At 62.6% G+C, this 57,365-nt stretch carries 51 protein-coding genes (1 of these 51 running past the window's edge); 20 read left to right on the plus strand and 31 right to left on the minus strand.

Features of this window, described 5'->3' with window-relative positions:
- Window positions 1-334 precede the first annotated feature (334 nt).
- Window positions 335-1,147, plus strand: coding sequence for a helix-turn-helix domain-containing protein (locus AC0L3I_RS30310; protein WP_473529344.1), 813 nt, complete (start codon window positions 335-337; stop codon window positions 1,145-1,147).
- Here the strand turns inward: AC0L3I_RS30310 and AC0L3I_RS30315 are convergent, their stop codons facing one another.
- On the minus strand, window positions 1,148-2,050 hold the full coding sequence (locus AC0L3I_RS30315) for a DMT family transporter (RefSeq protein WP_473529392.1): 903 nt from the start codon (window positions 2,048-2,050) through the stop codon (window positions 1,148-1,150). It abuts the gene before it with no gap.
- A gap of 44 nt (window positions 2,051-2,094) precedes the next feature.
- Window positions 2,095-4,401 carry a xanthine dehydrogenase family protein molybdopterin-binding subunit gene (locus AC0L3I_RS30320; protein WP_473529345.1) on the minus strand — a complete coding sequence of 769 codons (2,307 nt, stop codon included), beginning with the start codon at window positions 4,399-4,401 and terminating at the stop codon, window positions 2,095-2,097.
- 156 nt (window positions 4,402-4,557) lie between these two features.
- Here AC0L3I_RS30320 and pepN point away from each other — a divergent pair, with 156 nt between their 5' ends.
- Together pepN and AC0L3I_RS30330 are read left to right on the plus strand one after the other, a co-directional pair.
- Window positions 4,558-7,203, plus strand: coding sequence for an aminopeptidase N (pepN, locus tag AC0L3I_RS30325; RefSeq protein ID WP_473529346.1), 2,646 nt, complete (start codon window positions 4,558-4,560; stop codon window positions 7,201-7,203).
- A gap of 313 nt (window positions 7,204-7,516) precedes the next feature.
- Window positions 7,517-9,844 (plus strand): PAS domain-containing sensor histidine kinase, encoded by a 2,328-nt coding sequence (locus AC0L3I_RS30330; protein ID WP_473529347.1) that lies wholly within the window; start codon window positions 7,517-7,519, stop codon window positions 9,842-9,844.
- A gap of 91 nt (window positions 9,845-9,935) precedes the next feature.
- On the opposite strand, the gene AC0L3I_RS30335 is transcribed toward AC0L3I_RS30330, so the two are convergent.
- The 16 genes from AC0L3I_RS30335 to AC0L3I_RS30410 all read right to left on the minus strand — a co-directional run bounded on the left by AC0L3I_RS30335 (window position 9,936) and on the right by AC0L3I_RS30410 (window position 26,697).
- The gene (locus tag AC0L3I_RS30335; protein ID WP_473529348.1) at window positions 9,936-12,896 is read right to left on the minus strand and encodes a bifunctional [glutamine synthetase] adenylyltransferase/[glutamine synthetase]-adenylyl-L-tyrosine phosphorylase; all 2,961 of its coding nucleotides are present in this window, start codon (window positions 12,894-12,896) and stop codon (window positions 9,936-9,938) included.
- Window positions 12,896-14,365, minus strand: coding sequence for a sensor histidine kinase (locus AC0L3I_RS30340; RefSeq protein WP_473489722.1), 1,470 nt, complete (start codon window positions 14,363-14,365; stop codon window positions 12,896-12,898). The genes AC0L3I_RS30335 and AC0L3I_RS30340 overlap by 1 nt, the downstream gene beginning before the upstream one ends.
- Before the next feature lies 1 nt (window position 14,366).
- Window positions 14,367-15,041, minus strand: a complete 675-nt coding sequence (locus AC0L3I_RS30345) for a response regulator transcription factor (RefSeq protein WP_123149880.1) — start codon at window positions 15,039-15,041, stop codon at window positions 14,367-14,369.
- 372 nt (window positions 15,042-15,413) lie between these two features.
- Window positions 15,414-16,943: a Do family serine endopeptidase gene (locus AC0L3I_RS30350; RefSeq protein ID WP_473489721.1), complete on the minus strand. Its 1,530-nt coding sequence runs from the start codon at window positions 16,941-16,943 to the stop codon at window positions 15,414-15,416.
- 130 nt (window positions 16,944-17,073) lie between these two features.
- The gene (locus AC0L3I_RS30355) at window positions 17,074-17,541 is read right to left on the minus strand and encodes a cytochrome c-type biogenesis protein (RefSeq protein ID WP_473489720.1); all 468 of its coding nucleotides are present in this window, start codon (window positions 17,539-17,541) and stop codon (window positions 17,074-17,076) included.
- Complete coding sequence (locus AC0L3I_RS30360) at window positions 17,538-19,529, minus strand: heme lyase CcmF/NrfE family subunit (RefSeq protein ID WP_473489719.1); 1,992 nt, start codon at window positions 19,527-19,529, stop codon at window positions 17,538-17,540. The genes AC0L3I_RS30355 and AC0L3I_RS30360 overlap by 4 nt, the downstream gene beginning before the upstream one ends.
- Before the next feature lie 5 nt (window positions 19,530-19,534).
- Window positions 19,535-19,978, minus strand: a complete 444-nt coding sequence (gene ccmE, locus AC0L3I_RS30365) for a cytochrome c maturation protein CcmE (protein ID WP_473489718.1) — start codon at window positions 19,976-19,978, stop codon at window positions 19,535-19,537.
- Between the two features lie 3 nt (window positions 19,979-19,981).
- Window positions 19,982-21,130 (minus strand): c-type cytochrome biogenesis protein CcmI, encoded by a 1,149-nt coding sequence (gene ccmI, locus AC0L3I_RS30370; RefSeq protein WP_473529349.1) that lies wholly within the window; start codon window positions 21,128-21,130, stop codon window positions 19,982-19,984.
- A 219-nt stretch (window positions 21,131-21,349) separates the two neighbouring features.
- Complete coding sequence (locus tag AC0L3I_RS30375) at window positions 21,350-21,790, minus strand: hypothetical protein (protein WP_258118304.1); 441 nt, start codon at window positions 21,788-21,790, stop codon at window positions 21,350-21,352.
- Window positions 21,791-21,966: 176 nt separating this feature from the next.
- Window positions 21,967-23,418, minus strand: coding sequence for an ATP-binding protein (locus AC0L3I_RS30380; RefSeq protein WP_473529350.1), 1,452 nt, complete (start codon window positions 23,416-23,418; stop codon window positions 21,967-21,969).
- Window positions 23,402-24,067: a response regulator transcription factor gene (locus tag AC0L3I_RS30385; protein WP_023800820.1), complete on the minus strand. Its 666-nt coding sequence runs from the start codon at window positions 24,065-24,067 to the stop codon at window positions 23,402-23,404. The genes AC0L3I_RS30380 and AC0L3I_RS30385 overlap by 17 nt, the downstream gene beginning before the upstream one ends.
- Before the next feature lie 136 nt (window positions 24,068-24,203).
- Window positions 24,204-24,503: a hypothetical protein gene (locus tag AC0L3I_RS30390; RefSeq protein ID WP_473529351.1), complete on the minus strand. Its 300-nt coding sequence runs from the start codon at window positions 24,501-24,503 to the stop codon at window positions 24,204-24,206.
- Between the two features lie 175 nt (window positions 24,504-24,678).
- Window positions 24,679-25,089, minus strand: a complete 411-nt coding sequence (locus AC0L3I_RS30395) for a DUF3168 domain-containing protein (RefSeq protein WP_473529352.1) — start codon at window positions 25,087-25,089, stop codon at window positions 24,679-24,681.
- A 135-nt stretch (window positions 25,090-25,224) separates the two neighbouring features.
- On the minus strand, window positions 25,225-25,491 hold the full coding sequence (locus tag AC0L3I_RS30400; protein WP_473529353.1) for a DUF1488 family protein: 267 nt from the start codon (window positions 25,489-25,491) through the stop codon (window positions 25,225-25,227).
- A 13-nt stretch (window positions 25,492-25,504) separates the two neighbouring features.
- On the minus strand, window positions 25,505-25,753 hold the full coding sequence (locus AC0L3I_RS30405) for a hypothetical protein (RefSeq protein ID WP_473529354.1): 249 nt from the start codon (window positions 25,751-25,753) through the stop codon (window positions 25,505-25,507).
- Window positions 25,754-25,986: 233 nt separating this feature from the next.
- On the minus strand, window positions 25,987-26,697 hold the full coding sequence (locus AC0L3I_RS30410) for a TetR/AcrR family transcriptional regulator (RefSeq protein ID WP_473529355.1): 711 nt from the start codon (window positions 26,695-26,697) through the stop codon (window positions 25,987-25,989).
- 19 nt (window positions 26,698-26,716) lie between these two features.
- Between AC0L3I_RS30410 and AC0L3I_RS30415 the strand changes: the two genes are divergently transcribed.
- Window positions 26,717-27,295 (plus strand): cupin domain-containing protein, encoded by a 579-nt coding sequence (locus tag AC0L3I_RS30415; protein WP_473529356.1) that lies wholly within the window; start codon window positions 26,717-26,719, stop codon window positions 27,293-27,295.
- Between the two features lie 143 nt (window positions 27,296-27,438).
- On the opposite strand, the gene AC0L3I_RS30420 is transcribed toward AC0L3I_RS30415, so the two are convergent.
- Entirely contained in the window at window positions 27,439-28,995 is a 1,557-nt protein-coding gene (locus AC0L3I_RS30420) for a trimethylamine methyltransferase family protein (RefSeq protein ID WP_473529357.1), read from the minus strand.
- A gap of 184 nt (window positions 28,996-29,179) precedes the next feature.
- On the opposite strand from AC0L3I_RS30420, the gene AC0L3I_RS30425 reads away from it, so the two are divergent.
- The 5 genes from AC0L3I_RS30425 (at window position 29,180) to AC0L3I_RS30445 (ending at window position 34,989) form a co-directional block, all read left to right on the plus strand.
- Entirely contained in the window at window positions 29,180-29,818 is a 639-nt protein-coding gene (locus tag AC0L3I_RS30425; RefSeq protein WP_473529358.1) for a TetR/AcrR family transcriptional regulator, read from the plus strand.
- Between the two features lie 198 nt (window positions 29,819-30,016).
- Entirely contained in the window at window positions 30,017-32,176 is a 2,160-nt protein-coding gene (locus AC0L3I_RS30430) for a transglycosylase domain-containing protein (RefSeq protein WP_473529359.1), read from the plus strand.
- Between the two features lie 118 nt (window positions 32,177-32,294).
- The gene (locus AC0L3I_RS30435) at window positions 32,295-32,879 is read left to right on the plus strand and encodes a DUF1214 domain-containing protein (protein ID WP_473529360.1); all 585 of its coding nucleotides are present in this window, start codon (window positions 32,295-32,297) and stop codon (window positions 32,877-32,879) included.
- Complete coding sequence (locus AC0L3I_RS30440; RefSeq protein ID WP_473529361.1) at window positions 32,872-33,420, plus strand: DUF1254 domain-containing protein; 549 nt, start codon at window positions 32,872-32,874, stop codon at window positions 33,418-33,420. Before AC0L3I_RS30435 ends, AC0L3I_RS30440 begins: the two co-directional genes overlap by 8 nt.
- Window positions 33,421-33,969: 549 nt before the next feature.
- Window positions 33,970-34,989: a hypothetical protein gene (locus AC0L3I_RS30445; RefSeq protein ID WP_473529362.1), complete on the plus strand. Its 1,020-nt coding sequence runs from the start codon at window positions 33,970-33,972 to the stop codon at window positions 34,987-34,989.
- Between the two features lie 149 nt (window positions 34,990-35,138).
- Here the strand turns inward: AC0L3I_RS30445 and AC0L3I_RS30450 are convergent, their stop codons facing one another.
- From AC0L3I_RS30450 to AC0L3I_RS30460, 3 genes are all read right to left on the minus strand, one after another.
- Entirely contained in the window at window positions 35,139-35,486 is a 348-nt protein-coding gene (locus tag AC0L3I_RS30450) for a DUF1491 family protein (protein ID WP_123149214.1), read from the minus strand.
- Between the two features lie 79 nt (window positions 35,487-35,565).
- Window positions 35,566-36,333 (minus strand): peptidoglycan-binding domain-containing protein, encoded by a 768-nt coding sequence (locus AC0L3I_RS30455; RefSeq protein ID WP_473529363.1) that lies wholly within the window; start codon window positions 36,331-36,333, stop codon window positions 35,566-35,568.
- Entirely contained in the window at window positions 36,308-38,044 is a 1,737-nt protein-coding gene (locus AC0L3I_RS30460) for a PAS domain-containing sensor histidine kinase (RefSeq protein WP_473529364.1), read from the minus strand. Before AC0L3I_RS30460 ends, AC0L3I_RS30455 begins: the two co-directional genes overlap by 26 nt.
- Before the next feature lie 535 nt (window positions 38,045-38,579).
- Between AC0L3I_RS30460 and AC0L3I_RS30465 the strand changes: the two genes are divergently transcribed.
- Window positions 38,580-38,948 (plus strand): DUF5330 domain-containing protein, encoded by a 369-nt coding sequence (locus AC0L3I_RS30465; protein WP_473529365.1) that lies wholly within the window; start codon window positions 38,580-38,582, stop codon window positions 38,946-38,948.
- A 113-nt stretch (window positions 38,949-39,061) separates the two neighbouring features.
- Window positions 39,062-39,490: a SufE family protein gene (locus tag AC0L3I_RS30470; protein WP_473529393.1), complete on the plus strand. Its 429-nt coding sequence runs from the start codon at window positions 39,062-39,064 to the stop codon at window positions 39,488-39,490.
- 139 nt (window positions 39,491-39,629) lie between these two features.
- Here AC0L3I_RS30470 and AC0L3I_RS30475 read toward each other — a convergent pair whose 3' ends face one another.
- Window positions 39,630-40,055 carry a Ros/MucR family transcriptional regulator gene (locus AC0L3I_RS30475; protein WP_023800837.1) on the minus strand — a complete coding sequence of 142 codons (426 nt, stop codon included), beginning with the start codon at window positions 40,053-40,055 and terminating at the stop codon, window positions 39,630-39,632.
- 593 nt (window positions 40,056-40,648) lie between these two features.
- Window positions 40,649-40,945, minus strand: a complete 297-nt coding sequence (locus AC0L3I_RS30480) for an SH3 domain-containing protein (protein ID WP_473529366.1) — start codon at window positions 40,943-40,945, stop codon at window positions 40,649-40,651.
- 118 nt (window positions 40,946-41,063) lie between these two features.
- On the opposite strand from AC0L3I_RS30480, the gene AC0L3I_RS30485 reads away from it, so the two are divergent.
- Both AC0L3I_RS30485 and AC0L3I_RS30490 read left to right on the plus strand, forming a co-directional pair.
- A complete protein-coding gene (locus AC0L3I_RS30485) occupies window positions 41,064-43,196 on the plus strand; it encodes a S9 family peptidase (protein WP_473529367.1) in 2,133 nt (710 codons plus the stop codon).
- Window positions 43,197-43,376: 180 nt separating this feature from the next.
- Entirely contained in the window at window positions 43,377-43,760 is a 384-nt protein-coding gene (locus tag AC0L3I_RS30490; protein ID WP_473529368.1) for an SET domain-containing protein, read from the plus strand.
- A gap of 28 nt (window positions 43,761-43,788) precedes the next feature.
- Here AC0L3I_RS30490 and AC0L3I_RS30495 read toward each other — a convergent pair whose 3' ends face one another.
- From AC0L3I_RS30495 to AC0L3I_RS30510, 4 genes are all read right to left on the minus strand, one after another.
- A complete protein-coding gene (locus tag AC0L3I_RS30495) occupies window positions 43,789-44,739 on the minus strand; it encodes a cytochrome c (protein ID WP_473529369.1) in 951 nt (316 codons plus the stop codon).
- A gap of 9 nt (window positions 44,740-44,748) precedes the next feature.
- Window positions 44,749-45,189, minus strand: coding sequence for a c-type cytochrome (locus tag AC0L3I_RS30500; RefSeq protein ID WP_473529370.1), 441 nt, complete (start codon window positions 45,187-45,189; stop codon window positions 44,749-44,751).
- Between the two features lie 205 nt (window positions 45,190-45,394).
- Complete coding sequence (locus AC0L3I_RS30505; RefSeq protein WP_029354634.1) at window positions 45,395-45,991, minus strand: superoxide dismutase; 597 nt, start codon at window positions 45,989-45,991, stop codon at window positions 45,395-45,397.
- Window positions 45,992-46,096: 105 nt separating this feature from the next.
- Entirely contained in the window at window positions 46,097-46,975 is an 879-nt protein-coding gene (locus AC0L3I_RS30510) for a branched-chain amino acid aminotransferase (RefSeq protein ID WP_473529371.1), read from the minus strand.
- Window positions 46,976-47,129: 154 nt separating this feature from the next.
- On the opposite strand from AC0L3I_RS30510, the gene AC0L3I_RS30515 reads away from it, so the two are divergent.
- Window positions 47,130-47,792 (plus strand): haloacid dehalogenase type II, encoded by a 663-nt coding sequence (locus AC0L3I_RS30515; protein ID WP_473529394.1) that lies wholly within the window; start codon window positions 47,130-47,132, stop codon window positions 47,790-47,792.
- Window positions 47,793-48,058: 266 nt separating this feature from the next.
- Complete coding sequence (locus AC0L3I_RS30520) at window positions 48,059-48,883, plus strand: L,D-transpeptidase (RefSeq protein WP_473529372.1); 825 nt, start codon at window positions 48,059-48,061, stop codon at window positions 48,881-48,883.
- 120 nt (window positions 48,884-49,003) lie between these two features.
- Here AC0L3I_RS30520 and AC0L3I_RS30525 read toward each other — a convergent pair whose 3' ends face one another.
- Window positions 49,004-50,551, minus strand: a complete 1,548-nt coding sequence (locus AC0L3I_RS30525; RefSeq protein WP_473529373.1) for a helicase HerA-like C-terminal domain-containing protein — start codon at window positions 50,549-50,551, stop codon at window positions 49,004-49,006.
- 258 nt (window positions 50,552-50,809) lie between these two features.
- On the opposite strand from AC0L3I_RS30525, the gene AC0L3I_RS30530 reads away from it, so the two are divergent.
- The 4 genes from AC0L3I_RS30530 to AC0L3I_RS30545 all read left to right on the plus strand — a co-directional run bounded on the left by AC0L3I_RS30530 (window position 50,810) and on the right by AC0L3I_RS30545 (window position 55,050).
- Window positions 50,810-52,252: a methylmalonyl-CoA mutase subunit beta gene (locus AC0L3I_RS30530; RefSeq protein ID WP_473529374.1), complete on the plus strand. Its 1,443-nt coding sequence runs from the start codon at window positions 50,810-50,812 to the stop codon at window positions 52,250-52,252.
- Window positions 52,249-54,372: a methylmalonyl-CoA mutase gene (scpA, locus tag AC0L3I_RS30535; RefSeq protein WP_473529375.1), complete on the plus strand. Its 2,124-nt coding sequence runs from the start codon at window positions 52,249-52,251 to the stop codon at window positions 54,370-54,372. The genes AC0L3I_RS30530 and scpA overlap by 4 nt, the downstream gene beginning before the upstream one ends.
- Before the next feature lie 70 nt (window positions 54,373-54,442).
- Window positions 54,443-54,664, plus strand: a complete 222-nt coding sequence (locus tag AC0L3I_RS30540; protein ID WP_473529376.1) for an AbrB/MazE/SpoVT family DNA-binding domain-containing protein — start codon at window positions 54,443-54,445, stop codon at window positions 54,662-54,664.
- Entirely contained in the window at window positions 54,661-55,050 is a 390-nt protein-coding gene (locus AC0L3I_RS30545) for a type II toxin-antitoxin system death-on-curing family toxin (protein WP_473529377.1), read from the plus strand. The genes AC0L3I_RS30540 and AC0L3I_RS30545 overlap by 4 nt, the downstream gene beginning before the upstream one ends.
- On the opposite strand, the gene greA is transcribed toward AC0L3I_RS30545, so the two are convergent.
- A complete protein-coding gene (gene greA / locus AC0L3I_RS30550; RefSeq protein ID WP_258118353.1) occupies window positions 55,047-55,520 on the minus strand; it encodes a transcription elongation factor GreA in 474 nt (157 codons plus the stop codon). The genes AC0L3I_RS30545 and greA overlap by 4 nt on opposite strands.
- Before the next feature lie 118 nt (window positions 55,521-55,638).
- On the opposite strand from greA, the gene AC0L3I_RS30555 reads away from it, so the two are divergent.
- On the plus strand, window positions 55,639-57,015 hold the full coding sequence (locus AC0L3I_RS30555) for a TIGR03808 family TAT-translocated repetitive protein (protein ID WP_473529378.1): 1,377 nt from the start codon (window positions 55,639-55,641) through the stop codon (window positions 57,013-57,015).
- On the opposite strand, the gene AC0L3I_RS30560 is transcribed toward AC0L3I_RS30555, so the two are convergent.
- A protein-coding gene (locus AC0L3I_RS30560; protein ID WP_473529379.1) for an asparaginase crosses the window boundary here: on the minus strand, window positions 57,003-57,365 show its 3' portion. Its footprint extends 660 nt past the window's final position; only the last 363 of its 1,023 coding nucleotides appear in the window; its start codon lies beyond the right edge, outside the window; the stop codon is at window positions 57,003-57,005. The genes AC0L3I_RS30555 and AC0L3I_RS30560 overlap by 13 nt on opposite strands.

Below are 57,365 nucleotides of genomic sequence, written 5' to 3' on the forward strand. Positions count from 1 at the left end.
GAACCCCCTCGCGCACAATGCGCAAAACTGTTCGCGATGTCCTCGCACACCTGTTCGCGATCTCCCCAGTCCAAACACCCTTGTGGGAGAAGGTGGATTGGCGCGCGGAGCCAAGACGGTTGAGGGGTGTTGGAAGAAATGAGGCGCTGATGATTCTGTCGCCGTGCGCCAGCTTCTCGACTTGGATGAGGGTGTTTCGCCAAGCTGGAACACCCCTCATCCGACCGAGCTTCGCTCGGCCACCTTCTCCCACAAACAAGGGGAGAAGGGAAGAGCGGCATCTATAACCTCACAGGTAATGGAAATGCGATCGCTGCCGGCATAGTGTGCCGCCATGACAGCAACCCAGAGTTCCGCCGGCAGCCTCATTCGCGAATGGCGCACGCGCCGGCGCATGAGCCAACTCGATCTCGCCATGGAAGCCGAAATCTCGCAACGGCATCTGAGCTTCGTGGAAAGCGGCCGCGCGGCACCCTCGCGCGATATGGTGCTGCATCTGGCCGAGCAGCTGTCGATCCCACTGAGGCAACGCAATCAGCTCCTGCTGGCCGCAGGCTTTGCCCCCAGCTTCAGCGAGCGTTCGCTCACCGATGCTTCACTGGCGCCGGCGATGGCTGCCGTCGAGGTCGTGCTCAAGGGGCACGAACCCTTCCCGGCGCTCGCTGTCGACCGGCACTGGAACCTGGTATCGGCGAATGCGGCCATCGGCCCGTTCCTTGCCGACGTCGCCGAGCCCTCCTTGCTGAAGCCCCCGGTCAACGTGCTGCGACTCAGCCTACACCCAGGTGGCGTCGCGCCGCGCATCATCAACCTGGCCGAATGGCGCGCGCATCTTCTTGACCGGTTGAAACACCAGAACGACGCTTCAGGCGACCCGGTTCTGGTCGAATTGGAACGCGAGCTTCGGACCTATCCGTCCGGCCTGAACGGCACGCGGCCGGTACCGGTCGAGCCGAACGCGATCGTGCACCCGCTGCGGCTTGCCCATGGCGATGCTGTGCTGTCGTTCATCAGCACCATCACCGTGTTCGGCACGCCGCTCGACGTGACGCTGTCGGAACTGGCGATCGAATCCTTTTTCCCCGCCGATGAGCAGACAAGGACCGTGCTGGTGCGATTGGCGAAGGAGCGGGCCGAGCCGTCCTGATCATCCTTGCGGCGGCGTCGCCTGGCGGGTGCGGGCACGTTCGAGGCCAAGCTGGCGCTCGCGCCAGATGATGAAGATGCCCGCGGCAACGACGATCGTGCCGCCGACAAGCATGTGAACCGTCGGGACGTCGCCGAAGGCGAGATAGCCGACGGCTATGCCAAGCAGCATCGACGTGTATTCGAAGGGCGCCACGACCGAGGCCTCGGCATGGCGATAGGCTGCCGTCATCAGAATCTGAGCGAGCCCGCCGCAAAAGCCCGCAGCTATGAGAAGACCCGCCTGCGCCGGTGTCAGCGCCTGCCAGCCGAACGGCAGCGAAAGCAACGCCAGGACGCTCGCCGTCACCGAAAACCACAGCACGATGGTTGCCGTCGGTTCGCTCTGGACGAGATTGCGCACCAGCAGCATGGCGACGGCCGAGATCGCTGCCGCGACCAAAGCGGCGATGACGCCGAGCACCTCCTGATCGCCGAGTGCTGCGCCCGAACCAAGCAGCGTCAGTTCCGGCCACGAGATGACCAGCACGCCGACCAGTCCCACCGCAACCGCGCTCCAGCGATAGACGCGAATCGCTTCGCCGAGGAAGATCGAACTGAACACCACCACCAGCAGCGGCTGTGCGTAGTTCAGCGTGATCGCCTCGGGAAGCGGCAGCCGTGTCAGCGCAAAGAAGCCGAGTCCCATGGCGCAGACGCCGACAACGCCGCGCGCAATGTGGTTGAGCGGGCGCTTGGTCGAAAACGCCATGCCAAGCTTTCCCTGGAAGGCCAGGAAGACGACGATCGGAAAGATGGCGAAGAAGGAGCGGAAGAACACGATCTGGCCAGCCGGCACCGTGCCCGCCGCCTTGATGCAGGACGACATGCCGACAAAAACCGCCACCGACACGATCTTGAGCATGATCCCGGTCAGCGTGTTGTGCCCGTCGGGATGATCTGTCGGGCTCACTTAGCAATTGCTTCCTGGATCGCCGCCCAGATGCGCGCTGGCGTTGCCGGCATGTCGATATGCCTGATGCCGTAGGCGCGATAGAGCGCATCCGTCACCGCATTGAGCGCGGCAGGAGTCGCTCCGATCGTGCCGGCCTCGCCGGCGCCCTTGATGCCGAGCGCATTGGTGGTCGATGGCACATTGCGGGTCTCGAAATGGAAGAACGGTAAATCGTCGGCGCGCGGCATGGCATAGTCCATGAAGCTCGCCGTCAACAGCTGCCCGTCCTCGTCATAGACCGTGTTCTCGGTCAGCGCCTGGCCGATGCCCTGGACGACGCCGCCATGCACTTGGCCGGCCAGCAGGATCGGATTCACGGTGACGCCGAAATCGTCGACGATCGTATAGCGAACAATCTCCGTCGTGCCGGTGTCGGGATCGATCTCGACCTCGCAGATGTGGGTGCCGTTCGGATAGGTGCATTCGTCCTGCACGAACTCGCCAAAGCCTTTGAGATCGTCCGGGTTCTTGGCGGCCTTGGCGATGCTCGAAAAATCGATGGTGCGGTCGGTGCCGACGATGCGGGCAACGCCGTTGGACAATTCGATGTCGCCGGCCGAGGCTTCCAGCTCATCCGCGGCGATACGCTTGATCTTGTTGGCCAGATCCTCGCCCGCGCGAGAAGCTGATACGCCACCAAGGGGAATGGAGCGCGAGCCGCCGGTGCCGCCGCCGGCCTTCAACTCGTCGGTGTCGCCCTGGCGGACATGGATCTTGTCGATGTCGAGATGTAGCTTTTCCGAGAGGAACTGCGCATAGGCGGTCGCATGCCCCTGCCCGTTGGTCTGGGTGCCGATCTTCAGCGTCACGGTGCCGTCGCCGTTCAACTCGACAAAGGCCGGCTCAGAGCCCGGAAAGGCACAGGCCTCGATATAGGTCGCCATACCGATGCCGCGGATCTTTCCTTCAGCCTTCGACTGCGCCAGCCGCTCCGGGAACGCCTGCCATTCCGCCTCCTCGATGGCGCGGTTCATATGGCCTTCGAATTCGCCGGTGTCGTAGAGACGGCCGGTCTGCGTGCGGTAAGGGAACTGCTCAGGCTTGACGAAATTGCGCCGGCGAATCTCCTCGACGGGAAGGCCCAGATCGTGAGCGCAGGCGTCGACGAGCTTTTCCAGCAGGAATGCCGCTTCCGGGCGGCCGGCGCCGCGATAGGCGTCGACCGGGCAGGTGTTGGTGTAGAGGCCGGTCACCGAAACATCGAGCGCCTGGATGTCGTAGACGCCGGTCGACATGGTGACGCCGATATAGGGGATAAATGGGCCGTATTGCGAGACATAGGCGCCGATATTGGCGAGCAGATCGACCTTCATGCCGAGGAAGCGGCCGTCCTTGTCCATCGCCATCTCGGCGGTCACGACATTGTCGCGGCCTTGCGCATCGGTAAGGAAGTGCTCGGTGCGGTCGCCGGCCCATTTCACCGGGCGGCCAAGGCGCCTGGCGGCCTCAAGGACCAGCGGATGTTCGCGATAGACGAAGCTTTTCGGCCCGAAGCCGCCGCCGACATCCGGCGTGATGACGCGCAGCTGGTTCTTTTTGATCTTGAACACGTCGGCCAGGATGTACTGCATCGAATGCACACCCTGCGAGCCCGTGGTCAGCACGAAGCGGTTGTCTTTCGTGTTCCATTCGCCGATCGCCGAGCGCGGCTCAATGTAGTTGCAGACCAGCCGGTTGTTGATGAATTCGATGCGGGTGACATGCGCCGCCCTGGCGAATGCCACCGCGGTCTTCGCCTTGTCGCCGATGTGGTAGCTGAAGGCACGGTTGGAGCCGAGTTCCGGCCACACCAGCTGCGTGCCTTCGTCAAGCGCGGTGGCGGTGCCGGACGCGGCAACCTCGCCCTCGTAATCGACCTCGATCAGTTCGGCGGCGTCCTGCGCCAGTGTGCGGCTGTCGGCGACGACGAAGGCGACCGCGTCGCCGACATAATTGACCCGGTCGCGGCAAAGGACCGGAATATCGCGGGTCGGTGCCTTGGTGCCGTCCGGCTGCCTCTGCATGACGCCGGATTTCAGCTTGCCGAGATGAGCAATATCCGCACCGGTCAGCACCAGATGGACGCCAGGTGCCGCCTTGGCCGCCTCGGTCGAACCGATGGTGAAGCTTGCCTTGGCCACCGGTGAGCGCAGAACGTAGCCGTGCAGAAGGCCGGCCGGCTGGATGTCGTCCGTGTAGCGACCGAGACCCTTGATGAAGGCCTGGTCCTCGTAACGCAGCACAGAGGCGCCCATGCCGAATTTCGGTGTGACGACGGTCAACGTATACCTCGCGATGATGATTGGAAAACGAGTGCCTGAAATAGGCGCTGCGCCAGTTTTGTCGAGTGACGGTTTCGTGTAAAGAGCGCGGGCTTCAAATTTCTTGGACCAGCGGACTCACCTGCCGCTGCGGGAATCGACAGGACACCCCACGGAATGCGCACGGACACCGGCCAGGTCTTCAGGCTCGAAGACTATCGCCCCACCGACTATCTCATACCGGAAACCAGCCTGACTTTCCGCCTGTCGCCAGAAGCCACGCGCGTCGTCGCCGTGCTGACGGTTGAACGCCGCGACGGCATCGCGGCGTCAGTGCCGCTGGTGCTGGACGGCGATGGCCTGACGCTCAGCCGCATCGCAATCGACGGCCGGACACTCGCGCCGGCAGATTTTTTTGCCACGCCCGATCAGCTGACGATCACCACGCCGCCCGCAGCACCCCGTTTCCAGCTCCTGATCGAAACCGAGCTGGCGCCGGCACACAACGAAGCCCTGATGGGCCTCTATCGCTCCAGCAACGTCTATTGCACGCAATGCGAGGCCGAGGGCTTTCGGCGCATCACCTATTTTCTCGACCGCCCCGATATCCTGTCCGTCTATACGGTGCGCATCGAGGCGCCGCAGCACGAGGCGCCACTGCTCCTTTCCAACGGCAACCCGGCGGGCAGCGGCGAACTTGCCGACGGCTGGCACTATGCGGTCTGGCACGACCCCTTCCCCAAGCCGTCCTATCTGTTCGCCCTGGTGGCGGGCGCTCTCGGCAAGGTCGCGGACAGCTTCGTCACGTTGTCCGGCCGCAAGGTCGAGCTCGGCATCTATGTCGAGCCGGGCAAAGAGCGGCTCGCCGGCTACGCCATGGACGCCCTGAAACGGTCGATGAAATGGGACGAGGAGGCGTTCGGCCGCGAATACGACCTCGACGTCTTCAACATCGTCGCCGTGTCCGACTTCAACATGGGCGCGATGGAGAACAAGGGCCTCAACATCTTCAACGACAAATATGTGCTGGCTGATCAGGAGACTGCAACGGACGCCGATTTCGCCAATATCGAGGCGATCATCGCGCATGAGTATTTCCACAATTGGACTGGCAACAGAATCACTTGCCGCGACTGGTTCCAGCTTTGCCTGAAGGAAGGGCTGACGGTTTTCCGCGATCACGAATTCTCCGCCGACCAACGCTCGCGAGCGGTGAAACGCATTGCCGAAGTGCGCACGCTGCGGGCGCATCAGTTTCCCGAAGACCAGGGACCGCTGGCGCATCCGGTGCGACCGCGCCGCTACCGCGAGATCAACAATTTCTACACGGCCACGGTCTACGAAAAGGGCTCGGAAGTGGTGCGCATGATCCGCACCATTCTCGGCAGCGAGACGTTCCGGGCCGGCATGGATCTCTATTTCGAGCGCCACGACGGCGACGCTGCGACGATCGAGGACTTCATCAAGGTGTTCGAGGATATGTCCGGCCGCGACCTCTCGCAATTTTCGCTCTGGTACCATCAGGCGGGCACGCCCAATCTGACGATCAGTTCGACGTACAATCCGGCAGCCCAGGAATTCATGCTCGAGATCGAGCAGTCGGTACCGCCAACGCCGTCCGAAAGCCGCAAGCGGCTGATGCATATTCCGCTGGCCTTTAGCCTGGTCGGCGCCGACGGCAAAGCGATAGCCTATAGCGGCGTCGAGGGCGCCAGCGTCGAGGACGGCGTCATCCATATCCGCAAGCGCCGGCACATGGTGCGCTTCTCGGGCGTTGGCGAGCGCCCGGCGATGTCGCTCAATCGCGGCTTCTCGGCGCCGGTGACGCTTTCCGTCGAGCAGAAGGCCGACGATCAGTTCTTCCTTGCCGGCCATGACAACGATACGTTCTCGCGCTGGCAGGCGTTCAACACGCTTTTGACCGAGGCGCTGATATCAGCCTTCCGCCAGGTCCTTGACGGCAAGCAGCCCGGTTTCGCATCACGGCTGACCGGGCTTGCCGGCAAAATAGCCGGCGACGAGACACTCGAACCGGCCTATCGGGCGCTGGCTCTGGCGCTTCCGGGCGAAGCCGATATCGCCCGCGACATCGGCAAGAACATCGATCCCGATGCCATTTTCCGGGCCCGCGAGCCGCTGACGGCCGCGATCGCCGAGGCCAACCGCGAGATATTCTCCGACCTCTACGATCGATTGGCCGACAAGGACGGTTTCAGTCCGGATGCGGCGAGCGCCGGGCGCCGGGCGCTGCGCAACACCTTGCTCGACTATCTCTCGCTGCTGCCGGGAGGTGCGGCGCTTGCGGCCCGGCACTTCCAGTCCGCGACCAACATGACGGACCGTGCCGCCGCACTGACCGTGCTTGCGCTCCGCCACCGCGGTTCGCCCGAGACGGTCAAGGCGCTGGCCGACTTCGAAGCGAAATATGCCACCGATCCGCTGGTGATGGACAAATGGTTCCAGATCCAGGCCAGCGTGCCGGGCCCGCAAACCATTCATGCGGTGCGCGCCCTCACCGGCCACCCGGCCTTCTCGATGGCCAATCCGAACCGGGTGCGCTCGCTCGTTGGCACGTTTTCCAGCGCCAACCAGACCGGCTTCCATCGCGCCGACGGCGAAGGCTACCGGTTTTTCGTCGAAACGGTCCTGCAGGTCGAAAAGCGCAACCCGCAGCTGGCCGCCAGGCTGGCGACGGCACTCAGATCATGGCGCTCGCTCGAACCTGCCCGGCGGGCCAAAGCAAGGGAAGCGCTGCTTTCGATTGCCAAAACCGAGAACCTGTCGACCGATTTGCGGGACATCGTCGAGCGCACGCTGGCGTAAGGTATGTCGATATTCAGGTGATGCCGGCCTGCGAACGGCGGTTTTCTGCGCTTCCGGTGCTCACGTACCCAAAAGTACGCTCCGCTCCTGTTCTCGGAATCCACCATTCTCGGCGCGACCTGACCTGAATCTCAACACACCTTTGAAGGTTGCCGCCCGGCATCGGGCGGAAAAGCCATTATTTTAGTCGATTTTTAATCTTTTTTCGCCGCGCCTATGGACAAGCCGAATCACCTTTGATTCTTTAGCTGAAGATTCGGAAGTGCGGCGTCGCCGGATCGTCAAGCAGATTTAAAATCGGGGAGAGCCATTTATGGCGAAGGCGGACGCGTGGGGCGCGCCCGGAGGGACGGGTTTTGAGCAGCGTGAGACGAGAAGCGATGGTCTCGCCGGCAACGCGCGGCTCATCGCCGAACCCGCCTACCGACGGCTTCTGGCAGCCGAGCCATTGTTGCGTCGATCGATACCGGCCCTCATCATCATTTTCCTGGTCGTCATCGCGGCGCTGCGGTTCCTGTCGCTGATGAACGAACGTGACGACGTGGAACGCGACGCCAAGGCGATCCTTTCGCTCGCGGCGGGCCAGCTCGCCAGTTCGATGAGCACCGATGCGAAGATGGCCTCAACGCCTGGCGCGACGCAGGACCTGTTGGAGGGCATCAGCCGTCAGGGCGCCATGGGCCGAAGCCACGTGCTTGCGGTCACCGATAGCGCGTTCAAGATCGTCGCCGTGACACCGCAATCGACGGACTGGGAAGGGCGGTCGCTCGACGTCATCGCCCAGGGCGGTCAGCCGCTGTTCATGTTCGGCGACCGCGCCGGGGTGATGGAGGTAAGCATCGGCGGCAAAGACTGGTATGCCGCGGTGAGCCTGACAAATGCCAGGAACGGTGCTGCCGCAGCGCTCGTACCGCAGGAAGCGGTCTTCGACACGTGGCGCAAGACCGTTTCGCTCAACGTCACGCTGTTCGTGCTGACAGCCGGCGTGCTGATCGTCATCCTCTACGCCTATTTCGGCCAGGCGGCGCGCGCCCAGGCCGCCGACCGCATTTATCTCGAAGCGCACCAGCGCATCGATATGGCGCTGGTGCGCGGCCGCTGCGGCCTGTGGGACTGGGACATGGTGCGCGGCAAGATGTACTGGTCGCGCTCGATGTACGACATGCTGGGCTATGAGCCCTGCGACACAATGCTGTCGTTCGGCGAGGTCGACGAGATCATCCATCCCGAGGACGGCGACCTGTTCCAGCTCGCCAACAGGATCGTCGCACGCGAGATCGATCACATCGACCAGGTGTTCCGGATGCGCCATGCCGATGGACAATGGGTGTGGATGCGCGCAAGGGCGCAGGTGATCGACCCGGAAGCGCCGGAGATCCAGCTGATCGGCATCGCCGTTGATGTCACCGAGCAGCGGCACCTGGCGCTACGCTCCGAGGCCGCGGATCTTCGCCTGCGAACGGCCATCGAAAACATCAACGAATCCTTCGTGCTCTGGGATTCCGCCCAGCGCCTGATCATGTGCAATTCCAAATACCAGCAGGACAACGGCCTGTCGGACCGCGACGTGATGCCGGGCGCCTCGCGCGCCGTTCTGGAAGATCGCATGCTTGCCTTCGCCTCAGAGCGCCGGCTTGCCAACACCAACGGGCAGCAAGGCGGCGTAACCTTCGAGCGGCAGCTTGCCGATGGCCGCTGGCTGCAGGTGAACGAATTGCGGACCAGGGACGGCGGCACCGTCTCGGTCGGCTCCGACATCACCCAGATCAAGCTGCACCAGGAGAAGCTGGTCGACAGCGAGCGCCGGCTGATGGCGACGATCCACGATCTCAGCCTTGCGCGCCGGGCTGAGGAAGAGCGGTCGCGCGAACTGGTCGAGCTCAATCACAAATACATGAAGGAAACCGAGCGCGCCGAGGCCGCGAACCGGGCCAAATCCGAGTTCTTGGCCAACATGTCGCATGAATTGCGCACGCCGCTCAACGCGATCATCGGCTTCTCGGAGCTGATGGAACAGGCGCTGTTCGGGCCGTTGGGTTCGCCGCGCTACGAGGAATACGCTACCGACATCAACGGCAGCGGCAAATATCTTCTGGGCGTCATCAACGACATCCTCGACATGTCGAAGATCGAGGCCGGCCAGTTCTCGATGGATCAGGAGGAAATCGACCTCTGCCCGCTGATGCGGGAAACGGTGCGCGTCATCTCGCTGCAGGCAGCGGAAAAGTCGATCACCGTCGAAACACGCATCCCCGATTCGCTGACGCTGTTCGCCGACCGCCGGGCGATCAAGCAGATCATCATCAACCTGCTGTCGAACGCGGTGAAATTCACCGGCCAGGGCGGCCGCATCGCGGTAAGGGCCCGCAACACGTCCAGCGCTCTGGTCCTGACGATCGAAGACAATGGCTGCGGCATCCCGAAGGAAGCGCTGAGCAAGCTCGGGCGGCCGTTCGAACAGGTGCAGAACCAGTTTTCCAAGAGCCATGCCGGTTCCGGCCTTGGCCTTGCCATCTCACGCTCGTTGGCCGAACTTCAGGGCGGCGCCTTGAAAATCCGCTCCACCGAAGGCGCCGGCACGATCGTGTCGGTGCGCATTCCGATCAAGAAGCCGACGCAGCCGGTCAGGGCCGCCGCCTGACCTCTGTTGTCGTGAAGCGGTTGCAACTCTCGGAAACGCCGTGGGGCAGCGCCCCCGATGCAATTCAAAGCAGCCGTTTGGTGTTGCGACGTCATGACCGTTTCGCACGAAGCAAAAGGTCGAAATCCTTTCTGACCTTTTGCGACGTCTCCTTGAGGTGCGCTTCCAGCACAGCGAAATCCGGCAGGTCGGTGACCGCCAGAAGCAGATCCAAAAGCCCCGGCGGAACATCGTCGCGTTCGAACACCCCGGTGAGGCAGAGCCGCGTCATCTGGGTCAGCGCCAGATAAAGCGCATAGGCATCGCAAAGCTCCTGCCTGACCTGGGCCTCGGCGAAATCCGGCGCCAGCCTCGACAGGGCTTCCGCTGTCCCGGTGACCCGGCGGCCGGCTTCGAGCTTTCCCGTGATCACCGCCACCTGCGCGATGAATTCGAGGTCGATGAGACCGCCCGGGATCAGCTTGATGTCCCAGAGATCGCGCGACGGCTTCTCCTTCTCGATCATCGCGCGCATCTCGGCCGCCTCGGCCATCACCTTGGCGCTGTCGCGCGGCAGGGCAAGCACCGCCGCCACCTCGGCCTCGACCTCGGTGCACAGCGCCTGATCGCCACCGATCGCGCGGGCCCTGGACAGCGCCATATGCTCCCACGTCCAGGCGTCCTTGCGCTGATACTTCTTGAAGGCATCGACATGGGTGGCCACCGGCCCCTTGTTGCCGGACGGCCGCAAGCGAAGGTCGAGCTCGTAGAGAACGCCCTCGGCGGTCGGCGCGGACACGGCTGATATCAGCCGCTGCGTCATCCTGGAGTAAAAGTGGGATGGGGGGAGCGGCTTGTCGCCGTCGGATTCTTCGGCATCCGCATCGTGATCATAAAGCAGGATGAGGTCGACGTCTGAGCCGGCCGTCAGTTCGCGGCTGCCGAGCTTGCCCATGCCGAGCAGCGCAACGGTGCCGCCGGCGATGCGACCGTGACGCAGCGCGAACTCGGCGATGACCGCCCGCAGCGCCGCGTCGATGGTGAGATCGGCCAGATCGGAAAAGGCACGGCCGGCGCGGGCCGGGTCAATCGAGCCGGCAAGCAGCCTGACACCGATCAGGAATTTCTGCTCGGACGCAAAGATGCGCAAGCGGTCGAGCACGTCCTCATAGGCCCTGTCGCCCTCGAGGAAGGCGGCGAGACGGCCGGACAGATAGGCGCGATCCGGCAGCTCGGTCAAAAGGGCCGGATCCAACAGGCCATCGAACACGTGCGGCCGGCGCGTGATGATAGCGGCCAGCCGTGGGGCCGCGCCCATGATCGTCGCCAGCAGCTTCAGCAGAGCCGGATTGGACTGGAGCAGCGAGAAGAGCTGGATGCCGGCGGGCAGGCCGGCAAGGAATTCGTCGAAGCGTATCAACGCCTCGTCCGCCCGGCGCGTCTGACCGAAGGATTGCAGCAGCGCCGGCGTCAGTTCGGTCAACCGCTCGCGCGCCTCGGCCGACTGGGTGACGCGATAGCGGCCGAAGTGCCAGCCGCGGATGACGCGGCAGATGTCGCTCGCCCGCTGGAACCCCAATCTCTGCAGGGTCTGCAACGTATCGGGGTCATCGACATCGCCGGTAAAGACCAGATTGCCGATGCCCGCCGAAAGCTCGGGCGCAGTTTCGAAGAGTGCTGCGTAGTGGCGTTCGACCTGGTGGAGTGCGGCGCGGAACGCCTCGGCAAAGGCCGCCGCATCGGCAAAGCCCAGAATGCGGGCAATGCGTTCGAGCTCTTCGTCATCCTCCGGCAGTACATGGATCTGCTCATCGGCGACCATCTGGAGAGCATGCTCGACGCGGCGCAGGAACCAGTATTGCCGGGCGAGCGCGTCGCGCGCATCGGCCGTGATCCAGCCGCGTGCCGCAAGCTGGCCAAGCATCGGCACGGTCACGCGGCCGCGCAGCTCGGGGAAGCGGCCGCCGGCGATGAGCTGCTGGGTCTGGACGAAAAATTCGATCTCGCGAATGCCGCCGCGGCCGAGCTTGACGTTGTGGCCCTTCACCGCGATCTCACCAAGACCCTTGTGGGCGTGGATCTGGCGCTTGATCGAATGGACGTCGGCGATCGCCGCATAGTCCATGTATTTGCGCCAGATGTAGGGCTGGAGATCCTTCAGGAACGCAGCACCGGCGGCGAGATCGCCGGCCACCGGACGCGCCTTGATCATGGCGGCGCGCTCCCAGTTCTGGCCGCGCGCCTCGTAGTAGCGCAGTGCCGCCTCGACCGGGATCGCCAGCGGCGTAGAACCGGGATCGGGACGAAGCCTGAGGTCGGTGCGGAAAACATAGCCGTGTTCGGTGCGATCCTGGAGAATGCGGACCAGCCGGCGCGTCAGGCGCGAAAACAGCTCCGTCGCATCGAGCGGGTCGACGACGGCAGACGCCTGCGGGTCGAAGAAAACGACGAGGTCGATGTCGGAGGAGAAGTTCAGCTCATGGGCGCCCAGCTTGCCCATGCCGAGCAGGATCCAGCCCGACCGGCGCGCCGGATCCTCGAGGTCCGGCAGTTTGAGCTTGCCTTGTCCGTGCGCGTCGCGAAGCAGGAAGTCGACGGCAGCGCGGGTGCAGGCGTCGGCAAGATCGCTCAGCCGCTGTACTGTGACTGCTGTTTCAGCCTCGCCTGCAAGGTCGGCCAGCGCGATCAGGACATGCGCTTCCGCTTTCCATTGCCGCAGCTCCATCATCAGGCTGTTTTCGGAGATGGCTTCCGCCCGCGCAGCCTTGTCGATGGAGGCGCCGATCGACGCCAGCCGGGCCACGACGGTCTCATCGAAAAGCGCATCCACGATCTGCGGGCGGCGGCGTACTGTGTCGCGGAGAAATGGCGACAGGTCGAACACTGCGGCGAGGAAATCCTGGACGGCGCCCTTGCCGGTGAGAAATTTCGCGAGCCGGGCAAGCCCGTCTTCCTGCGCAGCGGAAGCGATTTCCGACAATTCCCGCCTGGCGCGGTTCCGATCCAGGGGGACGAGCTTTGTCGCCGGATTCAGAAGCCAGTTGGTCTGTTCCGCAGCCGCCCTCACCGCCATCAGCGATCCTCCCGTTCGGGAAAACTCATGACGACGGACAATCCGGGATCGGCGGGCAGAAGATCAAGCCGTCCGTTGTGGAATGTCATGATTGCGTTGGCAAGGCTGAGGCCCAGACCGGAGCCCGGCTGCGAGCGGCTCTTCTCCAGGCGCACGAAACGCTCGGTCGCCCTGGCGCGATCGGCATCGTCGGGAATGCCCTGGCCGTTGTCTGTGACGGAAAGCCTGATTTCGCTACCGACGCGATCGAGCGTCACGCGGACGATCGGCTTGGATGTCGAATCGGTCGAATATTTGATCGCGTTGTCGACGATGTTCGATAGCGCCTGGCCGATCAGCTCGCGATTGCCTTCAACGGCGAAGGCATCCTGCACCGAGGTCTCGAGTGTCACTCCCACCTCCTCCGCCACCGGCTCGTAGAGCTCGACGACATCGCGCACGGACGCAGCCAGATCGACCCGGCTGGTGCTTTCTGAGGAATAGCCCGCCTCCAGCCTGGAGATCATCAGGATGGCGTTGAAGGTCTTTATCAGCTGGTCGGACTCGGCGATCGTCGCTTCCAGCGCCTGGCGGTAGTCGGTAGCGCTGTGCTTGCCGGAAAGCGTCGCTTCGGCACGGTTGCGCAGCCTGGTCAGCGGTGTCTTCAGATCATGGGCGATGTTGTCGGAGACCTGCTTCAGCCCTTCATTCAGCGTGGCGATCCTGGCCAGCATGGAATTGAGATTTTCGGAAAGCCGATCGAACTCGTCGCCGGCGCCGGTGACCGGTAGCCGGCCGGAAAGGTCGCCGCCCATGATGCGGCGACTGGCCTCCGACACCGAGTCGATGCGCTTCAGCGCCGCGCGGCCGACGAAGAACCAGATCAGGAACCCGCCGAGCGCCATCATGCCGAGCGCCAGCATCAAAGCGCGGCGGATGACGGCGCGGAACCGCTCCGGCTCGCCAAGGTCGCGGCCGACGAGCATGATCATCTGGTTCGGCAGGCGCAGCACCAAGGCAATGGCGTTGTGGCCCTTCTCGCCTTCGACCTGGACTTCGCTCTGGCTGGGTTCGTTCGGGTCGGCGACCGGGTTGCGCTGCCGCTCGAGCTCGCCCTCGCCGAAGCGTCGGTAGGAAAACGGCGCCGTCGTCCAGCCCTCGGCCTCGAGAACGCCGGGCTCCAGGCTCTGCACGTTTCCGGTTAGGATCTGGCCGTTGGTGTCGGCGATCAAATAGAGATTGGCGCCGGGCTGGCGGGAGCGCTGCTCGACCACGCGGACCAGCAGCGGCAAGCCGCCGCGCTGGTAGGCCCGGGCGAGGCCGAGCACTTCGTCGTTGATAGTCTCCTGCGTCTGGCCGGTCAGCATGCGTGCCGACAGCGAGGTCATGTAGAAGACGAGCAGCACCGCACAGATGGCGAACAGCAGGAGATAGAGCGCCGAAAGCCGCGCTGCCGTCGTCTTCATGATGGCCGGCATGGAGAGAGCCATGCTACCCGCTCTTGAGCATATAGCCGGCGCCACGAACCGTGTGCAGGATCGGCTTGTCGAAGCCCTTCTCGATCTTGCCGCGCAGCCGCGAGACGTGAACGTCGATGACGTTGGTCTGCGGATCGAAATGGTAGTCCCAGACATTTTCCAGCAGCATGGTGCGCGTCACCACCTGGCCTGCATGGCGCATCAGATATTCAAGCAGGCGGAACTCGCGCGGCTGCAGCGTGATCTCGCGCGCCGCGCGCCGCACCGAATGAGAGAGCCTGTCGAGTTCGAGATCGCCGACCCGGTAGACGGTTTCGGCTTCCTTGGCGCTGGCGCGGCGGTTCAGCACCTCGACCCGGGCCAGAAGCTCGGAAAAGGCATAGGGCTTGGTCAGATAGTCGTCGCCGCCGGCGCGCAAGCCGGTGACCCGGTCGTCGACTTCGCCGAGCGCCGACAGGATCAGCACCGGCGTTGTATTGCCTCTGGATCTCAGACCGGCGATGACCGACAGGCCGTCGCGGCGCGGCAACATGCGGTCGACGACCATCACGTCATAGTCGCCGGAGTCAGCGAGCGCGAAGCCGGTTTCGCCGTCGCCGGCGACATGGGCGGTGTGGCCGGCCTCGGTAAAGGCTTTCTGGAGGTAATCGGCCGCCTCGCGATCGTCTTCTATGACGAGAATCTTCATGGGACCGTTATACGCGATTTCGCTGGAAGATTGAGTGGCCGGCATATGCATCGTGGCCTTCACCAGGGCGTATCGCGAACAAATTTGATTCAAGGATACGCAGTAAGTCTTTGTTTTGAAATGTCGTTGCCCCAGAGCCATCGGCACCCTCGGATCAAGCCCGAGGCTCATCCCAAAACCGCTTCACACTTCTGGGCGAGATGCTCTGTTGTTCGAGCATATCGTCATGCACTGTTCGAGCGGCAGCGGGCGATGGGAGCCCGCTGCCGCTGGGGCGGAACACGATGACTGACTAACGCATTCAAGCCCCGTGCTTTCCCCATGCGACGGCTCGGGGTGTTTGAAACCGCCGCACCGGAAAAGTCTGGAACGTCAGCCCTTGGCGACAGGCAGCGCGACGAAGCGGTTGCTGTCGTCGCGGGTGATCTGCATCAGCACCGCCTTGCGGCCCGATTTCACCGCATCGGCCATGGCCTCGGCGACGTCGTCGGTGCCATTGACCTCCGTCGAATTGACCGAGGTGATGACGTCGCCGGGCTGGATGCCGCGATCGGCGGCATCGCTATCGGGATCGACATCGGTCACCACAAGCCCTTTGCCCTCATCGGACCTGGTGACGGTGAGGCCGAGATCGGCCAGCGTATCGGCCTTTGGCGGAGCGGAAGGCTGCTGGTCGGCCGAAGCCTGCTTGTCGCTCAAAGGCAGCGTGCCGAGGTCAACCTTGACGGTCTCACTCTTGCCGTCACGCCACAGCGTGACGTCGACCGGCTTGCCGGGCTGGTAGGCGCCGATCAGACGAGCGAGTTCCTTCGGCGAAGCGACGTCCTTGCCGTCCACCTGAGTGATGACGTCACCAGCTGATATGCCGGCCTTCTTGCCGGGACCATCGTCTTGGGCGCTGGAAACGAGCGCGCCCTTATCGGACTTCAGCCCGAGCGATTCGGCGATTTCGGAGGTGACCGGCTGGATCTCGACGCCAAGCCAGCCGCGCTGGACGGTGCCGTCCTTCATCAGATCCTGCACGACCTGTTTGGCGGTCGAGGCGGGAATGTCGAAGGCAATGCCGACGCTGCCGCCGGACGGCGAGAAGATCGCGGTGTTGATGCCGACGACCTGGCCGTTGAGGTTGAAGGTCGGGCCGCCCGAATTGCCGCGGTTCACCGAGGCATCGATCTGGATGAAGTCATCATAGGGACCGGCGCCGATATCGCGGCCACGGGCCGAGACGATACCGGCGGTGACCGTGCCGCCGAGGCCGAACGGATTGCCGACGGCCACGACCCAGTCGCCGACGCGAACCTTTGAATCATCGGCGAAGTCGACATAGGTGAACTTGCCGTCGCCTTCGACCTTGAGCACCGCGAGGTCGGTGCGCGGATCCGTGCCGACCAGCTTGGCGTCGAGTTCCTTGCCGTCATGCATCACCACAGTGAAGGACGAGCCGTCTCCGACGACATGGTTGTTGGTGACGAGGTAGCCATCCTCGGAGATGAAGAAACCGGACCCTTGGGCGACCGGCCGCGGCTGGCGGTCACGGCGTCCGAAACGCCGCATTCCATCCCGGCCATCCTGATCGCCAAAACCACGGAACTCCCTGAAGAAGCGGCGCAATTGCGGATCATCGGGAAGATTGCCGAAAGCGTCCGGCAGGTCGGAGCCGTCGTCGGCGGTCGATTCTATCTTGGCTTTGACACGGACACTGACGACCGCCGGCGAAACGCGCTCGACCACATCGGCGAAGCTGGGGACCTGCGGCGCCTCGACACGCACGGCCTCGGCCAGGACCGGGGCTGTCCCGGTGGCAACCGCGCCGAAGCCGATTGCGCCGGCAATGGCCACTGAAGCGGCGGCAGCCATCAGGCGTTTGCGGGTGCGGGGATATGAATTGGGGGCAATATTCATGGGTCTCGTATCCTCTTTCAAGGGATGCGCTTCGGTCGGCATCCTCGGGCAAGAGAAATAGGGGCGCGCACATTACGGCGCCATTTCCGGTGCATGAAACTTTTGTAATGTTTGCGGGCGGCGGCCGCCATCAGTCCCGGTGCAAAATAGTGTCCAGCTCTGCCTGTTCCTCGGCGGTCAAAGTATTGGTTGCCGTCGAACGGCGCGACCGGGCAGTCAGCACGATGAAAATCCCACCGACAAGCAGCAGAAACACCGGCGTACCCCACAACAGCGCATTGCGCAGGCTGAAGCGCGGCTTCAACAGCACGAACTCGCCGTAGCGGGAAACGATATAGTCGATCACCTGCCGGTCGGTGTCGCCGGCGACGAGGCGCTGGCGAACCAGCACGCGCAGGTCGCGGGCAAGATCGGCATCGGATTCGTCGATCGACTGGTTCTGGCAAACCATGCAGCGCAGCTGCTCCGAAAGCGTCCGGGCCCGCGCCTCGAGCGCCGGGTCGGCCAGAACCTCGTCGGGCTTCACCGCAAGTGCGGCGCCGGCAAACAACAACGTCAGCAGCAGAATCAGCGAGGCCAGCGAAAATCTTGCGCTCATGGCAGGCTCGCGGAAGGCACGGCGCCTGCCGACTTGCGGCGGCGCGACGGTGCCCCGACGCGCAGCCGCCGGTCCATGAGCGACATCGCAGCACCTGCCATCATGACAAGGGCGCCGCCCCAGATCAGCGTCACCAGAGGCTTCCACCACAGCCGCACCACGACGGAGCCGTCGGTCGCCACGTCGCCAAGCGAGAGGTAGAGCTGGCTGAACCCGATCGTCTTGATACCGGACTCGGTCGTCGTCATCTGCCGGACGGGATAGGAGCGCTTGGACGAGGTGATTGCAGCGGCAGTGCGTCCATCGGCGCCGAACAGGGCGAAGCGGCCGCGATCCTCGCTATAGTTGGGCCCGTGGGCCGGATAGAGCCCTTCGAAACGCAGCGTGTGGCCGGACAGTTGCACGGTCTCGCCTGCACGCATCGACAAGATCTTCTCGGTGCCGAAGCAAAGCGTGCCGACGATGCCCAGCGTCGTCAGCCCGAGGCCGAGATGGGCGAGCGCGGTGCCGAAGACCGAACGCGGCAGGCCGGCGAAGCGCCTGAGCATGGTGCTGGGCGCCACAGCGCCAAAGCCGGACTTGACGGCAATATCGGTGAGCGCGCCGCAGATCAGCCAGACGGCCAGGCCGACGCCAAGTGCTGCGAACACCGACGCGCCATCGATGAACAAGGCCGTCACCAGCACGGCCAGAAGCGCTGCGGCGAAGGCCGCCATCAGCCGCTGGGCGACAGCGAAAATGTCGCCGCGCTTCCAGGCCAGCAGCGGCCCGAACGGGACCACGACGAGAAGCGGCACCATCAGCGGGCCGAACGTCATGTTAAAGAACGGCGCGCCGACCGAAATTTTGTCGGCTGAAACGGCCTCGACGGCCAGCGGATACAGCGTGCCGATCAGCACGGTGGCGGTGGCCGTGGTCAGGAACAGATTGTTGAGGACCAGCGCCCCCTCGCGCGAGATCGGATGAAACAGGCCGCCGGCCGTCAACCTCGAGGCGCGAAAGGCGAACAACGCCAGTGATCCGCCGATGAACAGTGTCAAGATACAGAGAATGAACACGCCGCGCGTCGGATCTGTGGCGAAGGCGTGGACGGAAGTGAGCACGCCGGAGCGCACCAGGAAGGTGCCGAGCAGCGACAGCGAGAAGGTCAGGATCGCCAGCAACAGCGTCCAGATCTTCAAGGCCGAGCGCTTTTCCATGACGATCGCCGAATGGAGCAGCGCGGTGCCGGCCAGCCAAGGCATGAAGGAGGCGTTCTCGACCGGATCCCAGAACCAGAAACCGCCCCAGCCAAGCTCGTAATAGGCCCAGTAGGAACCCATGGCGATGCCGCCGGTCAGGAACATCCAGGCGACCAGCGTCCATGGCCGCACCCAGCGCGCCCAGGACGCGTCGATGCGGCCTTCGATGAGGGCGGCGACCGAGAAGGAAAAGCAGATCGAGAAGCCGACATAGCCGAGATAGAGCAGCGGCGGATGGATGGCGAGGCCGAGATCCTGCAGGATCGGGTTGAGATCGCGGCCCTCGATCGGCGCCGGATTGAGCCTGGCGAACGGGTTGGACGTCGCCAGGATGAACAGGAAAAAGGTGGCGCCGATCGCGCCTTGCACGGCCAGCACATTGGCTCGAAGGGTCGCGGGAAGATTGCTGCCGAAAGCAGCGACGAGCGCGCCGAAGAAGGTCAGGATCAACACCCAGAGCAGCATCGAGCCCTCGTGATTGCCCCAAGTGCCGGTGATCTTGTAGATCAGCGGCTGCAGCGAATGCGAGTTGTCCCAGACGTTGGCCACCGAAAAGTCGGACGTTGCATAGGCTATCGCCAGCGCCGCGAAGGAGAGAGCGGTCAAGGCAAAGCCGGTCACTGCGACCGGACCGCCGACGGCCATCAACTTCTGGTTGTTGATACGCGCGCCGAACAGCGGCACCAGCGCCTGCACCAAAGACAGCGCGAACGCCAGGACCAGCGCGAAATGTCCGGTTTCAACCAAGGCCGTTACTCACTCTTGCTCTCCTGCCACACGCCCTTGGACTTGAGGCTCTCGGCCACCTCCTTGGGCATGTAGTTCTCGTCGTGCTTGGCCAGCACGCTGTCGGCGACGAAGACGCCGTCCGGGCGAAACGTGCCTTCAGTGATGACGCCCTGCTCCTCGCGGAAAAGGTCGGGAAGAATGCCGGTGTAGGTGACCTTGACCTGCTTCTGGTTGTCGGTCACCGAAAAGGCGACGGTGGCCCCCTCACCGCGCTCGATCGTACCTTTTTCGACGAGGCCGCCGAGTCTGATACGCTGCCCGGGCTGCAGGCTGGCGTTGGTCAGATCGGCGGGCATGTAGAAGTAGGAGGCCTTCTGGCCGAGCGCGTAGAAGGTCAGACCGGTGGCGGCACCGAGAAATGCCAACCCTCCGGCGATCACCGACAGTCTTTTCTGCTTGCGCGTCATGTTTTACTCCGTCGCCGTCAGGCCAAGCGAGACGGCAAAGGCGGTGAATTTCTTCGCTTCCTCACTATCGGAGCCAAAAACGGCGATACCGCGATTGAGCGCATCGCGTGCCTGATCGGCCTTGCCCAGCACGACATAGGAACGAATAAGCTGCATCCATCCTTCCGCATCGCGCGGGTTTTGCCGCAGTCTTTCATCAAGTCCCGCGACCATGGTGTCGATCATCGCTTCCCTGTCCTGCGGCGACATCGACGAGGATGCATCGACATCCCCGGCGCCGACATCCCCGGTGTTCGGGCCTTTTGCAGGCACTCCCGAAGCGACGCTCTGTCTGGCGGATTCGGCCAGTGCTTGCTCGACGGCGGCGCGCCAGGCTGAGTCCTGCGGCAAGGCCGCGAGCATTTTCTGCCAGCCAGCTGTCGCCTCCTCAATGCGGCCTTCCTGCGCCATGCCCATCGCCAGATAAAAGCTGGCCTTCGGATTTGCCGGATCGAGCTTCAGCGCCGCCTCGAAGGCGGCCTGAGCGTCGGCCGAAACAATGCCGCCCGCTGCGCTGGCGATCGCCTCGCCGAGGCCGGCCTGGCGGGCAGCGCTGTCGCCGTCGAGGCGAATGGCGTTGCGGTACGCCGTCACCGCGTCGGAAAACCGCTGCATGCGCAGATAGACCGGCGCCAGAACGTCCCAACCCCTGCCGTCGGACGGATTGGCGGCAAGGTGGGCCTCGGCGCGTGCCACCAGTTCGTCCACCGAACTGTCGGCGGGATTCCTGGCCAGTCGCTCGCTGAGCGGCTGCGACGGCAGCTCGGGCGAGCCGAGCTGGCTGTACAAGCCCCAACTGACCAGCGGAACCGCCAGGACCGCGGCCGTCGCAACCAATCTGGTCGCCATCGACGGCTGCCGCGCCGCTGCCTTGTCGGCGGCATTGTCCAGGCGAAGGATGCGGCGGGCGATCTCCGCACGCGCCTCTTCGGCCTCCGCCGGCTGGATCAGGCCACGCGCCACGTCCCGGTCAAGCTCGGACAACTGGTCGCGATAGACTTCAAGGTCATGATCGCTGCTAGCCGAGCCACCCTTCGGGCCGCCGGCCAGCGGCAGCAGAACCGCCAGGCTTGCACCCAGCGTGAGAATGGCAGCTATGACCCAGAACAGCATGCTTCTTCCAATAACGGCAGAGCCCTGCCCTGCCAACACAGGCGTCCTGCGACGCTTTGACGGCAGATGCGTCGCTTGTCCTTGATTAATGTCAACCGGACCTAAAGCGCGTCGCGTTCGACCGGCCTCATGCGACGCGCTTCAGGCTGTTGTTTTCATGCATGTCGTTATCGCAAACCGCTACACACTTTTACGCGACATGCATTATCCGGCCGGTCGTTACGTCAGTGGCGTCCAGCTGCCATCGGCGTTGCGGCAAGCGGTTCCGCGCGCGGTGGCGCCGGCAGCGCCGGTAAAGACCGTATGAGTGTATTGCCGGCAGTCCTGCGAGCCGACACGATAGGGCTGGGCGGGCACGACTTCGCCGTAATGCGCCGACCGATCGCTCTTCCATGTCACCTTCTGGCCGCTCGCCGTGTACTCGAGCGCCCTGTATTCCGCTTCCAGCGCCTTTCGCTTTTCCGGATCGCTCAAGCCGGTACCGATGGATCCGCTGACGAGGCCGCCCCCCATGGCGGAAATGATCGTCGTCGCGATCTTGCCGTCACTTGGCGGCGTGGCGGCCGGTTGCGGCGCCACCGTGGGGCCAGAGCTCTTGCCCAGCGTCGTGCAGCCGGAAACGGCCAGCAGTGCGGAAACGAGCGCGACGCGAATCTTCATGCCAACAACCGGTTTTCTTGAGTTAGAGCTGGGCCGCGCCATCGGGGAAGTCGGCGTGGCCATAGTGTCGATGTTTGTCGGAAATTTGGCCGCGGCCGACGGCTCCGGGACCAGTCGACATGCCGCAATATCACGCACCGTCGATCAATGTCGACTGGCCCAGCAAAAGCATAAGTCTAGTGAAGGCTCCGCAATCGAACCACCGCCTTCAACCCGCCCATGCTCGACCGTTCCAGAGCCAGAACGCCTCCATACTCGTTGACCAGGTCAGCGACAATGGCAAGTCCAAGCCCGGTCCCCGGCTTTGTCTCGTCGAGCCGCCGTCCGCGCTTCAGCGCCTCGCGCGCCTTGTCGTCGGGAATGCCCGGGCCGTCATCTTCGATGCTGATCTCGAACAGATTGACAGCACCCTCCTTGCCGACGCCACTCTTCTTGCCAGAGATTGGCGCCGCCGACACGGCGACCGCGCTCTTTGCCCATTTCATGGCGTTGTCGAGCAGATTGCCAAGCAATTCTTCCAAATCCTCGCGTTCGCCGGCAAAGACGATATCGACTGCCGGCAGCGAAAGCGAGAGAGCGGTCTGCGGGTTGAGTTTTTGCAGAACGCGCACCATGCGCTGGACCAGCGGCGCCACCGGCGTGCGGTAGACGACGCTGTCGCGTTGCGCCGCAACGCGGGCGCGCTGCAGATAATGGTCAACCTGCTTCTGCATAGAGGCGGCCTGCTCGGCTATGAGCTGGCCCTTGGCGCCGCCGAGCGCCCGCCCCTCATTGATCAGCACCGCCAGTGGCGTCTTCAGCGAATGGGCGAGGTTGCCGACCTGCGTCCGCGAGCGCTCGACAATACGCTTGTTGTTTTCGATCAGCGCGTTGGTCTCGTTGGCGAGCGGCTCGATCTCGGCCGGGAAGCGACCGTCGAGCCTTTGCGCGGTTCCTTCGCGCACCATGGCGAGAGCGTTCCTGACCCGGCGCAATGGCTGCAGGCCCAACAGGATCGCGATGGCGTTGATGGCGATCATGCCGACGCCGAACAGGGAAAGATAGGTCAGCAGGCGACGCTGGAAGGCGCCTATCTCCTGCTCGAGCTCGGTCTTGTTGCCCATGACACGGAAGCGCGCTGCGCGATTTTTCGCGTCGAGAACGAATTCGCTCTCGAACACTTCCAGTTCCTCGCCATCGATGCCTTCTGTCGCATAGCTGCGCTGGAAGCTGGCATTGAAAGGAACCTCGGCGACGCTTGGCGACAGGATCGCCTTGGTCATCGAGGAGGAGTGCAGCTCACCGCGCACGCCTTCCGACGCAGGCTCCACCGACCAGTACCAGCCGGAATTCGGCTCCGAGAACCGAAGATCGCCAAGGTCGGGAGCGCCGGTCAGCGAACCGCCTTCGGACACGCCGACCGAGCCGATCAGATTGAACAGATGCGCCGACAACAAGCTGTCGAAACCGCGCTCGCTCGCCTGGCGATAGAGGGTCGTGATCAGCGTGAAGATGACAATCAGGGTGAGTATCGCCCAGACCGTGGAAAAGGCGATCACCCGGAACGCCAGCGAACGCGGCCAGAACCGCAGTGAAAGCGGCGTTCTTGCAGTCTGTTTGAGCGGTTCCGCCTTACGCCTCCGGCTCACGCATTCGATAGCCCATGCCGCGAACGGTTTCTATCATGTCGATGCCCATCTTCTTGCGAAGCCGCCCGACAAAGACCTCGATTGTGTTGGAATCGCGGTCGAAATCCTGATCGTAGAGATGCTCGACCAACTCGGTCCGGGACACGACCTCGCCCATATGGTGCATCAAATAGGCAAGCAGGCGAAATTCGTGCGACGTCAACTTGAGCGGCACGCCGTCGACATCGGCCTTGGAGGCCTTGGTGTCGAGCCGCAGCGGCCCGCATGTCAGCTCGGACGACGCATGGCCGGCCGCGCGCCGGATGAGCGCCCGAACCCTGGCCAGCACCTCTTCGATGTGGAACGGCTTGGTGACATAATCGTCGGCGCCGGCGTCGATGCCGGATACCTTGTCGCTCCAGCGATCGCGCGCCGTCAGAATCAGGACCGGCATCTTGCGGCCGCCGCGCCGCCAGCGCTCGACCACGCTGATGCCGTCCATCTGCGGCAAGCCAATGTCGAGCACCACGGCATCATAGGGTTCGGTATCGCCGAGGAAATGCCCTTCCTCACCGTCGAAAGCCCGGTCGACGACATAGCCGGCATCGACCAGCGCGTCTGATATCTGCCGGTTGAGATCCTTGTCATCTTCGACAACGAGTACGCGCATGCGGGGATCATACCTGTTGAAGATCTGGCCTGTTGAAGAACTGCCCTATTGAAGAACTGCCCTATTGAAGAGTTGCCCTGTTGAGAAGCTGGGCGTGAGATATAGGCCGATTCCAGCGCCTGGGAAACGGCAGGGATCAGTTCAGCGGAACGACGATCTCGGTGCGGCGCGGACGCTGCCCGTCCTTGCCCGGGACCAGCACGACGATGACGCAGACCGGCTGGCCACCGCGCGTCGACTGCGACGCCTTGGCCAGCGTGCCGCCATTCTGCTCGGCAACCTGCTGACCGATCGCGTAGCAGTCGGAGGCAGCCAGGATGATCGGCCGGTTCTGCTCGGGCACGACGACCGGCAGCGCCCTCGCCTGCGACGCAAACAGACCGGCAGCGCAGAGCGCCAATGTCGCGGTTCGGAAATGGGAGCGAAGCGTTTTCATGATCAGCGTCCTAACGCATCGGTGCTGAACGTGAAATGAACAGTGAACGCCTGCAACACATGCCTATCTCACCCCCTGAAACGCGAGACAACCAACCTTATGATTTTGGCGCCCCAACCCGGCAAATTCATCCAAGCGCCAGTCTAGACTGTGTTGCAGCCAGATTGAAAGCGCGTCAGGCGTTTTCTTCCGTCACGGCGCGAAAGCGCAGCAGCCCGTGATAGGCTGAAAGGTCCTCGTCGTAACGGGCCTCGGTGAATTCGAGCCTGAGATTGATGCGGTGATGCTTGTCGAGCGCGAGCGCCGCATCCTGGAGGCGGGTGCTGACAAGGTCCATAACATCGAGCATTTCTTTCCTGGCCTCGGACTTCGACCAGAAATGCAGCGTGAAAAGCTGCTCGGCATCGTTCTCCATGCCGGTTGTCCAGTCGTAGACGCTGGTCCGGCCGTAGGTGACATAGGGGAATGGGACATTTTCCGGGGCATGATCGAACAGTTTTGCGCCGCCCAATGCCACTGACAGGGAACCATCACCGTTCAACGCTTCGAACAAGACCTTCTGCAGCGCGGCGGCCGGCGCGGTCATCGTCTTCTCCCTCGCCCGTCACGGCTGAACAGGCCTTCACCCCGACAGCGATTTCCGCTTGCAGCGTAGCCGCGTTGACGGTCTGGCGCCAGATCACTGGATTTCCAAGGTCCCGATCGCGCGGACGGTCGGGATCTATCGAAAATCGGCCGCTGTCAGCACATACATGCTCTTGCCGGTACGGGCATAAGCATTCCTTGCGACGTCATGTATGGGACCGACGGCCGAATCGAAGGCGGCGAGATACGTGGCTTCGGCTGTCGCCGTCTCCGGCGGTGCCGTCGAGATGGCGTCTGCATGGACAAAGAAAGAAATCTGGGACATGCCGTCATAACCGACGAAGCGGATCCGTCGGCTCGCCTCGTCGTAGCTTCGACTTAGATTTGGAAATGTCAGGCTCATGACTTGACCGCCGTTAAGCGGTTCCCGCCTTCTTGACTGCCGCCCGCTTTTTCTTGGGAGCGACGGGATTGAGGGCTTCCGCCGCACGGTCGGCCTCTTCCTTGGCCAGCCGCAGCGCCCGCAACCTTTCGGTCTTGATAGTCCTGGCTTTGGCCTCGGAAACATATTCGGCCGTAGCCTGGTTTCGCTCCGCAGTTTTCTTCTGCTTTTCCATGAAGCGCGCTTCAGCTTTTTCCATGATATTCTGATTGAGTTCCGCCATTGATAAAATCTCCTTTTCGCTGAGGTGATGAAAATTAGTTCCTCACCTAAAATAGGAACTCGGAACGGAAAAACCAATTTTCAAAAATGTTTTTGATTGATCAAATGTCTGAAAGACATCATGAAATACTAGAAATTGCATTCGCACCGACCCCAAATGCCGTACCGACTGCTCATATACCCCGCTCCAATCAGCGCTAGATCGGGAAACGGCCCGCGCCGGCCCCGCTGGCTTCAGGCTGACGGTTTCTTGCTTCGGCGGTCCAGCAAACTCGAGCTCACGCTGCGGACGAGGACGATCATGGCCTCCACCGCCTCCTCGTCCGACAGGCCCTGGTTCTCAACCAGCGATTGCCACGTCGTGAAGTCCAGCGCATGCCCTATCGCTGCAGCAGGCAACCGGGCGGTTTCGCTATCAGGAACGAGCCAGCCTTCTTCAAGGATCGCGACGCCGTTTGCGAGAACCTGTTGCCGGCGGGCCAATGCCGCGGCAACAACCGGCATTTCGGCATCGCGATACAGATTTGCGAGGAGTTGCCGCTTGCGCCTGTAATAGCTGTAGAGTTGAAGGAGCGCCGTCCGGAGCCGGGCTTCCGGTTCGACGATCAATCGCCAGGCCTCGGGACTTGGAGGAGGGTCCTGGCCGAAGGAATATGCCGAGCAGGCATTGAAGACCGCTTCCTCATCGGGAAAATGGCGGTAGACGGTCAGCCGCTGCACCCCCGCTTTCTCGGCGATAGCGCTCACGGTTGTTCGCGACGGACCCACCGAGCTGTGCAGCTCGAATGCCGCGCGGGCGAGCGCAAGATGGGTCTCGGCCTGTTTGACCGCGCGCCGCTGCAATCGATATGAGCGCCGCTGGCCTTCTTTCAGTGAACTCACGTGATCACCAATATTGACATGGGTTTGAATGACGCCTAGAAATGGGTGATCGGCAGCGTACACCCATTTTCAGGAGGATGATATGGAACGCGCATTGCCTGATTCGGCCCTCCAACATACGACAGCTCATCCGACTGCCAACGAGGCATCGGGGCCTATCACGGTTCAGCCCGGGGCCGGCGACCGCTTCGATCTGGGCGGTTTCGGCATCCGCTGGAAGATCGACGGGTTCCACACGTGCGAGCGCTTCTCCATCGTGCACCATCCGCTGGCGCTCCGTGCACTGGCGGCGCCGTTGCACCGGCATCACCGCGAAGACGAATATTCGTATGTGGTGAGCGGCAATCTGGGCGCGTTGCTTGGCGACGACATCATTACTGCCGGGCCGGGCACATGGGTGTTCAAGCCGCGAGGCCAGTGGCATACGTTCTGGAACGCTGGCGACACGCCGTGCGAAATTATCGAAGTAATTTCACCGGCGGGGTTTGAGAACTATTTCCGCGAGTTGGCAGCGATCTGGCCCGACAGGACAAAGTCCGGCGAACTTTTACGAAAGTACCAACTGGATATGGACTTCGAGAGTGTTCCAGGCCTCTGCGCTCGTTTTGGACTGACGTCCGCCCGCCCCGCCGCAACGATCCGCGCCGAGGATAGCGGATGACGGCGCAGCGCCTCCGCCCCGATTTCGCAGCGATAGACGAACGAAACGGGATGACCGCCGAAAGGGCAAGGCGCAGCATCCTTGGCCCGGAAATGGTTAGGGCTCACGGCCGCCACCTATTCGTGCAGGGACTGCACTGATCCTCACGACACCGGTGCTGCGCCACCCTCTTCCGTGCGCCGCGCTATGAATTCGTCGAGAACACCTGATGTGGCAGCGGCGGAAGCCGGCGGCCGAAAATCGGCCAGCAGCCGTTTCCAGATGCCGGTGGCGCGCTCCGTGGCGGTTCTTGACCCGGCCTGCGTCCAGTTGCCGAAATTCGACCAATCGGCGACCAGCGGCTCGTAGAAAGCGGTGCGGTAGCGCGCCATTGTGTGCCCGGCCGAAAAGAAATGCCCGCCCGGCTGCACTTCGGCGATAGCCTCGAAGCCGATCGCGGCCTCGTCTCCGGGCGTCGCCGCGCAGAGTTCGGAGACCGTCTGCAGTGCCTCGATATCGGTGATCAGCTTCTCGAACGAAACGCTCAAGCCGCCTTCGAGCCAGCCCGCGGCATGGATGCAGACCGTTGCACCCGCAAGCACCGAGCCCCACAGAGCGAACTGCGTTTCATGGGCCGCCTGCGCGTCCGATATGTTGGCGGCGCTGCCGCCGCCGGACCGCCAGGGAAGGCCGGTGAGGCGCGCAAGCTGACCGGCGCCGAGCGTCGCCTTGACGTGCTCCGGCGTGCCGAACGCCGGCGCCCCCGACTTCATGTCGACATTGGAGGAAAACGAACCATAGACGACCGGCGCGCCCGGTCGCACATTCTGGGCCAGCGTCAGCCCGGCCAGCGCTTCGGCGTGCTGCAGCGTCAGTGCGCCGGCCACCGTGATCGGCGCCATGGCGCCGGCCAGGCAAAAGGGCGTGATGATCAACACCTGCCCCGCCTTGGCAAAGTCGATGATGCCTTGCGCCATCGGAATGTCGAGCTGACGCGGCGAATTGGTGTTGATGACGGTGTAGCAATGAGCGCCCGAACGGAATTCGGCCTCGGACAGGCCGCGCGCCAGCCGCAGCATCTCGAAGCCGTCCTCGACCTGCGGCGTGCCGCGCGCGAAGACGAACGGTAACTTGTCGGAGAGCGTCAGTTGAGCCCGGTTGACGGCATAATGGCGGAAACGGTTGTCGATGTCCTGCGGCTCGATGCAAGGTCCCAGCATATGCAGGACGTCGAAATGCTGCACCAGGCGGATCAGATCCTTGAAAGCGGCAAGCGTTCCCGGCCGCCGGCCGCGCTCTAGATCGGTGACGTTCGGCGCCCCGGACCCCGCCAGGAACGTCATCGAGCCAAGCTCGAGCGTCAGGTCGCGGGCACGGTCACCAGCGTGCGCCCGGATCGATTTCGGCGCAGAGACCAACGCCGCCGCGACAATGTCGCGGCCGATGCGCACCATTTGACTGTCTTCGTCGACCAGCGCACCGGCACGAGCAAGAATGGTGCGCGCCTCCGGCAGCAGCACCTTGACGCCGAGTTCCTCGAGCACGCGCAGCGCCGTGAGATGTATCGCGGCGACCTGGTCGGCCGAAAAGATCGGCTGCGGCAGGAACGGGTTCTTCAGCGAACGATAGTCCGGCCGGCGGCTGGTCTCGCTGCCGGCCTCGCCGGTTCGTCCGTGCCGCCTGCGTTCGCGCCTGAGATCACGTGCGGCGTCATCGATCATGGCGGATACTCCTCATTGCCGTATTGCCCTGCCGTATTGCCCTGCCCTGGGGATCGTAGGGAGAAGCCGCTATGACGCGCGCCGGCCGCTCGGCCCAGTTCGTTGAGGCGGGCAGGATACTTGCACTGTACATATGTGTCTAGTACGGTTGTATGCAGTTCCCCCTCATGCCTATTGTGCGGCCATGATCATGATTGCTCCGCAGGACGAGCCGGCGCCCGGCAACATCAAGGTGACGCGCTGGGACTGGATCAATCTTGCACTCCAGACATTGATTTCAGACGGCATCGAAAGCGTGCGCGTGCTGCCGCTCGGCCAGAAGCTCGGCGTTTCGCGCTCAAGCTTTTACTGGTATTTCGATAGCCGTCAGGATCTGCTCGACCAGTTGCTTGCCCATTGGCGGAACACCAACACCAGGGCGATCGTCGAACGCGCGCAGCGGCCAGCCGAAAGCATCATCATGGGCGTCATGAACGTGTTCGAATGCTGGGCGGACGAGCGCCTGTTCGATCCCAGGCTCGACTTCGCCATCCGGGAATGGGCGCGTCGTTCCGACGACGTGCGCCGGGCCATCGACCAAGCCGACAAGGACCGGCTAGGCGCGATCCGCGACATGTATCGCCGGCATGGCTACGACGAAGAGGATGCCTTCATCCGCGCCCGTGTCCTTTATTACATGCAGATCGGTTATTATGTGCTCGACCTCAAGGAACCGGTCGAGGCGAGAGTCAGTCATCTCGCCGCCTATCTGCGCAGTTTCACCGGCCAGGAGCCAAGCGACGCCGACGTGGGACATTTCATGCGCTTTATCGCGGCGCGGTAATTTGAAAGCGGATGCGAGGTGCCAAGGCGGTGGAGGTTGCAGGCCCCTACCCCTCGCATCGACAATCCGTGCCGCAAAAGTCCCCCTCGCCCTTGTGAGCGGGGCCAAAATGGACGAATAGTCTTGGCTGGCGCGCCGCCCTGAAATTGCCCGCATGCAGTTTCTCAGTGAGAGGCGTAGCCGCAGCCGGATCCTGGAATGGCCAGTCCTTTGAAACCACGCAGGAGAAGAGGTCCGATTGCCGCAAGACTGCTGGCAGCGGATGCGTGGTTCGATTCCTCGCTCTACGAGATCGGCTTCAAGGCGCGCCGGTTCTGGGAAGCGGCCACGATTTTTTTCCGGCGCTTCCGCGTCTCCGGCTGGCGCCGCGGCATCATCGAACTGTTGAGCGAAGGTTTCACCCTCGGCGCCGGCGGCATCGTCGTCATGCTGGCGCTTGCCTTGCCGGCCTTCCAGGAAACCGCCGGCGACTGGCGTGCCCAAGGCGATTTCGCCATCACCTTCCTCGACCGCTACGGCAACGAGATCGGCCAGCGCGGCATCATCCAGCGTGATTCGGTGCCGGTCGACGAGATGCCCGACCAGGTCATCAAGGCGGTGCTGGCCACCGAGGATCGGCGTTTCTTCGATCACTACGGCATCGATGCGCTCGGCCTTTCGCGCGCGATCTTCGCGAATGTGCGGGCGAATTCCGTGGTGCAGGGCGGCTCGAGCATCACCCAGCAGCTGGCCAAGAACCTGTTCCTGACCAATGAACGGACGCTGGAGCGGAAGGTCAAGGAAGCCTTCCTGGCGCTGTGGCTCGAGGCCAATCTGTCGAAGAAGGAAATCCTGCAGCTCTATCTCGACCGCGTCTATATGGGCGGCGGCACGTTCGGCATCGAAGCGGCCGCCGATTTCTATTTCGGCAAAAGCGTCAAGGATGTGAACCTCGCCGAAGCGGCGATGCTGGCCGGCCTGTTCAAGGCACCGACCAAATACGCGCCGCACATCAACCTGCCTGCTGCCAGGGCGCGGGCCAATGTGGTGCTGTCGAATCTCGTCGAAGGCGGCTTCATGAGCGAGGGTCAGGTGCTGCAGGCGCGGCTGAATCCGGCTGAAATCGTCGACCGCGGCGAGCAGAAGAGCCCGGATTACTACCTCGACTGGGCATTCGAAGAGGTCAAGAAGATCGCCGCGAAGTCCGGCCAGCATTCGCTGGTCGCTCACACCACTTTCGACGCCAACATCCAGAAGGCGGCGGAAGAATCTATGGAATTCCATCTCCGCCAGTTCGGCAAGGAATACAACGTCACCGAAGGCGCCATGGTGGTCATCGAAACCAATGGTGCAGTCAGGGCGATCGTCGGCGGCCGCGACTACGGTGCCAGCCAGTTCAACCGCGCCACGAAGGCGCTGCGCCAGAGCGGCTCATCGTTTAAACCCTACGTATACGCAACGGCGATGGAGCACGGCTTCACGCCGGACTCCGTCGTTTCCGGCGGGCCGATCTCCTGGGGTGCCTGGTCGCCGCACAATTACAATGACGGACGCGCCGGCAAGGTCACGCTGATCACGGCGATGGCCAAATCGGTCAACACCGTGCCGGTGCGGCTGGCCAAGAATCATCTCGGCATCAAGCCGATCAAGGCGATGGCGGAAGCCATGGGCGTCGAATCGCCGCTCGAATCGCACAAGACGATGGTGCTCGGCACATCGGGCATGACCGTGATGGACCAGGCGACAGGCTATAGCGTGTTTGCCCAGAACGGCTTCGTCGGCTCCCGGCATGGCATCACCCAACTCGTCACCCGTACCGGCGAGGTGGTTTACGATTTCGCCAAAGATGCGCCGCCGCCGCACCGTGTGCTCTCGGAACAGGCGCTGAAGTCTATGAACACCATGCTGGCGGCGGTGCCGGTGATGGGTACGGCGCGGCGCGCTGCTCTTCCCAATATCGTTTCGGCCGGCAAGACCGGCACCACGCAGTCTTATCGCGACGCCTGGTATGTCGGCTTCACCGGCAACTACACGGCTGCCGTGTGGCTCGGCAATGACGACTTCACCCCGACCAACAACATGACCGGCGGCTCGCTGCCGGCGATGGTTTGGCAGAGGCTGATGGTCTATGCGCACCAGAATATCGACCTCAGGCCGATCCCCGGTCTCGATCATCCCTTCGTAGACGAAGAAATCGCCGCCAAGGCCGAGGAAGCGGAAACGAAGAATGCCGAGCAGGCAGCGGCCGACGCTACCGCCGAGCGCCCGCCGGTGCTGTCCAGCCAAACAACGCGGGCGCTCAGGGACATCACAAGACTGTTCCAGTCAGCGCCCGTCCTACGGGCGCCTGCGACGCCGGAGACCCTGTCGGCGCTTTGACGCCGGCACGACGGGCCAGGCCATGCTCGCGCCGGCAATTCCACAGAGGTCCGCTTGCCATCGCCCCCTGCCCCGCGATATCCCCGGGCGGCACTCCTCTTTTTTCCCGCGGCTCTTCATGCTCAAGAACGCATTCCTGACGCTCCTCGCGCTTGCCATAGCCATCGGCGGCGGCGGCGGCAGCGTCTGGTACGCTCTCAAGACGCAGGATGGCATCGGCGCGATCAGGATCGACCCATGGACAGCGTTTCCCGATATCGGCACGAGGGCGGCGGATCCTTATTCGAAAGCCCGCGTGGCGCGCGAGGGTATCCTTGCACTCGGGCAGGCAGAAGGCCTGTCCTTTATCGCCGAACGCGATTCCGGTGGCGAACAATTGAAACGCCAATGCGCCTATGAAATCGAAGGCGGATTTCCCGCGGCCCGGTTCTGGACCCTCTATGCCGCCGATCAATCGCTCGGGGTGGTCGAGACCGGCAAGCCAAGGCTTGCGGCACTTCAATCATACCAGGTGCTGCGCCAGCCCGACAATTCGGTAGTGATTTCCGTCAGCAACCGCCCCGCACCCGGCAACTGGCTGCTTTCCGACGGTTTCGGCCGGATGTATTTCGTGCTGACATTCTACGACACGCCGATCGCCAGCAGCACGGGTCTTTCGGACATCACGCTGCCGCAGATCCTGAAGGTCGGCTGCAATGCGTAGGCTGCTGCACGCGATCCTGCTCGGCCTGCTGGGCGCCGGCATCGTGCACATCGTCGTGCTGCTGCTCGTCCCGGAATTTTCCGAACGTGATGCGTGGTCGCGGCTGGCCATGGCCTCGGACCTCTATAGGATGACCAGGCTGGACGCCGAGGCCGGCGGTATGCCGGTGGTAAAATCCGTCGACCCGCTGTTTAATGCGGCTGCTTGCCGGTTCGATCTGTCAGAAGGGATGGTTCGGGTGAAGGCACCAGGAAACGTCCCGTTCTGGTCCGTATCGGTCTATGACCGCAGCGGCCATAACATCTACTCCTTCAACGACCATAGTGCGACCGGAAGGGTGCTGGACAGTATCGTACTGACGCCGGCGCAGATGATCGAGATCCGCAAGGAGCTCCCGGAGGAATTGCAAGGGGCAATCTTCGTCGAGGTGCCCGTCGACGAAGGCATGTTCGTCATCCGCTCGTTTGTGCCCGACGACAGCTGGAAGCCGGTCGTGTCGCGGTTTCTCGAGCAGAGTTCCTGCGAACTGCAGGCTTACTGACGTCAACCGAAATATGCCGCCGGTTTCCGGCCCAACAGGGTGCGCGGCGCTCATTTACAGTGTTAGAGCGTCCTTTGCGCGCCCAACAGGGCGCGCGGCGCTCTAATGATGCGGAACAGGCAGCGTCCCCGACGATCCCGGCATCGTCGTTGACGAGCCCGGCATCGTCCTTGACGAGCCCGGCTTATCTGGACCCGCGCCTGGCCGCGTCTCGCCCGTCAGCTGCCGTGGCTCGTAGCGGACGCCTGGGAAAATGATCACCGCCGCCGGCGTTCCGGTGTTTCGTTCTGCTCGATTGGTTGCCGCCGTTCGCGGCACGAAAGACAGTACCATGCCCATGGTTCGTGCATTCCTCTCGGTTGCCCCGGAGCACAACGCAACGCCTCCAATCTGATTAAGGACGGCAGTAGGTTAACGGAACGCTAACGGATCGCCGCTAATTTGATCTTTGTTCTGAGGTCAGGAAGTCCTGACCCGAGGCAAATGCGAAACCGACACAGTCCCGGTCGAGCATGGTCCAGATCGTGTCGAGTGTCAGGCGTATCCTTCGTGTCAGCTTCGGATTTCAGGCAAATCGCTATACGGGCTGAATCGGGAAAGGCCGAAAGGCTGTTCCGCGCGGCGGTGTCGGCGTTCTGTTCGCTCACCCGCCCTTCGCGCCGGGAGATCGCACAACTTGAGGATCTGACGCTTCCGCTTTTCGCCAATGTGTCGGTCGAATCGCGCCGCTATGTCGCCGCCGCCCTTTCCGAATGCGAATACGCACCCACTGCGCTGGTCCGGCGGCTTTGCGGGGAGCCGGTCGACGTTGCCGCGCCGTTGCTCATCCGCTCGCGCGCGCTGAGTGATATCGACCTCGTCGCGCTGATCGGACGGCACGGCCTGCCGCATGCGCGCGCCATCGCGCGCCGCAAGGATCTGAACCCGACCATCGCCCAGTTGATCAGGGCACTTGAAAAGCCGACGCTGGTGAGCGTGCGGCAGCAGGAGGCGGTCGCCAAGACGGCGCCTAAAAGCGCCGAAGTCATCGCGCCCAGCCCCGACAGCCAGCATGTGCCCGGCGCCGCCGCCGAGAATGCACGGCGCCGGCTGCGGTCAATGATGCGTGCCGATGATGAGAGCGGCGGCGCGACCGTCAATCCGTTCGCCGGCGCTGAAACCTATGTCAAACTGCGCGAGACGGCGCTGACCGGCAATGTCGCATTCTTCCAGACAGCACTGGCCGACGCGCTCGAAATCGATTTTTCAACGGCGCGGTCGCTCACCGCAAACCAGAACTACACGTCCCTTCTAGCCGCCCTGCGCGCGCTTGATCTCGGCGAAGAGAGGGCGTTCCTGATCACCGTCGCCGTCTATCCCACAGAGTTTCCGCACCCGCAGGCTATTCGCATCTTCCTCGACCGCTACCGACTGCTGCATCGCGACGCAGCGCAGGACAGGCTACGCGGCTGGAAGGCCGAGACACTGTCGAAGGCCGTTCGCAATGCCGGACCGGTTGCGGCAAGCGCCGACATCCGCAAAGCGGACAGCGACAATGCTGCCGCCAGCCCTAAAGCGCGTCGCGTCTGACCGGCCTCATGCGACGCGCTTCAGGTTGTTGTTTTATGCACGTCGTTATCGCAAAACCGCTGCACACTTTTGCGCGACATGCATTAAGGCGCGTCGGGTCTGAAAGAGATTCAAGCGAACGCTTTAAGCCTTTGTTTTCATGCATATCGTTAGAGCGACTTGACGGAAATAAGTTCCTCGACGGGAACAGCGCCGGCCTCGATCTCGACGACCCAGATGTCGGGATCGAATTTCTTCTCCCTTTCCAGTTGTGCGTCAAAAACGGCGGCATCCTCGCCGGCGCCGAGCAAACTGAAGAATCGGTCGTCGGGTTTGGCTGAATCGTAGCTCGTCTGCGGCGCCGGTCCAAACAAGGCAATCTCGCCCATGCGGCCTCGCGCCAGCACGAAGACGGCGCCGGCCTCGGTTGCGCCGCGCTTGACCACGGCGGCAAAGCCGCCGGCGCCGAAAACCCGGCGCAACAGGGCCGATACCCACAGATCGGTGGTTATGCGCATAGCAGCATTCTGGACGACATCGGATGGTACTTAGAGCGCTTTGCGTTTGGGTGAAACCAAAACCGCGCGCCTCCGCCCATCAGTTGGTCAGGCCGATCTCGCGCATCTTGACGTAGACGACCTCGTCGGGCTCGCCGGTCTCAGGCAGCCCGAACAGCGACTGGAACTCCCTGATCGCTGCCTTGGTGCGGGCCCCGACCACGCCGTCGAGTTGCATATCGTCATTGCCGAATGCCTTCAACCCAGCCTGGATCTTGATGATACGGGCGTCGGGTGCCTGCGCCGGCACATCTGCCGGCGCCGAAGCGGAGACGGGAATCGCGGCCAGGTCGTCCGGACGAGGTGCCGGATGGGGCACGACCGTCGAGGCGGTTGGCGTGGCGCCCAGTTGATCGAGCAGAACGCTGTCGATCTCACCGGATGCGTTGAGCCCGACCTTCTGCTGATAGGCTTGTATGGCCTTACGCGTGTTGGGGCCAGAAATGCCGTCGACCGTGCCGGAATAGAAATCCAGGTCCTTCAATATGCCCTGGATCTGCTCGACGACCGGATCGCTCTTGATCGGGGCCAGGCCCGGCCGCACGATGTTGATGGTGGTTTCGGGCTCGTCGGCGCCTGCTTGAGGAAAGCTCTCTATGCTCCTGGTCGCGAAAAACGCGCCGGCATGAGGAAAAGGCTGATACCACAGGGCGTTCGCCGAGACGTAGAACAGCGTCACCAGGAAGGCGGTCGAACCGCCGACCAGAACCGGATTGCGCGAGATCAGGCTGCCGACCGCGACCGCGCCACCCTGGAAGGCATCGCCGCGGCGCTTGACCGTCTTAGGCTGTTTTGCGGAGCGAGCCATGCCTGTCCCCTTTCGTCTCCGCCTTCGCCGCAGGCATTGGCAGCACGCCGGGCTTGTCCGTCGAACGTCCCTTCGGTCCGTTCACCGGCAAGCTGATCGTGACCGTGGTGCCCTCGCCCGGCATGCTTTCGATCGACATCGTGCCCTCGTGCAGCGCCACCAGGCCCTTCACCAGTGACAGGCCGAGCCCGGTTCCCTCGAAGCGGCGCGTATAGTCGTTCTGGATCTGCATGAACGGCTTGCCGAGATTGGCAAAGTCTTCCTCGGCGATGCCGATGCCGGTGTCCCTGACCCAGAAATGCAGTCGCGAGCCGATCCGCTTGGCGCCGACGACGACATCGCCGCCATCGGGCGTGAACTTGATGGCATTGGAGACTAGGTTGATGAGTATCTGCTGCACGGCACGACGATCGGCGTTAATCTCGCCGGCATCCGGTGCGATCTGAGCCTGCAGATCGATGTTCTTTGCCTCGGCCTGCAAGCGCATCATCGACTGGCACATTTCGACCGCTTCCACGAAACGGAACGGTTCCGGCTCGGTTGCATAGGCGCCGGCTTCGATCCTCGACACGTCGAGTATCGAGGTGACGACGGCAAGCAAATGCTGGCCGGACTCCTTGACCAGGCCGACATATTCCTTCTGGCGCGGATCCTTGAAGGTGCCGAACATCTCATGCAGCAGCATGTCGGAAAAACCGATGATGGCGTTCAACGGCGTGCGAAGCTCGTGGCTGACGACCGCCAGAAACCGTCCCTTCGCCACTTCGGCAGACGCGGCCGCCTCTTTCGCAGCGGCAAGCTCTTCGCGCAAGCCGGCGAGTTCGTCGTTCTCGCGCAGGACGAGCGCGAAGACATCCTCCTGCTCCGCCCGCATCAGCTCAAGGGAAAACGGCCGGTAATTGTCCGCCATTGGGCCGTTGCCGTTTTGCGGCAGTCGGACGCGAAGATCGAGCCGACGCGCCGACGCGCCATCGCGCATATCGGCCAGCGCGCTGAGGTATGCGACGCGATCGGACAGATGGATGCGGTCGAACAGGCCGCTACCGGACAGCAGTTCCGGCTGCAGCTTCAGGATCGTGCGCGCCTTTGCCGACGCATCCAGAACCTCGCCATGCCTGCCGGTCCGCAGGACAACGGCGTCAATGATGTTTTCGAGCCGATCGTCGGTCGCCGGATCAAGCCGCGCGCCGGCCGGATTGCCAAGTCTCGCGACGCGCGGAACGACGGTGAGCGTCCAACCCAGCGGCAGCAGCCAATGCCAAGCGGTGATTTCCGCCGGGCTGAACGGGAAGACTGAACCGGCAAAAGCCTGCAGCAGGATAGCGACAAATGCAGCTATGGCGCCCCAGAGTGCGGCGCGACGAGACGCCCCGATCCACCAGGCTTCGAACGGCAGCGCCACGACAAGCATGGCGACCGGCGAGGCCGGACCGTCCGCCGCGGCAATGACACCGGCAAGAGCAAGACTGCCCATCACCAGGGCGACCTGGCCGGCAAACGCCATCTTGCCCGATGCCGCCACCAGCAAGGCGGCAAACCAGCAGAGGCCGAAAGTCGCAAAGATCGCAGCCATGGTCACGGCCGCGCCCATGCCCGAGGTGACCAGCGTGACCGCCGCACCTGCCGCAAAGAACGGAGCGGCCAGCATGACACCGATAAACCGGCGCTGGCACCGGCGGTCGTTCTGTCCGAGGATCGACGGATGAACCATACGTTCGCAACCGGCTGCCATAGCGCCGGGCAACTCAACGTATCTGGCCCTTATCGAACTCAACTCAACGCACTCGCACCTGGTCGTGAACTGCCCCGCTTCGCAGGATTGCTTTTGTTGATCTGAAACTCGCATCCAGCGTTTAAGGAATGGATAAGGCAGGAACCGATCAATGCCCGGCCTGAGACAAATATTGGGAGGCGGGCGCGGCAAAACCTTGGCAATTGCAGCCATAGTAAATGGAGCGTTATCCGGGCGAACCGCCCTTTCGCCTCCGGCAGTCGCCACCGGCACACCTCGTTTCGGGGAAATAACTGCGGAAAACAACCGGATAGATGGTTAACCTAAAGTGAAGAAAATCGGCTGGATTTGAGACAAATCCATCGCAAAATGCTTCGTTTCGAATTTGCCTAAAATTTGAGGAAAATTTTCGCTGACCGGGCAAGCCGTCCTTTGCGCGGCTATGCCACTATCGTACCCATAAAGAGGTCATGCCGCACGAATGCATGATCCGATCACAGATGAGGGGATACAGATGGGCTTTCTGATCAGAATGGCTTTCTGGTTTTCGCTGGTGCTTCTGGCACTGCCGCTGAATGTCGGCTCCGACGAGACAGGCCACCAAAGTGTCGGGCCGATCCAGGCGTTGTTTGCGGCACGCGATGCGGTCGGCGACATTGCCGGCATATGCGAGCGCAAGCCCGATGTCTGCGAGACCGGCAAGTCCGCAATGCACACGATCACCGCCCGGGCCAAGGAGACCGCCAAGTTCGCGGCCGCCATGTTGGACGACAAGACGGGCGAACCAGACACGGCGACAATGACCGGCAGCTTGCCCAAAGACATCGTCTTGCCCGCCAAAATCGACTTGCCGGCGAAAATCGATCTGCCGGCGAAAAACTGAGATATTTTTCAGTGCATCTATCACCGCACCACAGGCCGTCCGCCCGTCGACGCCTATGGTGTTTTTCCTCTTTTTCCGTGACGCGGCGTCGCCGGATGACTATATCCCAAGTGATGACCACGACGATCCAAACGATCCGCGACGACTTCTCCCTGCTTGACGAGTGGGAAGACCGCTATCGCTATGTGATCGAACTGGGCGAGGCCCTGCCGCCGTTTCCCGATGAGGATCGCAACCCTGCCAACAAGGTGCCCGGCTGCGTCAGCCAGGTTTGGCTGACGACCGAATATGGATCGGGTCCCGACCCAGTCGTCACCTTCGCCGGCGATTCGGACGCCCATATCGTGCGCGGCCTTGTCGCTATCATGCTGGCGCTGTTTTCCAGACGACCCGCCAGCGAGATCCAGAAAACCGACGCGGAAGCCACGCTGAAGGCACTTGGCCTCGACGAGCACCTGTCGCCGCAACGCGCCAATGGTCTTCGTTCCATGGTCAAGCGCATCAAACGCGACGCCGAGGCGGCGTTGAGGCAGACCGCCTGATTAGGCCGCGCGATTGCCCCGCATGACGGAGAGCCCGCACATGAGGCAACGCATATCGGCTGCTCCAGCAATGCTCCGAAACCAAAACGGCGCCCGGAGGCGCCGTTGATCGTTCAACCCACGTTGGGAAGCGCCGATATCAGCGTCCCTTGCGCTTGCGGCCGAGACCCATCTTCTTGGCGAGCTGGGAGCGGGCGGCAGCATAGTTGGGAGCAACCATCGGGTAGCTTGCGTCCAGGCCCCATTTTTCACGATACTCGTCCGGCGTCAGACCGTAGTGGGTCATCAAGTGACGCTTCAGCGACTTGAACTTCTTGCCGTCTTCAAGACAGACGATGTAGTCGTCATGGACGGAGCGTTTCGGGTTTACTGCCGGCTTCTGCTTGTCGGCAGGAGGCTGTTCACTGGCCCCGCCCACGCGCCCGAGGGCGGCATGGACATCGGCGATGAGGCTCGGCAGCTCGCCGACCGGCACCGGATTGTTGCTGACATAGGCGGCTACGACGTCGGCCGTCAATTCGATCAGCGCATCACTATTTCTGGAAGGTGTTTCGATAATATCCATGGCTTCCTGGCCCCAACGTGAGTTGTTTCTATCTGCGCCCTATTTTTGACAGGTCGGGCATCGCGCGAAATTTTTGCAGGAAAGAGCCTCTGCGATTCGCGTCGCAGCATCCTAATGAGCCACTAAACCAAGTAAGTCAATTCGCTTCTTGCGCTGTATTCATCGATGGCAATAAAATATTCGACGATCAGCTTCAACCTTTCGTGCACTCTGTAACTTTGCGATATTTTCTGGGCGGACCAGCAGCGGCGGACGCCCGGTCGAGCTGCCGTTACATCCATGAGAGCCAGTAAAAAAAATCTCAATGCTTGGCTATGCTTGGTTGTGGCGCGGGCTAGCTGGTTGTTTTCAGAGTCCACAAAACCATAGGTTGCGATTTGCTTTTTGCAAGCTAGCCGGAAATCAGCACCGCGCACCGGCAGCGATGTGGGGTGATGTATTTTCCGTAGACCCAGCCGGTTACGAAATTGCCGTTCTGTGCCGGATCATGCCAGACTTCGCACCAGCGATAGCGGATCTTCTGTTCCTGCTTCCAAGCGCATGACCCCGAAAATCGGAATCGATTTTCGGGGCCATGCGCAGATTCAAAGGTGCTACAGCGTCCTTTGCGCGTCCAGAGGACGCGCGGCGCTGTAGTGCGGCTGCTTGGCGAGGTCGAGCAGGTTTATGCCGCCTGTGCATTTCCCGGTCATCTGCAAAACGGCACCGTTGGGATAGGCGGCCTGCTTCTGGGATGACCCCGCCGGATATTTGCGCACGTTGAGCGTGTCGCCAAACGGAACGTTGGTGGCTTGCCAAGCTGCGAACACGGTTGCATGAGATTGGCCGGTAAAGGCCAAAACTGTCGAAGCGACGGCGAAAGCCGCAGCAACGTGAAAACGGAATTTCATTTTTCCCTCTCCTCCGGCTCATCTTCTGGAGCCCGACGCAAACATACATTCCGGCTCTTGAACCCGCGCTGATCGGCGTGTTCATTCTCCATTCAAGTAACTTCCACAGCGAGACGCAATGACCCAAACCCCAGCATTTCCAACTGTCAGCCCGCCACAACCCGAGAAGCGACCGGTCTTCGATCTGCATCATGGAGTATCCCGGACGGACGACTATGCCTGGCTGAGAGCCGACAACTGGCAAGTGATGTTCAGGGATCCGTCGCTGCTCGACGGCCAGATCCGCGCCCATCTCGAAGCCGAGAACGCCTATCAGGCGGCGTTGATGGCCGACACCGCCCAGTTGCGGAAGCAGCTTTTCAAGGAGATGAAGGGCCGCATCAAGGAAGACGATTCTTCCGTGCCGATGAAGGATGGGCCGTACGCCTATGGGTCATCCTTCAAGCTTGGCGGCGAGCAGCCGCGTTATTTCCGCACGCCGCGCGATGGCGGCGACCAGCAGATCCTGCTCGACGGCGACATCGAGGCCGAGGGCAAGGCCTATTTCCGCCTCGGTGGCGTCGACCATTCGGCCGATCACGGCAAGCTCCTGTGGGCATTCGACGACAAGGGCTCCGAGTTCTTCACGCTTCGTGTGCGCGATGTTGCCAGCGGCAAGGAGTTGCCGGACAGGATCCCGGACACGGGCGGCGGCGGCGTGTGGGATGCCGGAAATGACGGATTTTTCTACACCCGCCTCGATCCCAACCACCGTCCTTCCAAGGTGCTGTTCCATGCCCTTGGCGACAGTCCTGAGAACGACCGGCTGATCTACGAAGAAACCGATCCGGGCTTCTTCATGAATGTCGGCGGCACGCGCTCCAACGAATGGATCATGGTCGGCATCAACGACCACGAGACCTCGGAATACCGCATCATGAGCGCCAGCGAGCCATTCGCCGAACCGAAGCTGGTTTCGCCGCGCGAGACCGGCCTGCAATACGATCTCGAAGAAGGCGGCGATATCTTCTTCATTCTCACCAACGCCGACGGCGCCAAGGATTTCAAGATCATGACGGCGCCGGCGAGCGACCCAGTGCGCGCCAACTGGCAGGAGTTGGTGCCGCACGAAGCCGGCCGGCTGATCCTTTCGGTGATCGGCTTCAAGGACCATATGGTCAGGCTTGAACGCAAGGAAGGCCTGCCGCGCATCGTCGTGCGTGACCGCAAGAGCGGCGAGGAACACCTCATCTCCTTCGACGAGGAAGCCTTCTCGCTCGGCCTGTCGGGATCCTATGAATACGACACCGAGATCATGCGCTTTTCCTACTCGTCCATGACAACGCCGGCGCAGGTCTTCGATTACAACATGCGCACCCGCGAGCGCGTGCTGCTGAAGATCCAGGAAGTTCCGTCCGGTCACGACCCGGAGCATTACGCAACGCGGCGGCTGATGGCGCCCGCAGCCGACGGCGAACTGGTGCCTATCTCGCTCATCCACCATCGCGACACGCCGCTCGACGGATCAGCGCCTTGCCTGCTTTACGGCTACGGCTCCTACGGCATCACGGTCCCGGCCGCCTTCAACACCAATTTGTTTTCGCTGGTCGACCGCGGATTCGTCTACGCGATTGCCCATGTCCGCGGCGGCAAGGACAAGGGCTATGGCTGGTACGATGACGGCAAGCGGGCGCACAAGATGAACACGTTCACCGATTTCATCGCGGTCGCACACCACCTCGTCGCCGAGCGCTACACGGCTCATGACCGCATTGTCGCACAGGGCGGCTCGGCCGGCGGCATGCTGATGGGCGCGATCGCCAACATAGCGCCGGAATGCTTCGGCGGCATCGTCGCCGAGGTTCCGTTCGTCGACGTGCTGACCACCATGCTCGACGCGACCTTGCCGCTGACGCCGCCGGAATGGCCTGAATGGGGCAACCCGATCGCTTCGGCGGAAGACTACCGGACGGTCGCCGCCTACTCGCCCTATGACAATGTCGGGGCGCTCGACTACCCGCCGATCCTGGCGCTTGCCGGTCTCACCGACCCGCGTGTCACCTATTGGGAGCCGGCCAAATGGGTAGCGCGGCTGCGCGACCGCAAGACCGGCGACAATCCGGTGTTGTTCAAGATCAACATGGACTCCGGCCATGCCGGCGCATCCGGCCGGTTTTCCAGGCTCGAGGAAATCGCCTTCACATATGCGTTTGCACTGAAGGTGGCGGGCAAGGCCGACCTTTCCACCACCGCGCCGGCCCACCCTTTTTGACGCGCAAAGGGCGCTGTAGGAGCTTGATCTTGCGCACGATCCCCAACGGGGAATCGATTCCGATTTCGGGTCATGGCCTGGCTGATTTTCCGCTCGCAATTGCGATGGCCGCGCGCTACCCAATGCGCGGCTTTTCGCAGCCGCGCCGCCAAAATCATCCAGTCAAGTCAAGGGTCTGCCATGTTGCTCGTCGACGTCTATCTCGACAAATCGCCCATCCAGGGCATCGGTGTCTTTGCCAAGAACCACATCCCACGCGGCACACTGGTCTGGAAGCTCGATCCCAATTACGACCGGCGTATCCTCGTCGAGGTCTATGAGCGCGAAACCGGGTCGGTTAAAGCCTATCTCGATCGCTATTCCTACCCCGACCGGCGCGACCCGAACTACATCGTTTTCGAAGCCGACGACGCGCGCTACATGAACCATGCCGATGACCCGAATTGCGACGTCGCCACACCCGAGGAGACATATGCGTTGCGTGACATAGCGCCCGGCGAGGAGATGACCTGCGACTACAATCATTTCTTCGAAGCCGGCTTCGATTTCCTCGGCGACCGCTGACGCGCCGCCATCCCGTCCGGTTTTCGCGTCAGCTCGAAGGCTGCTTGCGCGCCGGATAGCCATTGGGATGCGGCGGTATGGCCTTCAGATAGGCTGATATTGCCGCCCGGTCCTCGGGCGTCAGTTCGGCCATGTTTCTCTGCACGTCGACCATGGCGCCACCGACGGAATCGAAATCCGGCGTGAAGCCGGTTTCGAGAAAGTAGGCTATGTCGGCCTCCGACCAGTCACTGAGCCCGCCTTCACCCGAAGTAATGTTCGGCACGATGCCGCTGCCTTCGGCAGCAGTGGCTCCGGCCAACCACTCGCTCTTCCTGGTGCCGCCGGCAAAATCACGCGGCGTGTGGCATTCGCCGCAATGGCCCGGCCCTTCGACCAGGTAGCGGCCGGCCATCACCGGATCCGGCGTGCCATCGGGGAAGGAAACCACCGGCTGGTCACTCAAATAGAGACGTTTCCACAGCCCGATGCCGCGGCGGATGTTGAACGGGAATCCCAGCGAATTGGGCGGCGCCTTGCCGGCGACCGCTGGAAGCGTTTTCAGGAAGGCATGGAGGTCGGCAATGTCGGCCGGCGTCATGCGCGCGTAGGATGCATAGGGAAACGCCGGATAGAAGTGCTCGCCGCTCGGCGACACCCCCTTCAGCATGGCGTTGGCGAGGTCTTCGACCGACCAGGCGCCGATACCGTCCTTGGCATCCTGCGAGATGTTCGGTGGCACGAAGGTGCCGAACGGCGTCTTGAGTTCGAGACCGCCTGCCAGTTGAAGGCGAGCATCGCCTTGTGAGCCTGGCTTCGCATGACATGATGTGCAGCCTCCGGCATAAAAAACGCGCTTGCCCCTGGCGGCATCGCCGGGGCCGAGTTGCGCCAGGGTCTCAGTGTCGAGCCTGACCGGCGCCGACTGGAACCAGCCGGCGACAGCGCCGGCGGCGCCCAGTACGAGGGCGGCGCCGACGAGTTTTTTCAGCCGGCGCATCGCCCGCTATCAGCCCTTCTTAATCCTGTATGTCTGGTGGCAGGTGCCACAATCGCCGCCTATGGTGTTGAACCCCGCCTTCAAGGCATCGACGTCGGCAGGGGCGGCCGCCGCCGCCTTGACGTCGGCGAGATATTTTTCCTCAACCGCCTTGAAGCCGGTCATATCCTCCCAGATCTTGGGGGCAGCGGTGGTGTCGCCGGTTTCGCTGCCAGCCGGGAAAAGGGTCTCGACGTTTGCATGGAATTTCTCGGCGTTCGCCTGCAGCGCCTTCAACGCCACCAGCACGGCCGCGGCGTCATAGGGGGTCTCGCCCTTGACCACTTTCGACAATTGGCCGGCGATCTTTCCACGTTCCTTCATCAGGGCCTGACGCTCCTGGATCGGATCGGCGAATGCCGCCGAACCGGCGAAGGCGAGCATCGAGATGGCGAGGATAAGCTTTCTCATTCAATTGGCTCCATGGTGAAGATGTTTCGGGTGAAGGTCCGACTGATCGATAACGGCAAAATTGGCTTAAAAATTCCGGAAATTCGCCTCACGCTTGTGTAAATTTTTCGCGACGATCGTTCTGTGCTGGAAAAGGGGCGGCCGATCCCTTGAGCCAAAAAGAAAGCCCCGGTTTTGCCGGGGCTTTCCTGCAACTCAGTTAGGCCTATGCCTTTTCGTAGAGCTCGAGGACATGGTCCCAGTTGATAAGACTGTCGACGAAGGCTTCGAGATATTTCGGCCGGGCGTTGCGATAGTCGATGTAATAGGAGTGCTCCCAGACATCGACGCCCAGGATCGGCGTCGCGCCATGGACCAGCGGGTTCTCGCCGTTCGGCGTCTTCGAGATCGCCAGCTTACCGTCCTTGACCGAAACCCAGGCCCAGCCCGAACCGAACTGAGTGGTTCCGGCGGCGATGAAGTCGGCCTTGAACTTGTCGTAGCCGCCGAGGTCACTGTCGAACGCCTTTTGCAGCGCGCCCGGCAACTTGTTGCCGCCGCCGCCCTTCTTCATCCACTTCCAGAAATGGATGTGGTTGTAATGCTGGCCGGCATTGTTGAAGAGCCCGGGGTTCTTGCCGAAGGACTGTTTCACAACCTCTTCGACCGACAAATCGCCGAGCCCGGCTTCGGCAGCAAGCTTGTTGCCGTTGTCGACATAGGCCTTGTGGTGCTTGTCGTGGTGATACTCCAGCGTCTCCTTCGACATGTAAGGCTGCAAAGCCTCGTAGTCATAGGGCAAGGCGGGCAGTTCAAAAGCCATCGGTCGTACTCCTCGTGGAAAAATCCGGTGCAATACCGGACTAACATAGGTCTGGATTAATATGGAGCAACTCCGGAATGAAGCGCCGGTTCGCTTTTTCGCCAGTCAGCCGGCCGAAGTCGAATGCGCCCAATCCCAGTAGAGTTCGCGCGCCTTCTTGGCTACAGGCCCGGGCTGAAGATTGCGATCCTCGATGCGGGTGACCGGCACGACCTTTGAATGGTTTCCGGTCGAGAATATCTCGTCCGCTTCGAGGAAATCGCGCACCGACAGCGTCTTTTCGGTGGTCTTGAACCCATACTCGTCAAGCAGCATCATCGTCCGCGAGCGGGTTATGCCGGACAGGAATGTGCCGTTCGGCGCCGGCGTCAGGACATGGCCGTCCTTGACCAGGAAAATGTTCGAGGTTCCGGTCTCGGCGACATTGCCAAGCATGTCGAGCACCAGGGCATTGTCGAAGCCGCGCATCTTGGCTTCGAGGATGGCACGACCGTTGTTGGGATAAAGGCAGCCGGCCTTGGCGTTGGTCGGCATGGTTTCGATGGTCGGACGCCGGAACGGCGAGACGCTGACCGAAAAGCCCGACGGCGGGATCATCGGCGATTCATAGAGGCAAAGGCAGAAACGGGTCGAGGCCGGATCGGCCGGCACGCCCATATAGCCACCATGCTCGGCCCAGTACATCGGCCTTATGTAGACCGCCGTCTTGCCGTCGAACTTCTTCAGCCCGTCCCAGGTCAGCCCGACGATCTTTTCGGCGCTCATGGATGGTTTGAGACCAAGCGCGATCGCCGAAGCGTTTACCCTCGCGGCGTGGCGGTCGAGGTCGGGGGCGACGCCCTCGAACCAGCGGGCACCGTCGAACACGCTGGTGCCGAGCCACATGGCATGGCTGCGCGGCCCCAGGATGGCGACGTTGCCTTCGTACCAGTCGCCATCCACGAAGGTCCATGTCGCGGATTGCGCCGCAGTCGCCAGTGTCATCGCTTGGTTTCCGTTCCAGACTGTCCTGTGTCGCCATTGGAAGATGCTTTGGCGTCTGCCGTCAACGGGCATCGCTGAGATTTGTTGAGGCCAGCGCTATGTGAACTGCAATCTGTGCTTGCGCCTTGCCTTGCCTCGCCGCAAAACTGTCACCATGCACCACGCGGCTTACGTTTTCGACGCTTACGGCACGCTGTTCGATGTCCATGCCGCCGTGCGCCGTCATGCCGACCAGATCGGGCCGGATGGCCAGCTCCTGTCGGAGATATGGCGCGCCAAGCAGCTGGAATATTCCTGGGTCAGGACGCTGATGGGCGCCTACGCCGATTTCTGGCAACTCACCGAGCAGGCGCTCGATTTCGCGCTGCGCAAGGTTCCCTCGGCGGACAAGGGGCTCAGGGCCAAGCTGCTCGACGCCTATTGGCGGCTGGACTGCTATCCGGAGGTGCCCGTCGTGCTCAAGGCGCTCAAAGCATCTGGCGCCAAGCTGGCGATACTCTCGAACGGCTCGCCTGAAATGCTGGAGGCGGCGGTCAACTCGGCCGCGCTCGACCAGTTTCTGGACGACATCTATTCCGTCGACGCCGTCAAGCGCTTCAAGGCCGATCCGTCGGTCTACGACATGGTCACGACAGGCTGGCGCCTCTATCCGGGTGCGGTGTCGTTTCAGTCATCGAACCGCTGGGACGTCGCCGGCGCCACCAAATTTGGTTTCCGGACAGTCTGGATCAACCGCTCCAACCAACCCGAAGAATACCATGACTTTCCGCCGGCCCTAATCCTGCCCTCGCTCGAAGGCTTGCTGACTGGAGGCTGACGCATGACCCAAAATCGGAATCGATTTCTGGAAGGGACCATGCGCAAAGTAAAAGTGCTACAGCGTCCTTACGCGTCCAAATGGACGTCGCGCGCTCTAGCCCTGTTGCCCCGGCGCAACAGCGGCGGAACCGTCACAGCTTTGCCTTTGTTTGTCCACCCTCAGGCCAGAATCGGAACCGCCTATCGCGCCGGGCATTGGTAGGGCTGGCGCCGTACTGATCGGCGTATTGATGTTTTGTTTCGATTTGAGACCTAAAGGCAACCATGTTCACAACCGAAATCGAGTCCTATCGCCTGAGCCGTCGCGGCTTTCTCAACGCCGCTGCGCTCGGCGCCGCCTCGATTGCGGTTTCCGCCTGCACCACGGTGGGAGGGCAGCCGGTCGAGCCGCCGCCGCCAGCCAACGTCGAGCCGCCGCTCCTGGACTATGCAACAATGTACGCTCCGGTCAGCGACGGTGGGTTCGAGCTCCCGGGCATACCGTTCGAGAAAATCGACGAGCAATTTCTGCGTCAGATCGTTCCCGATCCGACCGGCCAACGGCCCGGCACCATTGTCGTCGATACGGCTGGCCACCACCTCTATCTCGTGCGACCGGGCGGACAAGCCATTCGTTACGGCGTCGGGCTGGGTCGCGCCGGTTTCGAATGGTCTGGCGATGCCGTCGTCCAGTGGAAGCAGAAGTGGCCGAAATGGACCCCGCCGGCCGAAATGATCGCCCGCCAGCCCGAGCTCGCAAAATACAGCGCCGAGAATGGCGGCATGCCCGGCGGGCTGACGAATCCGCTCGGCGCGCGGGCGCTGTATCTGTTCGAGGGCAACGAGGACACGCTTTACCGCCTGCACGGTTCGCCGGAGTGGTTCTCCATAGGCAAATCGGTATCATCCGGCTGCGTTCGCTTGATAAATCAGGACATTATCGATCTCTACAACCGCGTGCCCAACAAGACGCCGGTGGTCGTTACCGCCGGTGTCGGTCAGGAGCTGGTTGCCACGGCAGACCGCAAAGCCATTCCGATCGATGCGGGCGTCCCGGAAGGATCGATCCTGCTCGGCCCGGCAAGAACGATCTCTGACTCGATTTTCTGAGCTGGTCGAAAGCGTTGGAGCGGTGGACTTTCGGCGCCGCAACTTTCCGGTCCGATGCTTTTCCCTGAGCAGTCGGATTCTCGCAAAACCGGTGCCCACTTTGGGTCCGATGCGGTGCTTTCAGCGCCGCCCCCTTGCCAGGCTTCCGAGGATGCCGCGCACGATTGCCCGTCCGACGGATGACCCGACCGAACGAACGACCGATTTGATCGCCGCCTCCGCCACCGTCTGGCGATTTGACGCTCGCGGCGCCGGTGCTCGCCTGCTGCCGGTGGGCTGGTGGGCGGGATCGTCATTGCCGAAGCCTGGAATGGTCCAGCGTGAGCGGCCGCTCTCCTGCTGCTGCGCCTCCGCGTCCAGCGCATCCTTGGCTTTTTTCTGCAGCATCTCGAAAGCCGAGTCGCGATCGACGGTCTGATCGTACTGTCCCGCGACCGGGCTCTCGGTGATCAGCATACGGCGCTCGTCAGGCGTGATCGGCCCAAGTCGCGACGACGGCGGGCGAACCAGGGTCCGCTGGACCATGGACGGAACACCTTTGGCTTCCAGCGTCGAGACCAGCGCCTCGCCGGTGCCGAGCTGCGTGATCACGGTTGCACAGTCGAAATCGGGATTGGGCCTGAACGTCTCGGCGGCGGTCCTCACGGCCTTCTGCTCCCGTGGCGTGTAGGCGCGCAGGGCGTGCTGCACGCGGTTGCCGAGCTGGGCTAGAACCGTTTCGGGGATATCCAGCGGATTCTGGGTGACGAAGTAAACGCCGACGCCCTTCGAACGGATCAGGCGGACCACCTGTTCGACCCGGTCGATCAGCACCTTCGGCGCGTCATCGAACAGAAGGTGCGCCTCGTCGAAGAAGAAGACCAGCTTTGGCTTGTCGGGGTCGCCGATTTCGGGAAGCTCCTCGAACAACTCCGACATCAGCCACAACAGGAATGTCGCATAGAGCCTGGGATTCATCATCAGCTTGTCGGCAGCCAGCACGCTGATGGCGCCGCGCCCGTCGCGGGTGGTACGCATGATGTCGGCGATGCGCAACGCCGGCTCGCCGAAGAAATTCGTCGCTCCCTGCTGCTCCAGGACCAGCAGCGTGCGCTGGATCGCGCCGACCGAGGGTTTTGTGACATTGCCGTAGCGAGCGCCGATTTCTTCGGCGCGTTCGGCGATGTTGGCAAGAAGCGCTTGCAGGTCCTTCAGGTCCAGCAGCAACAGGCCCTCTTCGTCGGCGATGCGGAAGGCGATGTTCATGATGCCTTCCTGCGCCTCGGACAGGTTCATCAGGCGCGACAGAAGCAGCGGCCCCATTTCCGAGACGGTGGCGCGGATCGGATGGCCCTGCTCGCCGAACAAATCCCAGAAGATGACCGGAAATTCCTGGAAATCATAAGGATCGAGCTTGACCTGCTCGGCGCGCTTGACCAGAAAATCCTGTGCCGTGCCCATCATGGCGATACCGGACAGATCGCCCTTGATGTCGGCGCAGAAGACCGGCACGCCGGCATTGGAGAAACCTTCCGCCAGAATCTGCAAGGTCACGGTCTTGCCAGTACCGGTCGCACCGGTGACCAGGCCGTGACGATTGCCATACTGAAGCAGCAGATTTTCGGCGCGCTGGTAGCTGTCATCAAGCTTTCGGCTGGCTCCTATGAAAATACTGGTGTCGTCAGCCATGTGTCCGGTCTCCGCAAACCTGAAGTGTTGAACGCCCTGTCTATTGAAAGTAACGGGGCTCGCCGCAGGTATAATGACGCCATTGCGCAGCGACAATGGCCATGGTCGAAATAGGGCTTTTGGAGCTTGCGGATTTTGCGCATGTTTGGCAATCGGTTGACGGTTCACCGTCGCAGGACGCGTGTTGCATTGTGATATGGGACGGGGAACCGTAGACTGACGTTCCAGGCCTATCGGCCGAGAAGACGAGGAGAGCGGATGGGCGCCGGTGCCTTGACCCACGATGCCGAACTTCCGAACCCTGACCGGCAGCGGTGGCTGGCCCTTGCGGAAAAAGCCTTGGCCGGCGGATCCTTCGAGGAAACGCTCGTATCCCATACGGACGATGGCATCCGCATCGAGCCGCTCTATGATCGTTCAGTCACCGCAGAGCCTCTCGCGCGGGCAAATCCCAGATCGCCGTGGATCGTCAGCCAGCGTATCGACGATCCGGATATCGGCCGCGCCAAAGCCCAGGCCCTGGAAGACGTCGCACAGGGCGCCACCGGATTGTCGCTTGTCTTCGAAGGCGCGCCGAATGCGTTCGGCTACGGCCTGCCGAGGACTGCCGAGGCGCTGGAGACCGTGCTCGACGGCGTGCCGCTCAACCGCATCCAGGTCCGCATCGACGCGCATCCCTGGAGCCGCGCCGTGGCCGACTGGCTGGTTGCGTTCTTGAGCAAGCGCCGGTCGGACCCGGCAAAGCTCAACCTTTCCTTCGGTATCGATCCGGCGGCAATCTTTGCCGGAACCGGCCGGTTGCGGATGTCGATCGAGGCCCTGCAGGCATCGATGCCGCAGTCCCTGGCACATTTTTTCTCGATGGGCGTGCCCGGGGTTCTGCTGGAGGCAGACGGACGCGTCTTCCACAATGCCGGCGCCACCGAAGCGCAGGAGCTGGGCGCCATGATGGCTTCGGCGGTCTCCTATCTCCGGATGTTCGAGGAGGCGCGCCAGCCGCTCGTCTATGCGGCGCCCCATATCGGTTTTGCGCTGAGCGTCGACCAGGATCAATTCGTGTCGATGGCCAAGGTCAGGGCTTTGCGCAGGCTGTGGGCGCGTGTTCAGGAGGCATGCTCGATCGTCGCCTCCACCGCCAACATCCATGCCGAGACGTCCTTCCGCATGATGACTTCGGCGGACCCGGAGACGAACATCCTGCGTACTGCGATCGCCGGTTTTGCCGCGGCAGCCGGCGGGGCGGATTCGATCTCCATCCTGCCGCATACGATCGCGCATGGCCTGCCGGCGGGCTTTGCCCGCCGTGTCGCCCGCAATACGCAACTGATCATGGCCAGCGAAAGCCATATCGATCATGTCGCCGACCCTGCTTGCGGTTCGGGCGCGGTTGAAGCGCTGACCGCCGAACTCTGCGAAGCGGCGTGGGAAGAATTCCAGCGGATCGAGGCGGAAGGCGGCGTGCTGTCCAGCCTGCAGCAAGGACACATCCAGGAACGGGTTCAGGCGGCCGCCGCCCGCCGCAATGCTGCCTATCAGGCGGGCGATCGGGCCATCATCGGCACGACGCTTCACCCGTCGAAGACCGAACGTCCGGTCGAAACGCTGGCGGCGGAGCGGCGGCCTGCCGTCACCGAGGGCGTAGCGGTGTGCGAGCCGCTGTTTCCGATCCGCCTCGATCAATCGATCGGAGCAGCGCCATGATCCCGGATTTCAGCCAGATCGGCTGGTCGGCGCCGCGCCGGGCGCCGATCGAGGCCAAGGGCCAGCGGATGACCCCGGAAGGGCTGGCCATCAAGCATCTGTACAACCAGGGCGACCTCCAGGGGTTACCGCATCTCGACACCTATCCGGGCCTGCCGCCATTCGTGCGCGGCCCCTACCCGACCATGTACGTCCAGCAGCCGTGGACGATCCGGCAATATGCAGGCTTCTCGACGGCGGAAGAGTCGAATGCCTTTTACCGGCGCAACCTTGCAGCCGGCCAGAAGGGACTGTCGGTCGCTTTCGACCTCGCCACGCATCGCGGCTACGACAGCGATCATCCGCGTGTTGCCGGCGATGTCGGCATGGCCGGCGTCGCCATCGATTCCATCCTCGACATGCGCCAGCTCTTCGACGGCATACCACTTGACGAGATGACGGTGTCGATGACCATGAATGGCGCGGTGCTGCCGATCATGGCGCTCTACATCGTGGCGGCGGAAGAACAGGGCGTTGCGCAGAAGGACCTCGCCGGAACCATTCAGAACGACATCCTGAAAGAGTTCATGGTGCGCAACACCTACATCTATCCGCCAAAGCCTTCGATGCGGATAGTGTCGGACATCTTCTCCTACACGTCGCAGCACATGCCGAAGTTCAATTCGATTTCGATCTCCGGCTATCACATGCAAGAGGCAGGTGCGACCGCCGACCTCGAGCTCGCCTACACGATCGCCGACGGCATCGAATATGCCCGCGCCGGTGTCGCGGCGGGTCTCGATATCGACCGTTTTGCGCCGCGCCTTTCCTTCTTCTGGGCGATCGGCATGAACTTCTTCATGGAGGTCGCCAAGCTAAGGGCAGCCCGCCTTTTGTGGTCGAACCTGATGCTGAAGAACTTCTTGCCGAAGGACGAGCGCTCGCTGTCGCTGCGCACCCATTGCCAGACTTCGGGCTGGTCGCTGACGGCGCAGGACCCCTACAACAACATCATCCGCACCATGATCGAGGCGATGGCGGCGACGCAGGGTCATACGCAATCGCTGCACACCAACTCCTTCGACGAGGCGATGGCGCTGCCGACAGACCATTCGGCTCGTATCGCCCGCAACACGCAGCTCATCCTGCAAAAGGAATCCGGTACCACCCGCATCATCGATCCATGGGGAGGCTCTGCCTATCTCGAACGGCTGACGCATGACCTGGCGGCGCGCGCGCTTGCCCATATCGAGGAGGTCGAAAGGCTGGGCGGGATGGCCGCCGCAACCGAAAAAAACATACCGAAGCTGCGCATCGAAGAGGCCGCCGCGCGCACGCAGGCGCGGATCGATTCCGGCGAGCAGATACTGGTCGGCGTCAACGCCCATCGTCCGGAGACGGACATCAAAGTGGACGTGCTGAAGATCGACAACGCCGAAGTCAGAGCCCGTCAATTGTCGAAACTGCAACGGCTGAAAGGCACGCGCGACGTCGGTGCCGTCGAGAGCGCACTGAGTGCGCTGAGCCGCGCTGCGGAGAGCGGCGAAAATCTGCTGGAGTTCGCTATTCGCGCCGCGCGCGCCAACGCCACGGTCGGCGAGATTTCGCTGGCTCTGGAAAAGGTCTTCGGCCGCCATGTCGCTTCGGTCCAGACGATCTCCGGCGTCTATCGCAAGGCGCTCGGCGACAATCCGGTGGTCGACCGGCTGCAGGACAAGATCGTGGCGTTCGAGGAGAAGTCCGGAGGCAAGCCGCGCATTCTCGTCGCCAAGATGGGGCAGGACGGCCACGATCGCGGCCAGAAGGTCATCGCCACGGCCTTTGCCGATCTCGGCTTCGACGTGACCGTTGGGCCGATGTTCCAGACGCCGGACGAGATCGCCAGGCTCGCGGTCGAGCACGACGTGCATATCATCGGCGCCTCGTCGCTGGCGGCGGGCCATTTGACGCTCATTCCCGAACTCAAGGACGCGCTGAAGAAGCTCGGCCGCGATGGCATATTGATCGTCGCCGGCGGCGTTATCCCGCCGCAGGATTACGGTGCTGTGCTGCAGGCGGGGGCCGCGGAGATCTTCCCGCCGGGCACGGTCATCCCCGAGGCCGCCGACCGGCTGATGGACCGGCTGCTGCAGGCTGGATGAGCCGTTATAGTATGTGTTGTAACGGGGGCGTGTTTCGTTATAATTGGTGTTGCAACAAGGGTGCAGCACCATGAACACGATCATCCGCAAGATCGGCAATTCCGAAGGCGTCATCCTGCCGAGGGAGCTTCTCGATCGTCTGAACCTGAAGGCTGGCGACCAGCTTCAGATCGTTGAAACCGGTGATGGCCTTGCGCTGAAGCCGGTGGACGATAGCTTCGAGCGGCAAATGAAAGCTGCCCGCGAGGTGATGGACAAATACAAAGTGGCGCTTCAAAAGCTCGCCGAATGAGCTGGCAATTCCTGAGCCGGCGCGCCGTGGAAGCGATGCACGCGGAGCAGCTGCGCCGGCATGGCGGCGCGCAGGGCTTGCGAGACGAGAATGCTCTTGAACCGGCGCTCGCCCGAGCCGAGAACAAGGCAAACTATGGTGATCCATCGATCGAGGATCTGGCTGCGGCCTATATCTTCGGTATCGCCAGAAATCACGCCTTTGTCGACGGCAACAAGCGCACGGCCATCGTCGCCGCCGGCGCGTTCCAAATTGTCAACGGCTATACGCTGACGGCCGACAACGGCACGATCTATGAATTCGTCATGGGCGTCGCCGCCGGCGAGATCGACGAGGCTGGGGCGGCGGCATTCTTCCGCGACCATGTCGTCAAGATCGAGGTCTAATTGTCGGAGAGCTTGACGATTTCCCACTCCTTGCCGTTCACCACGGCAATTTCGCCGACCTTCTTGCCGAACAAAGCCAGGGCCATCGGTGAAACATGGGAAATCGTGCCCTTGGCCGGATCGGCCTCATCCTCGCCGACGATCTTCCAGTGCACCTTCCTGCCGTCATCGCCTTCCAGCGTGACACCCATGCCGAAGCGAACCAGGTCGCTGCCCGGTTCCGGCACGGAAAGCTCGGCGCTTTCACGCCGCGCGGTCCAGTAGCGCAGGTCGCGCGAGATGAGCGCGATGCGCTCGCGGTCGGCCCTCTTCTCCGCTCTGGCCAGATCATCGCGCAGGACAGCCAGTTCGGCGTCGATCAGCGCCAGGCCGCGTTGCGTCACCAGATTGCGATGCTGACTGATCGGCCGCTCGCCGATGCCGGCGATGGCGTTTTCGCTATCCTCTTCGCGCGTGAAGGCTCTGCTCATTAGTCGAGCTTATGCCTCGCGCGGCGACTTCACAAGCTATTGCCGGCAAACCGGATCGGCCGATCCGGTCTGGCACGATTCCTGCGGCGTGACGGCCGAACGCTGGGACTCTGTGCCGATGTTGAACAGACGAAAATTTCTCGCACAAACCGCCGGCTTTGCCGTCCTGGGCCTCTCGCTCGGCAAGGCAGCGGCGGCCAGCCTGCCCGGCATCGACAATGCCCCGATGCGCGGCTCGATCAACGCTGCCGACCTCGGCGTGCAGCCCGGCGCGCTTGACGACCAGAGCGAGGCCTTCGCCACGCTGCTGCGCGAGGCAAACGACCGCGACATGCCGGTGTTCCTGCCGCCGGGAACCTATGTTGTATCCAACCTTTCGCTGCCCAGCCGTATCAGACTTTCCGGCGTGCCGGGCGCATCGCGGATCGTCTATGGCGGCAACGGCCACCTGCTCATGGCCGAACAGGCTGAGCATATCGAATTCACCGGATTGGTATTCGACGGCACCAACCGCTGGATGGGCGATTACGCGCAAGGCCTGCTCGACCTTCGCCGCGTCGCTCACCTCGTCATCGACAATTGCCAGATATCAGGCAGCGGCAAGAACGGCCTGGCGCTCGAGCACGCTTCGGGTCGCATCGAGCGCTCGGAAATATCAGGCGCAACCGACGCCGGTATCTATTCGGTCGAAGCCGCCGGCCTGGAGATATCAGGCAACACCGTGTCCGACTGCGCCAATGGCGGCATCCTCGTGCACCGCTGGCAAGCGGCCGAGGACGGCACTATCGTCAGCGGCAACCGCGTCGAGCGCATTCAGGCGCGAAGCGGCGGAACCGGCCAGAACGGCAACGGCATCAATGCGTTCCGCGCCGGCAACGTCGTCATCTCGGGCAATATCGTCTCGGATTGTGCGTTTTCGGCGATCCGCGCCAACAGCGCCAGCAATCTGCATATCGCCGGCAACACCTGCTCGCGGTCGGGCGAGACGGCACTCTATTCCGAATTCTCCTTCGAGGGGGCGATCGTCAGCAACAACATCGTCGATGGCGCCGCCAATGGCATCTCTATCGTCAATTTCAACGAAGGCGGCCGCATGGGCGTGTGTTCGGGAAACATCATCCGCAATCTCTCGACCAGCGGCCCCTACCCTGCCGACGCGCCCGGTTTCGGCGTCGGTGTCAGCGTCGAGGCGGATACTGCCGTCTCCGGCAACGTGATCGAGAATGCGCCGCTCTACGGCATGCACATCGGCTGGGGGCCGTTCATGCGCAATGTGGTCGCCACCGCGAATATCATCCGCAAGGCCGGAACCGGCATCGCCGTCACCGTGGTCGAGGGCGCCGGGACGGCGGTCGTCTCCGACAATGTCATCGACGGCGCCCAGAACGGGGCTATCGTCGGCCACCGCTGGGCCGAGCCGGTGACCGGCGATCTCGCCTCGTCAGGCAATGCCGGCTATGCGCACCTGACCATCGAGCGCAATCATGTGAGCTGAATGCCCGATCTCAGTGCAGCAGTGGGGCGGAGTGCGCCGACCTTGGCGCCGATCCGGCTTTGGATGGGTGGATTTGCCTGTTCGATCAGCTTCTCCGCCAGTGCCTTGTTGGCGTGCAAAAGCCTGGCCATGCATGCCGCGACCATGACTTCAGCCGCGCGGCCAGCGCCATCATCGCATTTGAGCGCAATGCCAAGGCCAAGCTCCGGAAGGGCTGCGCAATAGACGCCTTCGGCCCCTCCCTTGACAAAAATCCGGCCGGGTGCGGCCTCCATCAGCGCAACATCGGCCCTGCCTGTGCCGGCGACCAGAAAGGGCTCGGCCATGCAGGCGGAAAGCAGCCGCTTTGC

Source organism: Mesorhizobium sp. WSM4840 (genome assembly GCF_055811755.1).

Bases quoted from the DNA above. Each gene is read 5' to 3' on its own strand.
- AC0L3I_RS30500 (WP_473529370.1), bottom strand. From the start codon at position 45,189: ATGAGAAAGCTTATCCTCGCCATCTCGATGCTCGCCTTCGCCGGTTCG.
- AC0L3I_RS30555 (WP_473529378.1), top strand. From the start codon at position 55,639: ATGTTGAACAGACGAAAATTTCTCGCACAAACCGCCGGCTTTGCCGTC.
- AC0L3I_RS30315 (WP_473529392.1), bottom strand. From the start codon at position 2,050: ATGCTCAAGATCGTGTCGGTGGCGGTTTTTGTCGGCATGTCGTCCTGC.
- scpA (WP_473529375.1), top strand. From the start codon at position 52,249: ATGATCCCGGATTTCAGCCAGATCGGCTGGTCGGCGCCGCGCCGGGCG.
- AC0L3I_RS30545 (WP_473529377.1), top strand. From the start codon at position 54,661: ATGAGCTGGCAATTCCTGAGCCGGCGCGCCGTGGAAGCGATGCACGCG.
- AC0L3I_RS30415 (WP_473529356.1), top strand. From the start codon at position 26,717: ATGGAACGCGCATTGCCTGATTCGGCCCTCCAACATACGACAGCTCAT.
- AC0L3I_RS30470 (WP_473529393.1), top strand. From the start codon at position 39,062: ATGACCACGACGATCCAAACGATCCGCGACGACTTCTCCCTGCTTGAC.
- AC0L3I_RS30440 (WP_473529361.1), top strand. From the start codon at position 32,872: ATGCGTAGGCTGCTGCACGCGATCCTGCTCGGCCTGCTGGGCGCCGGC.
- AC0L3I_RS30335 (WP_473529348.1), bottom strand. From the start codon at position 12,896: ATGGCGGTGAGGGCGGCTGCGGAACAGACCAACTGGCTTCTGAATCCG.
- AC0L3I_RS30505 (WP_029354634.1), bottom strand. From the start codon at position 45,991: ATGGCTTTTGAACTGCCCGCCTTGCCCTATGACTACGAGGCTTTGCAG.
- AC0L3I_RS30345 (WP_123149880.1), bottom strand. From the start codon at position 15,041: ATGAAGATTCTCGTCATAGAAGACGATCGCGAGGCGGCCGATTACCTC.
- AC0L3I_RS30355 (WP_473489720.1), bottom strand. From the start codon at position 17,541: ATGAGCGCAAGATTTTCGCTGGCCTCGCTGATTCTGCTGCTGACGTTG.
- AC0L3I_RS30340 (WP_473489722.1), bottom strand. From the start codon at position 14,365: ATGGCTCTCTCCATGCCGGCCATCATGAAGACGACGGCAGCGCGGCTT.
- AC0L3I_RS30515 (WP_473529394.1), top strand. From the start codon at position 47,130: ATGCACCACGCGGCTTACGTTTTCGACGCTTACGGCACGCTGTTCGAT.
- ccmI (WP_473529349.1), bottom strand. From the start codon at position 21,130: ATGCTGTTCTGGGTCATAGCTGCCATTCTCACGCTGGGTGCAAGCCTG.
- AC0L3I_RS30385 (WP_023800820.1), bottom strand. From the start codon at position 24,067: ATGCGCGTACTCGTTGTCGAAGATGACAAGGATCTCAACCGGCAGATA.
- AC0L3I_RS30465 (WP_473529365.1), top strand. From the start codon at position 38,580: ATGGGCTTTCTGATCAGAATGGCTTTCTGGTTTTCGCTGGTGCTTCTG.
- AC0L3I_RS30485 (WP_473529367.1), top strand. From the start codon at position 41,064: ATGACCCAAACCCCAGCATTTCCAACTGTCAGCCCGCCACAACCCGAG.
- AC0L3I_RS30395 (WP_473529352.1), bottom strand. From the start codon at position 25,089: ATGACCGCGCCGGCCGCCGCGCTGCAGAAGGTCTTGTTCGAAGCGTTG.
- AC0L3I_RS30455 (WP_473529363.1), bottom strand. From the start codon at position 36,333: ATGGCTCGCTCCGCAAAACAGCCTAAGACGGTCAAGCGCCGCGGCGAT.
- AC0L3I_RS30525 (WP_473529373.1), bottom strand. From the start codon at position 50,551: ATGGCTGACGACACCAGTATTTTCATAGGAGCCAGCCGAAAGCTTGAT.
- AC0L3I_RS30450 (WP_123149214.1), bottom strand. From the start codon at position 35,486: ATGCGCATAACCACCGATCTGTGGGTATCGGCCCTGTTGCGCCGGGTT.
- AC0L3I_RS30310 (WP_473529344.1), top strand. From the start codon at position 335: ATGACAGCAACCCAGAGTTCCGCCGGCAGCCTCATTCGCGAATGGCGC.
- AC0L3I_RS30390 (WP_473529351.1), bottom strand. From the start codon at position 24,503: ATGAAAACGCTTCGCTCCCATTTCCGAACCGCGACATTGGCGCTCTGC.
- AC0L3I_RS30520 (WP_473529372.1), top strand. From the start codon at position 48,059: ATGTTCACAACCGAAATCGAGTCCTATCGCCTGAGCCGTCGCGGCTTT.
- AC0L3I_RS30495 (WP_473529369.1), bottom strand. From the start codon at position 44,739: ATGCGCCGGCTGAAAAAACTCGTCGGCGCCGCCCTCGTACTGGGCGCC.
- AC0L3I_RS30430 (WP_473529359.1), top strand. From the start codon at position 30,017: ATGGCCAGTCCTTTGAAACCACGCAGGAGAAGAGGTCCGATTGCCGCA.
- AC0L3I_RS30330 (WP_473529347.1), top strand. From the start codon at position 7,517: ATGGCGAAGGCGGACGCGTGGGGCGCGCCCGGAGGGACGGGTTTTGAG.
- AC0L3I_RS30540 (WP_473529376.1), top strand. From the start codon at position 54,443: ATGAACACGATCATCCGCAAGATCGGCAATTCCGAAGGCGTCATCCTG.
- AC0L3I_RS30480 (WP_473529366.1), bottom strand. From the start codon at position 40,945: ATGAAATTCCGTTTTCACGTTGCTGCGGCTTTCGCCGTCGCTTCGACA.
- pepN (WP_473529346.1), top strand. From the start codon at position 4,558: ATGCGCACGGACACCGGCCAGGTCTTCAGGCTCGAAGACTATCGCCCC.
- AC0L3I_RS30425 (WP_473529358.1), top strand. From the start codon at position 29,180: ATGATCATGATTGCTCCGCAGGACGAGCCGGCGCCCGGCAACATCAAG.
- ccmE (WP_473489718.1), bottom strand. From the start codon at position 19,978: ATGACGCGCAAGCAGAAAAGACTGTCGGTGATCGCCGGAGGGTTGGCA.
- AC0L3I_RS30435 (WP_473529360.1), top strand. From the start codon at position 32,295: ATGCTCAAGAACGCATTCCTGACGCTCCTCGCGCTTGCCATAGCCATC.
- AC0L3I_RS30490 (WP_473529368.1), top strand. From the start codon at position 43,377: ATGTTGCTCGTCGACGTCTATCTCGACAAATCGCCCATCCAGGGCATC.
- AC0L3I_RS30460 (WP_473529364.1), bottom strand. From the start codon at position 38,044: ATGGTTCATCCGTCGATCCTCGGACAGAACGACCGCCGGTGCCAGCGC.
- AC0L3I_RS30400 (WP_473529353.1), bottom strand. From the start codon at position 25,491: ATGAGCCTGACATTTCCAAATCTAAGTCGAAGCTACGACGAGGCGAGC.
- AC0L3I_RS30350 (WP_473489721.1), bottom strand. From the start codon at position 16,943: ATGAATATTGCCCCCAATTCATATCCCCGCACCCGCAAACGCCTGATG.
- AC0L3I_RS30530 (WP_473529374.1), top strand. From the start codon at position 50,810: ATGGGCGCCGGTGCCTTGACCCACGATGCCGAACTTCCGAACCCTGAC.
- AC0L3I_RS30510 (WP_473529371.1), bottom strand. From the start codon at position 46,975: ATGACACTGGCGACTGCGGCGCAATCCGCGACATGGACCTTCGTGGAT.
- AC0L3I_RS30405 (WP_473529354.1), bottom strand. From the start codon at position 25,753: ATGGCGGAACTCAATCAGAATATCATGGAAAAAGCTGAAGCGCGCTTC.
- AC0L3I_RS30475 (WP_023800837.1), bottom strand. From the start codon at position 40,055: ATGGATATTATCGAAACACCTTCCAGAAATAGTGATGCGCTGATCGAA.
- AC0L3I_RS30375 (WP_258118304.1), bottom strand. From the start codon at position 21,790: ATGAAGATTCGCGTCGCGCTCGTTTCCGCACTGCTGGCCGTTTCCGGC.
- AC0L3I_RS30420 (WP_473529357.1), bottom strand. From the start codon at position 28,995: ATGATCGATGACGCCGCACGTGATCTCAGGCGCGAACGCAGGCGGCAC.
- greA (WP_258118353.1), bottom strand. From the start codon at position 55,520: ATGAGCAGAGCCTTCACGCGCGAAGAGGATAGCGAAAACGCCATCGCC.